Source organism: Grimontia celer (assembly GCF_900055185.1).
In the GTDB taxonomy this organism is placed as follows: Bacteria; Pseudomonadota; Gammaproteobacteria; order Enterobacterales; family Vibrionaceae; genus Enterovibrio; species Enterovibrio celer.
Genome location: NZ_FIZX01000001.1, coordinates 461,373 through 519,043 on the forward strand (window position 1 = coordinate 461,373; position 57,671 = coordinate 519,043).

The 57,671-nt window shown below is 48.3% G+C and carries 49 protein-coding genes and 1 riboswitch (2 of these 50 cut by a window edge); of the genes, 28 read left to right on the forward strand and 21 right to left on the reverse strand.

Annotation, left to right across the window (positions count from 1 at the left end):
* Positions 1 to 851: the 3' portion of a mandelate racemase/muconate lactonizing enzyme family protein gene (locus GCE9029_RS02135; protein WP_002541964.1), read on the forward strand. The gene continues 325 nt to the left of window position 1, outside the view; the window shows 851 of its 1,176 coding nt (coding positions 326–1,176); the start codon falls outside the window, past its left edge; its stop codon occupies positions 849 to 851.
* A gap of 72 nt (positions 852 to 923) precedes the next feature.
* On the opposite strand, the gene GCE9029_RS02140 is transcribed toward GCE9029_RS02135, so the two are convergent.
* Positions 924 to 1,772: an amidohydrolase family protein gene (locus GCE9029_RS02140; RefSeq protein WP_062660825.1), complete on the reverse strand. Its 849-nt coding sequence runs from the start codon at positions 1,770 to 1,772 to the stop codon at positions 924 to 926.
* Between the two features lie 2 nt (positions 1,773 to 1,774).
* Positions 1,775 to 2,503 carry an SDR family NAD(P)-dependent oxidoreductase gene (locus tag GCE9029_RS02145; RefSeq protein WP_062660826.1) on the reverse strand — a complete coding sequence of 243 codons (729 nt, stop codon included), beginning with the start codon at positions 2,501 to 2,503 and terminating at the stop codon, positions 1,775 to 1,777.
* 176 nt (positions 2,504 to 2,679) lie between these two features.
* Between GCE9029_RS02145 and uvrB the strand changes: the two genes are divergently transcribed.
* From uvrB to GCE9029_RS02160, 3 genes are all read left to right on the forward strand, one after another.
* A complete protein-coding gene (gene uvrB / locus GCE9029_RS02150; protein WP_062660827.1) occupies positions 2,680 to 4,704 on the forward strand; it encodes an excinuclease ABC subunit UvrB in 2,025 nt (674 codons plus the stop codon).
* Positions 4,705 to 5,009: 305 nt separating this feature from the next.
* Positions 5,010 to 6,461, forward strand: a complete 1,452-nt coding sequence (luxO, locus tag GCE9029_RS02155; protein ID WP_062660828.1) for a quorum-sensing sigma-54 dependent transcriptional regulator LuxO — start codon at positions 5,010 to 5,012, stop codon at positions 6,459 to 6,461.
* 3 nt (positions 6,462 to 6,464) lie between these two features.
* Positions 6,465 to 6,824, forward strand: a complete 360-nt coding sequence (locus tag GCE9029_RS02160; protein WP_062660829.1) for an Hpt domain-containing protein — start codon at positions 6,465 to 6,467, stop codon at positions 6,822 to 6,824.
* On the opposite strand, the gene yvcK is transcribed toward GCE9029_RS02160, so the two are convergent.
* Both yvcK and GCE9029_RS02170 read right to left on the reverse strand, forming a co-directional pair.
* Positions 6,786 to 7,673: a uridine diphosphate-N-acetylglucosamine-binding protein YvcK gene (gene yvcK / locus GCE9029_RS02165; protein ID WP_062660830.1), complete on the reverse strand. Its 888-nt coding sequence runs from the start codon at positions 7,671 to 7,673 to the stop codon at positions 6,786 to 6,788. The genes GCE9029_RS02160 and yvcK overlap by 39 nt on opposite strands.
* Positions 7,674 to 7,837: 164 nt before the next feature.
* A complete protein-coding gene (locus tag GCE9029_RS02170; RefSeq protein WP_231870019.1) occupies positions 7,838 to 8,407 on the reverse strand; it encodes an LON peptidase substrate-binding domain-containing protein in 570 nt (189 codons plus the stop codon).
* Positions 8,408 to 8,896: 489 nt separating this feature from the next.
* Positions 8,897 to 9,032, forward strand: a riboswitch (molybdenum cofactor riboswitch).
* Here GCE9029_RS02170 and moaA point away from each other — a divergent pair.
* From moaA to moaE, 5 genes are all read left to right on the forward strand, one after another.
* Positions 9,021 to 10,007 carry a GTP 3',8-cyclase MoaA gene (gene moaA, locus GCE9029_RS02175; protein WP_062663097.1) on the forward strand — a complete coding sequence of 329 codons (987 nt, stop codon included), beginning with the start codon at positions 9,021 to 9,023 and terminating at the stop codon, positions 10,005 to 10,007. Its footprint overlaps the riboswitch before it by 12 nt.
* A 37-nt stretch (positions 10,008 to 10,044) precedes the next feature.
* On the forward strand, positions 10,045 to 10,557 hold the full coding sequence (gene moaB, locus GCE9029_RS02180; RefSeq protein WP_062660832.1) for a molybdenum cofactor biosynthesis protein B: 513 nt from the start codon (positions 10,045 to 10,047) through the stop codon (positions 10,555 to 10,557).
* A 3-nt stretch (positions 10,558 to 10,560) separates the two neighbouring features.
* The gene (gene moaC / locus GCE9029_RS02185; protein WP_062660833.1) at positions 10,561 to 11,040 is read left to right on the forward strand and encodes a cyclic pyranopterin monophosphate synthase MoaC; all 480 of its coding nucleotides are present in this window, start codon (positions 10,561 to 10,563) and stop codon (positions 11,038 to 11,040) included.
* Entirely contained in the window at positions 11,037 to 11,282 is a 246-nt protein-coding gene (gene moaD / locus GCE9029_RS02190) for a molybdopterin synthase sulfur carrier subunit (RefSeq protein ID WP_002541946.1), read from the forward strand. Before moaC ends, moaD begins: the two co-directional genes overlap by 4 nt.
* Before the next feature lie 3 nt (positions 11,283 to 11,285).
* A complete protein-coding gene (gene moaE, locus GCE9029_RS02195; RefSeq protein ID WP_062660834.1) occupies positions 11,286 to 11,726 on the forward strand; it encodes a molybdopterin synthase catalytic subunit MoaE in 441 nt (146 codons plus the stop codon).
* A gap of 244 nt (positions 11,727 to 11,970) precedes the next feature.
* On the opposite strand, the gene GCE9029_RS02200 is transcribed toward moaE, so the two are convergent.
* Positions 11,971 to 14,487: a glycosyl hydrolase family 18 protein gene (locus tag GCE9029_RS02200; RefSeq protein ID WP_062660835.1), complete on the reverse strand. Its 2,517-nt coding sequence runs from the start codon at positions 14,485 to 14,487 to the stop codon at positions 11,971 to 11,973.
* Between the two features lie 794 nt (positions 14,488 to 15,281).
* On the opposite strand from GCE9029_RS02200, the gene GCE9029_RS26485 reads away from it, so the two are divergent.
* From GCE9029_RS26485 to oppF, 6 genes are all read left to right on the forward strand, one after another.
* Complete coding sequence (locus GCE9029_RS26485) at positions 15,282 to 15,440, forward strand: hypothetical protein (protein ID WP_197475312.1); 159 nt, start codon at positions 15,282 to 15,284, stop codon at positions 15,438 to 15,440.
* A 631-nt stretch (positions 15,441 to 16,071) separates the two neighbouring features.
* Positions 16,072 to 17,712, forward strand: coding sequence for an ABC transporter substrate-binding protein (locus GCE9029_RS02205; RefSeq protein WP_062660836.1), 1,641 nt, complete (start codon positions 16,072 to 16,074; stop codon positions 17,710 to 17,712).
* 72 nt (positions 17,713 to 17,784) lie between these two features.
* Positions 17,785 to 18,708, forward strand: coding sequence for an oligopeptide ABC transporter permease OppB (oppB, locus tag GCE9029_RS02210; RefSeq protein ID WP_002539138.1), 924 nt, complete (start codon positions 17,785 to 17,787; stop codon positions 18,706 to 18,708).
* A 13-nt stretch (positions 18,709 to 18,721) separates the two neighbouring features.
* A complete protein-coding gene (oppC, locus tag GCE9029_RS02215; RefSeq protein WP_152442376.1) occupies positions 18,722 to 19,633 on the forward strand; it encodes an oligopeptide ABC transporter permease OppC in 912 nt (303 codons plus the stop codon).
* A 9-nt stretch (positions 19,634 to 19,642) separates the two neighbouring features.
* Positions 19,643 to 20,608: an ABC transporter ATP-binding protein gene (locus tag GCE9029_RS02220; RefSeq protein WP_002539140.1), complete on the forward strand. Its 966-nt coding sequence runs from the start codon at positions 19,643 to 19,645 to the stop codon at positions 20,606 to 20,608.
* Positions 20,608 to 21,603 (forward strand): murein tripeptide/oligopeptide ABC transporter ATP binding protein OppF, encoded by a 996-nt coding sequence (oppF, locus tag GCE9029_RS02225; RefSeq protein ID WP_062660837.1) that lies wholly within the window; start codon positions 20,608 to 20,610, stop codon positions 21,601 to 21,603. The genes GCE9029_RS02220 and oppF overlap by 1 nt, the downstream gene beginning before the upstream one ends.
* A 63-nt stretch (positions 21,604 to 21,666) precedes the next feature.
* Here oppF and GCE9029_RS02230 read toward each other — a convergent pair whose 3' ends face one another.
* From GCE9029_RS02230 to GCE9029_RS02250, 5 genes are all read right to left on the reverse strand, one after another.
* The gene (locus GCE9029_RS02230; RefSeq protein WP_062660838.1) at positions 21,667 to 22,800 is read right to left on the reverse strand and encodes a ribosomal protein uL16 3-hydroxylase; all 1,134 of its coding nucleotides are present in this window, start codon (positions 22,798 to 22,800) and stop codon (positions 21,667 to 21,669) included.
* Between the two features lie 148 nt (positions 22,801 to 22,948).
* Entirely contained in the window at positions 22,949 to 24,319 is a 1,371-nt protein-coding gene (gene purB / locus GCE9029_RS02235; RefSeq protein WP_046305230.1) for an adenylosuccinate lyase, read from the reverse strand.
* A gap of 22 nt (positions 24,320 to 24,341) precedes the next feature.
* The gene (gene hflD, locus GCE9029_RS02240; protein WP_062660839.1) at positions 24,342 to 24,962 is read right to left on the reverse strand and encodes a high frequency lysogenization protein HflD; all 621 of its coding nucleotides are present in this window, start codon (positions 24,960 to 24,962) and stop codon (positions 24,342 to 24,344) included.
* 13 nt (positions 24,963 to 24,975) lie between these two features.
* On the reverse strand, positions 24,976 to 26,088 hold the full coding sequence (gene mnmA / locus GCE9029_RS02245) for a tRNA 2-thiouridine(34) synthase MnmA (RefSeq protein WP_046305232.1): 1,113 nt from the start codon (positions 26,086 to 26,088) through the stop codon (positions 24,976 to 24,978).
* Positions 26,089 to 26,172: 84 nt separating this feature from the next.
* Positions 26,173 to 26,832, reverse strand: coding sequence for a pseudouridine synthase (locus GCE9029_RS02250; protein WP_062660840.1), 660 nt, complete (start codon positions 26,830 to 26,832; stop codon positions 26,173 to 26,175).
* A 223-nt stretch (positions 26,833 to 27,055) separates the two neighbouring features.
* Between GCE9029_RS02250 and icd the strand changes: the two genes are divergently transcribed.
* Positions 27,056 to 28,303, forward strand: a complete 1,248-nt coding sequence (icd, locus tag GCE9029_RS02255; protein ID WP_002539149.1) for an NADP-dependent isocitrate dehydrogenase — start codon at positions 27,056 to 27,058, stop codon at positions 28,301 to 28,303.
* Between the two features lie 49 nt (positions 28,304 to 28,352).
* On the opposite strand, the gene GCE9029_RS02260 is transcribed toward icd, so the two are convergent.
* Both GCE9029_RS02260 and cspD read right to left on the reverse strand, forming a co-directional pair.
* The gene (locus tag GCE9029_RS02260; protein WP_062660841.1) at positions 28,353 to 29,846 is read right to left on the reverse strand and encodes a cytochrome-c peroxidase; all 1,494 of its coding nucleotides are present in this window, start codon (positions 29,844 to 29,846) and stop codon (positions 28,353 to 28,355) included.
* Between the two features lie 294 nt (positions 29,847 to 30,140).
* A complete protein-coding gene (gene cspD, locus GCE9029_RS02265; protein WP_062660842.1) occupies positions 30,141 to 30,362 on the reverse strand; it encodes a cold shock domain-containing protein CspD in 222 nt (73 codons plus the stop codon).
* Positions 30,363 to 31,175: 813 nt separating this feature from the next.
* On the opposite strand from cspD, the gene clpS reads away from it, so the two are divergent.
* Both clpS and clpA read left to right on the forward strand, forming a co-directional pair.
* On the forward strand, positions 31,176 to 31,496 hold the full coding sequence (gene clpS / locus GCE9029_RS02270) for an ATP-dependent Clp protease adapter ClpS (protein ID WP_062660843.1): 321 nt from the start codon (positions 31,176 to 31,178) through the stop codon (positions 31,494 to 31,496).
* A gap of 58 nt (positions 31,497 to 31,554) precedes the next feature.
* Entirely contained in the window at positions 31,555 to 33,816 is a 2,262-nt protein-coding gene (gene clpA, locus GCE9029_RS02275) for an ATP-dependent Clp protease ATP-binding subunit ClpA (RefSeq protein ID WP_062660844.1), read from the forward strand.
* Between the two features lie 88 nt (positions 33,817 to 33,904).
* Here the strand turns inward: clpA and infA are convergent, their stop codons facing one another.
* The 7 genes from infA to ald form a co-directional block, all read right to left on the reverse strand.
* The gene (gene infA, locus GCE9029_RS02280) at positions 33,905 to 34,123 is read right to left on the reverse strand and encodes a translation initiation factor IF-1 (RefSeq protein ID WP_002539157.1); all 219 of its coding nucleotides are present in this window, start codon (positions 34,121 to 34,123) and stop codon (positions 33,905 to 33,907) included.
* A 212-nt stretch (positions 34,124 to 34,335) separates the two neighbouring features.
* A complete protein-coding gene (locus GCE9029_RS02285; RefSeq protein ID WP_062660845.1) occupies positions 34,336 to 35,040 on the reverse strand; it encodes an arginyltransferase in 705 nt (234 codons plus the stop codon).
* Positions 35,033 to 35,749, reverse strand: coding sequence for a leucyl/phenylalanyl-tRNA--protein transferase (gene aat, locus GCE9029_RS02290; protein WP_062660846.1), 717 nt, complete (start codon positions 35,747 to 35,749; stop codon positions 35,033 to 35,035). The genes GCE9029_RS02285 and aat overlap by 8 nt, the downstream gene beginning before the upstream one ends.
* A 53-nt stretch (positions 35,750 to 35,802) precedes the next feature.
* Complete coding sequence (gene cydC / locus GCE9029_RS02295) at positions 35,803 to 37,524, reverse strand: heme ABC transporter ATP-binding protein/permease CydC (RefSeq protein ID WP_062660847.1); 1,722 nt, start codon at positions 37,522 to 37,524, stop codon at positions 35,803 to 35,805.
* Positions 37,517 to 39,286, reverse strand: a complete 1,770-nt coding sequence (gene cydD, locus GCE9029_RS02300) for a heme ABC transporter permease/ATP-binding protein CydD (RefSeq protein WP_062660848.1) — start codon at positions 39,284 to 39,286, stop codon at positions 37,517 to 37,519. The genes cydC and cydD overlap by 8 nt, the downstream gene beginning before the upstream one ends.
* Before the next feature lie 136 nt (positions 39,287 to 39,422).
* The gene (trxB, locus tag GCE9029_RS02305) at positions 39,423 to 40,385 is read right to left on the reverse strand and encodes a thioredoxin-disulfide reductase (RefSeq protein ID WP_062660849.1); all 963 of its coding nucleotides are present in this window, start codon (positions 40,383 to 40,385) and stop codon (positions 39,423 to 39,425) included.
* Positions 40,386 to 40,506: 121 nt separating this feature from the next.
* Positions 40,507 to 41,622: an alanine dehydrogenase gene (ald, locus tag GCE9029_RS02310; protein WP_062660850.1), complete on the reverse strand. Its 1,116-nt coding sequence runs from the start codon at positions 41,620 to 41,622 to the stop codon at positions 40,507 to 40,509.
* 165 nt (positions 41,623 to 41,787) lie between these two features.
* Here ald and lrp point away from each other — a divergent pair, with 165 nt between their 5' ends.
* From lrp to GCE9029_RS02340, 6 genes are all read left to right on the forward strand, one after another.
* Positions 41,788 to 42,282: a leucine-responsive transcriptional regulator Lrp gene (gene lrp / locus GCE9029_RS02315; protein WP_040528471.1), complete on the forward strand. Its 495-nt coding sequence runs from the start codon at positions 41,788 to 41,790 to the stop codon at positions 42,280 to 42,282.
* A gap of 237 nt (positions 42,283 to 42,519) precedes the next feature.
* Entirely contained in the window at positions 42,520 to 45,330 is a 2,811-nt protein-coding gene (locus GCE9029_RS02320) for a DNA translocase FtsK (protein WP_062660851.1), read from the forward strand.
* 11 nt (positions 45,331 to 45,341) lie between these two features.
* Positions 45,342 to 45,938: an outer membrane lipoprotein periplasmic chaperone LolA gene (gene lolA / locus GCE9029_RS02325; protein ID WP_062660852.1), complete on the forward strand. Its 597-nt coding sequence runs from the start codon at positions 45,342 to 45,344 to the stop codon at positions 45,936 to 45,938.
* 15 nt (positions 45,939 to 45,953) lie between these two features.
* A complete protein-coding gene (locus tag GCE9029_RS02330) occupies positions 45,954 to 47,288 on the forward strand; it encodes a replication-associated recombination protein A (RefSeq protein WP_062660853.1) in 1,335 nt (444 codons plus the stop codon).
* Between the two features lie 158 nt (positions 47,289 to 47,446).
* On the forward strand, positions 47,447 to 48,733 hold the full coding sequence (serS, locus tag GCE9029_RS02335) for a serine--tRNA ligase (protein ID WP_062660854.1): 1,287 nt from the start codon (positions 47,447 to 47,449) through the stop codon (positions 48,731 to 48,733).
* A 309-nt stretch (positions 48,734 to 49,042) separates the two neighbouring features.
* A complete protein-coding gene (locus tag GCE9029_RS02340) occupies positions 49,043 to 50,605 on the forward strand; it encodes a methyl-accepting chemotaxis protein (protein ID WP_062660855.1) in 1,563 nt (520 codons plus the stop codon).
* A gap of 425 nt (positions 50,606 to 51,030) precedes the next feature.
* Here GCE9029_RS02340 and GCE9029_RS02345 read toward each other — a convergent pair whose 3' ends face one another.
* Positions 51,031 to 51,843 carry a hypothetical protein gene (locus GCE9029_RS02345; protein ID WP_062660856.1) on the reverse strand — a complete coding sequence of 271 codons (813 nt, stop codon included), beginning with the start codon at positions 51,841 to 51,843 and terminating at the stop codon, positions 51,031 to 51,033.
* 227 nt (positions 51,844 to 52,070) lie between these two features.
* Positions 52,071 to 54,107 (reverse strand): methionine--tRNA ligase, encoded by a 2,037-nt coding sequence (gene metG, locus GCE9029_RS02350; protein WP_062660857.1) that lies wholly within the window; start codon positions 54,105 to 54,107, stop codon positions 52,071 to 52,073.
* A 218-nt stretch (positions 54,108 to 54,325) separates the two neighbouring features.
* Between metG and apbC the strand changes: the two genes are divergently transcribed.
* The 4 genes from apbC to GCE9029_RS02370 all read left to right on the forward strand — a co-directional run.
* Positions 54,326 to 55,420, forward strand: coding sequence for an iron-sulfur cluster carrier protein ApbC (gene apbC / locus GCE9029_RS02355; RefSeq protein WP_062660858.1), 1,095 nt, complete (start codon positions 54,326 to 54,328; stop codon positions 55,418 to 55,420).
* Positions 55,421 to 55,606: 186 nt separating this feature from the next.
* Complete coding sequence (gene udk / locus GCE9029_RS02360) at positions 55,607 to 56,248, forward strand: uridine kinase (protein ID WP_062660859.1); 642 nt, start codon at positions 55,607 to 55,609, stop codon at positions 56,246 to 56,248.
* Positions 56,249 to 56,331: 83 nt separating this feature from the next.
* Positions 56,332 to 56,913: a dCTP deaminase gene (gene dcd, locus GCE9029_RS02365; protein WP_062660860.1), complete on the forward strand. Its 582-nt coding sequence runs from the start codon at positions 56,332 to 56,334 to the stop codon at positions 56,911 to 56,913.
* Positions 56,914 to 57,020: 107 nt separating this feature from the next.
* A protein-coding gene (locus GCE9029_RS02370; RefSeq protein WP_062663098.1) for an AsmA family protein crosses the window boundary here: on the forward strand, positions 57,021 to 57,671 show its 5' end (the start). It continues 1,491 nt past the right edge of the window; only the first 651 of its 2,142 coding nucleotides appear in the window; its start codon is at positions 57,021 to 57,023; the stop codon falls past the right edge of the window.

Genomic DNA, 57,671 nt, shown 5'->3' on the forward strand with positions numbered 1-57,671 from the left:
TTGGCCTTCCTGTATACCAACTTCTGGGTGGCAAGGTAAATGACAAGCTGCGTACCTATGCTTCTCAGCTTCAGTTTGATTGGGACAAAGAGTTCAAAGCGCTGTCGCAACCGGAAGAGTATGCAGAAGCGGCGCTTAAAGCGATTGCAGAAGGTTATGATGCGGTCAAAGTTGACCCAATCATGTACGACAAAGATGGCAACACTTACTACGAGCGCACGAAAATCATTTCCCGCGCAGAAATGAAATTGTACCGCGCGCGTATGAAAGCCATTCGAGAAGCGGTAGGCGACGAAGTGGACATCATTTTTGAATGCCACAGCTTGCCGGGTGCAACAACGGCGATTCAGCTGGGTGAGATCGCTGAAGAGTTCGACTGCATGTATTACGAAGAGCCGGTGAACTACCTCAACCATTCCCTACATAAGAAAGTGGCAGATCGCGTCAATGTGCCAATTGCCGGTGGTGAGCGTTTGTACAACCGTTGGGGTGTGCGACCATATTTGGAAGATCAAAGTGTTGATGTTCTACAGCCGGATATCGGCCTGTGTGGCGGCTTTACGGAAACAAAGAAGGTCTGTGATTACGCAGATATCTTCGATGTTCGCATTCAGGCGCACGTTTGTGGTGGCCCTGTGGCGACTGCGGCTTCATTGCATCTGGAAACGGCCATTCCTAACTTCCTGATCCATGAACACCACACTTATGCGATTAAATCCTGGAACCGCGAACTGTGTATTCAGGATCCTCAGCCGGTGAATGGTTTCTTTGAGGTGTCGGAGGAGCCGGGTATCGGCATTGAGTTGAACGATGAAGTGGTCATGCGCTCACCACGTATTGAGATTAAGTAATCGCTCGATGGGATACTGACGAAACAACCCGCCTTTGAGCGGGTTGTTTTTTCTCTGTCGTTCAGATAACGGTCAACAGAAACGATAAAACGTGGAGGCGTTTTGGTATATGACCTTCTGGAGAGCTTCCCTTGGAAAGTCGAGTGAGAGATAGTCTTGCCAAAGCTCTTTGTAAGACGTTCTAAAAAGTGTCAGAGGGAAATTGCTCGCCAGCATGACTCGGTCATGTCCAAATGCGGCAATTAAAGTTTCGATGGTTTGTGCAATGGCATTAACCGGAAAGTGTCTGTCCGTCATTTCCCAACCTGAGGCCTTCACCCAAAGGTTATTCAAACCAGAAAGCTTCTCAATATTCTTCTTCCAGCCCGAAGAGTTTGCTGGCGGTGGAAAACCAGCGTGGTTAAGCACAACATTGAGAGAAGGCAAGTGACCAATGACATCGAGAAATGCTGCAACCGCTCTGTCGTCGTTGGCATCAAATTGTGCTTCGAAGATCACGCCTTCCTTTTCAAGATGTGCGAGATTCCGTTTTACCTGCTGATTGCTTAGCAAGGTTACCGCGTCGTCATCCAGAATATGTCGAACCCCCACCACAGAGCTCAGCGTTTTTAAGCGTGCCACCTGCTCACTGAAGGCTTCGGAAGAGAGAGTCAGGTTAGCGCAGGCAATACTTCTGAATGGCAATTGGCAGATGCTTTCGAGCCATTCGATTTCTCGCCAGGGGGCTTCGTTATCGAACCCTGCTTCAACGTGCACAAAGCCCGCGAGTTCTGCGGGTGCAGAAACCTGCAAGTCTGCTTCAGAAAAGTCCCTTTGTATAACGGCTTTATCCTGCCAGAAGGGGGGATTGCCAGTTTGTAGCCAACCGTATTTACCTTTCTGGCGATCGAATAAATGCAGGTGAGGATCGATAAACTTCATGGTTACTGTGCCGTGTAGCCGCCATCAACAGCATGAAGGCTGCCCGTGATAAAACTCGCTTTTTCGCTGGCTAGGAAAACGACCATGTTAGCCACTTCTTCAGGTTGAGCGATGCGTCCCAGTGGTTGCAAATTACCTTCTTCTTTATGGACGACTTCTTTATCTGCACCTGAACGCTCGCAGTAGGCATCAATCGCTTTATGATACAGCGGGGTCTCTGTGGTGCCTGCACATACGGCGTTGGCGCGGATGTTGAACTGGGCATAATCGAGCGCAGTGGTTTTTGCCATCGACGCAATCGCGTGCTTACTCAGGTTATAAGCAAAGGAATTGCCTTTAGCGATGGTGCATTGGTCTGAACCAAGCAGCACGATGCTGCCATATTTCGCCGCTTTCATGGTTGGTAGGCAAGCGCGAATCGCGTAGTAAGCGCCTTTGACATTGATGCTCATGACACGATCGAAATCTTCTTCACTGGTGTTTTCAATGTTTGAGCTGAAATGGACACCGGCGTTACACACCAGAGCATCAATCTGACCTTCGCTTGAAATGACCTGATTAACAGCGGAATTGACAGCGGCTGAGTCCGTCACATTGCAATCCACCCAGTTTCCGCGAGGGCCTTGCTGAATATCCAGCGAGTAAACGGTGTATCCCTCGGCAATAAATCCATCGACGACCGCGAGACCGATCCCTGCTGAGCCACCGGTTACTACCGCTACTTTTTTCATCATTTTCCTCAGATATTCATGTTGGTGGGCTGTGCCGACCTCTTTAGTATGGAAGAGATCTTCGGTGTGGAAACCAAGTGTGTCAACAACTCCGAGCCTTGTCAGTATCTTGTCAGTTGACTTAGGGGACTGAGCGCGCAAAATGAGTGGTTTGATGATTGAGTCACGGAAGCAAGATGGGCAAGACTTTTATACTGCAATCGCCATTTAAACCGGCAGGTGACCAGCCTACTGCCATCAACCAATTGTTGGATGGGCTGGATTCTGGCTTGGCACATCAAACGCTGTTGGGTGTGACGGGGTCGGGTAAGACCTACACCATGGCCAATGTGATTGCCGAAGCTGGACGCCCAACCATGATATTGGCGCCTAACAAAACCCTGGCAGCGCAGTTGTATGGTGAGATGAGAGAGTTCTTTCCGGAAAATGCGGTGGAGTATTTCGTTTCTTATTACGACTACTACCAACCAGAAGCGTATGTTCCCGCTTCCGATACCTTTATTGAAAAAGATGCGTCTATCAACGAACACGTTGAGCAGATGCGTCTTTCCGCAACCAAAGCGCTGATGGAACGCCGCGATGTGGTGATTGTCGCTTCCGTCTCTGCGATTTACGGTCTGGGTGATCCGGACTCTTATCTAAAGATGATGTTGCACTTGCGTCGTGGCGACATGATTGAGCAGCGCTCAATCCTACGCCGGCTTGCAGAGCTTCAATACACCCGGAATGATCAGGCTTTTAGTCGCGGTACTTTCCGTGTGCGTGGTGAAGTGATTGATATCTTCCCTGCAGAATCTGATCGCGATGCTATCCGTATTGAGCTATTTGACGACGAAGTGGAATGCATCAGCGTCTTTGACCCGCTGACAGGATCGATTTCTGAACGTAATCTGCCTCGAGCGACGATTTATCCGAAAACCCACTATGTGACTCCGCGTGAGAAAATTCTGGACGCCATTGAGCACATCAAAGTTGAACTGGCTGACCGGAAAAAAGTCTTGCTGGAAAACAATAAGCTGATTGAAGAGCAACGTATTTCCCAGCGAACCTTGTTTGACCTCGAGATGATGCAAGAGCTGGGTTATTGCTCGGGTATCGAGAACTACTCGCGCTATTTGAGCGGCCGAACCGAAGGGGAGCCGCCACCAACTCTGTTTGACTACCTACCTGCCGATGGTCTTTTGATCATCGATGAATCGCACGTTACCGTGCCGCAGATAGGCGCGATGTACAAAGGCGACCGCTCGCGTAAAGAAACGCTGGTGGAGTATGGCTTCCGATTACCTTCCGCGCTGGATAACCGTCCGCTCAAGTTTGACGAGTTTGAAGCTCTGGCACCGCAAACCGTCTATGTGTCTGCAACGCCGGGTAAATACGAGCTGGAAAAATCTGATGGAGAAATCGCTGATCAGGTTGTGCGACCAACTGGTCTTCTTGACCCAGAAATAGAAGTGCGTCCAGTAGCGACTCAAGTGGACGATCTGCTGTCAGAAATTCGCCTTCGTACGCAAAAAGATGAGCGCGTATTGGTAACGACGCTGACTAAGCGCATGGCAGAAGACCTCACTGAGTATTTGGAAGAGCATGACGTGCGAGTTCGTTACCTGCATTCAGACATCGATACAGTAGAGAGGGTAGAAATCATCCGGGATTTACGACTGGGTGAATTTGATGTTCTGGTGGGTATCAACTTACTGCGAGAAGGCCTCGATATGCCAGAAGTCTCTCTGGTGGCGATTCTGGATGCTGATAAAGAGGGCTTCCTGCGCTCAGACCGTTCGCTTATTCAGACTATCGGACGTGCTGCGCGTAACCTTGCTGGTAAGGCAATTCTATACGGTGACACTATTACTGGCTCCATGCAGCGAGCAATAGAAGAAACAGAGCGTCGTCGGGCGAAACAACAGGCTCACAATGAAGAACATGGTATTGTTCCCCAGAAGCTCAACAAAAAAATCGCGGATGTCATGGAGCTGGGCGGCAAACGTCGGCCGCAGAAGCCAAAAGTGTCGTCTTCACTTAAGGCAGTGGCAGAAGAAGACGCTGCTTATGTGGCAAAATCACCACAGCAAATTGAAGCTCAGATCCAGAAATTGGAAGCGCAAATGTATGAAGCTGCGCAAAACCTGGAGTTTGAAACGGCTGCTGGTCTACGTGATGAAATTGCTGATTTGCGGGCGTTATTTATACAGAACAGCTAAAAAAAAAGCCAACCGCAAAAAGGTCGGTTGGCTATCTTGTTTCAGTGAACGAAGTGCTCACAAACAACGTCAGTTGGCTAGGTGACCCAGAAGGGTCACTTTAATTAATGCAGTAAGTGTGCCAACATTTTTAACGCACGACATAGCAATTCCAATGAATTAGAACTACCTTATTTGCAATTTCTTTTGCAAATTGCAATGCAAAACGCACCGATTCTCCTTTGTTGACGAAAATCGGCGTTATAATTGGTACTGACTTTCTAAGAAAAAGATAGATTTATTGAGGGATCGATGGCGGGGGTTCAATGCTAGATTCTGGCGCCAAAAAACGCATCTTAATGGTGGAAGACACCGCTTCTGTGGCCGCACTGTACAAGTCTTATCTCAATCCACTGGATGTCGAGGTTGAGATAGCAAGTACGGGACAGGAGGCGATTCACCATTTTTCTTCAGGCAATTTCGCGTTGGTCCTTTTGGACCTTCGACTGCCTGACATTTCCGGTTTCGACGTGCTTTCTGAAATTCGCGAACTTCACCCGGATATTCCCGTTGTGATTATGACTGCGCATGGCTCAATTGATGCAGCCGTGGAAGCAATGCGCTATGGCGCAAGCGACTTCCTGATTAAGCCTTGCGAAGCTGATTTGTTACGGGTAACCGTCAATAACGCACTGAAACCAAAGAGTAAAATTGGTGGTCAGTCTCCTGAAGGAGCGTATTACGGCTTCATCGGGCACAGTGTGCCAATGCAGGCTGTTTACCGTGTCATTGACTCCGCCGCGCCCAGTAAGGCGACAGTGTTCATTACTGGCGAAAGTGGCACGGGTAAAGAAGTGTGTGCAGAAGCCGTTCATGCCGCAAGCTCACGCGCCAAAAAACCGTTTGTCGCGATTAACTGTGCTGCTATCCCGAAAGATCTCATTGAGAGTGAACTGTTTGGCCACATGAAAGGCGCCTTTACCGGCGCAGCGTCCGAACGAGAAGGCGCAGCAGAAATGGCTGATGGGGGGACACTATTTCTAGATGAAATCTGTGAAATGGATCTAGACCTCCAGTCTAAACTCCTGCGATTTATTCAGACCGGCACATTCCAGAAAGTGGGATCTTCCAAAGTAAAACAAGTTGATGTGCGATTTGTCTGCGCGACGAACCGTGATCCTTGGGAAGAGGTGATGAAAGGCAACTTCCGCGAAGATCTTTATTATCGCCTGCATGTCATTCCTTTGGCGCTTCCGCCTCTACGCGAGCGTGGTGAGGATGTCGTCGAGATTGCTCAGTCCCTACTGCTTATGTTTGCCATGGAGGAAGGAAAAGATTTTCGGACCTTTAATGCAGAAGTCACTGGCCGCTTGTTAAGCTACGAATGGCCAGGGAATGTGAGGCAATTGCAGAACGTGATCCGCAACATTGTTGTGCTACACAATGCGCGAGAAGTCACAGAACAAATGTTGCCTCCGCCATTAAATTCAGTTTCTGGTGTCAAAATTGCATCTACCCCTGTTAGAGCAACTACGCAAACAGCAATTGCTCCTTCACGCGACGACAATTTTTCCGTCGCGTCAGCGTTGTTGAATCAAGGGGCGGTGACGAAAGCCGACATTGAACCCCTGTGGTTGGTAGAAAAGCGAGCGATACAAATTGCAATTGATGCATGTGATGGAAACATCCCGCAGGCAGCAGGCCTGCTGGAAGTTAGCCCATCAACTATTTATCGCAAGCTGCAAAGTTGGCAAGAATCACAAGAAAAAAGGAACTAAGTTATGGCGTCGACAGTGAATCATGAGACGTTGCGGCGGCTGGCGGTTGAAGTAGGTGAAGATACCGTGTCTTCCCTGCTCGTGGTATTTAGTGACGAACTAAGCCGATATTCTGATCAACTTTCAGAAGCACCGAGCGCAATGCAAGTACGAGAGATTAGCCATGCAATTAAAAGCAGCGCGGCCAGCTTCGGCGCAGACGAACTGGCTGAGCTGGCGCGTGAATGTGAATCTCGTGTAAAACAAGGTCAGGAATCATGGGTTCAAGACCAACTGCCTCGTTTGACGACGATGTTGCAGGGCACCGCAGTGCAATACAAAGCGTTAGCAGGTCAGCAGGATCTGCTCGATCGCTTGGGATAATTTGTCCCTATCATGACGCCACTGGTGGTTGGCAGATGCTAAATCTGTCACCACCTGCTGGTAATCATCGCCGAGTTCTTCGTCAATATCCGGCCCCAATACCACGTCAATCCCACGTCCACCCATTGAGCGTTCGCACCAATTCAACATCGTTTTCAGCGACATTTGCCCGGCAGGACCATGCTCTTTGCCAAGATTTCGTATGAATATGACTTTTGCGTCCGTCTGCTTGAGTGCCCGGTTGATTTCAGGCAATAACAATGGCGGCATTACGCTGGTCAAAAAGCTTCCGGGGCCTAGTACTACCAAATTAGCTTCGTGAATGGCCATAACCGCTTCTTTAGTCGCAGGTACTACAGGCTCTAGCATTAGACGCGCAGGAGGCTCGGGTAATTCATCCACGTCGGTTTCGCCAGCAATGACTTCACCGGTAGTCGTCTGGGCAGCAAGGTCGGCAGGGTGTTCAGACATCGGCACGATATGGGTTGATACTTTGAGCATATCCCGGATGAGATTGATTGCTTCCAACGGGCGAATGGATAAGTTATCCAACGCCGTGAGCATCAAATTGCCAAGATTATGGCCATCGAGTTCACCGTTGCCTTTGAAACGATATTCGAAAATCATCGAGCCGATTGAAGGCTCAGTGATCAACTGATTAATACAGTTTCTTGTGTCGCCCCAGGCAATGCCTCCCTGACAAGCTCGAATACGGCCAGTTGAGCCGCCGTTGTCAGTGGTTGTCACGACACCTGTGACAAGATCGCCGTGCTCACGCAAAGCTGACAGGACACGTCCCAAACCATGTCCGCCTCCAATGGCTACGATTTTTTGTTTTGGTTCTTTCATCGCGCTTCGTTTTTTTAATCGGTTTCTATTGCCAATCATAAGGCATGTGTCATAAAAGAATGCGGTTTCTCGCAAATTCTCACTTTATTTTAGGTTTTCGATCACGCAGCGGACAAAAAAAGACCAGCTTACGCTGGTCTTTGTTGGATAGGTTTGAGGCGAAATCAGTGAGGCTCTTTCATCAGGCTAAGCAAATACTCGGCAGTGTCACTGCAGGTATGTGCTGCCATCAGAACTTGTTTCTCACTCGCCGGAATTGGCAGAAGCTCCAACCAGCGCTGACAAAGCCAGCTCAAGTCATCGAAGTTTGGCTTTTTGTGCAACGAGCTCAGTTCTGGATACCTCTCGAACATGATAAGAAGCCTTTCGGCTAAAGGCTGAGCATCGTTACTCACTGCACGTTCTGGCCAAGCAGGAAGTGTCTGGCATACTGCTTCAACAACACCGGCATCATTTTCTTTGATGCTGTCGATCACAAAGCTTTCGTGGCCACACACTGTGATAGTTAAAGCGCCACTTTCCGGCGCCAAGCTGAAGTCTTCAATTTTAACTCTTGTTCCAATCCCAGCACCGATAGGGCTGGTTTCATCCATACAAACGCCAAGGTCTAAACCGTTACGCATGGCATACTTCACGGTGTTTAACTGCTCTCCAGGGGTTACGCGCAATGGCAAACGTCCTGAAGGAAGGATGTGACGATTGTTGAATAGGATTGGCAAAGTAATTGTCATCATTAGCTCCCGGTTTTGCTGACGGCTTAGCACTTCTTCCCTGAGCCGCCTTTTTTTATATGTATTTAATATCGGAACTACTTAGATACCCGTGTCGTACAATCGACCGTGCAAATTCAATGCCCAGACACTACATGACTGATTTTGCAGACATTTCATTTTTGAGGTTGCAAAATGCAATTTGAATTTGCGATTTGAAACCTCTCAAAATGCAATGTGAGACCACGTTTTGCCAGTTTTGAGTATGGATCGGAAACGACGGATTGGTTGGAAATTTCCCTTTCCATGCCCAATTTGAACTTCCACACATCGGTTGTGAGAAAATTGTGCTGAAGGTTTCGTCTCAGATCTGTTTGTGTTTTGAGACAGTGAGTAAAAAGTTAAGGCATTGGCAAATCTGCACGAAAGTGAGGGACATTTCTTGTTAGCAAAAGATAAATTTTGCTAGATTATGCTTAAAGCTCCGGTCTCATTGTCACAAGTGACAATACCGGACGCAGGTAACTCCGAAGCCTATCTCGCTAAGTTCGCCAGAATATGCGTGTTAGGCCGTGACCCTGAGTCACCAGGGCGGTCTTAGAAATGTGGCCGTCTCCCGTATTTGGAAAGGTGTTTCGTGGCTGTTCAATTTGAAGATTCTTTCAATCGCAAGTTTTATTACTTGAGGTTGTCTATTACTGATGTCTGTAACTTCCGTTGCACGTATTGCTTGCCGGATGGTTACAAGCCTACGCAAAAAAACTCAAGCTTCCTGACGTTGGATGAGCTTCATCGCGTGGTGGCTGCGTTTGCTGACTGTGGCACGTCTAAAGTCCGTATCACTGGTGGCGAGCCGACACTTCGAAAAGATTTCACTGACATTGTCGCTATGATTGCTGCGCAAGAAGGTATTGAGAAGGTCGCGATGACCACTAATGGTTACCGCCTCGAGAAACATGCCCAGCAATGGCATGATGCTGGCCTCACCAATATTAACGTGAGTGTTGATAGCCTTGACCCACGAATGTTTCACCAGATCACTGGCGAGAACAAATTTCACCAGGTGATGCGTGGTATTGACGCTGCTTTCGACGCAGGGTTTGAACAGGTCAAAGTTAACGCTGTTTTGTTGAAAGATCTGAACAGTGGCGAGTTGCCCGCTTTCCTTAACTGGATTAAAGACAAACCTATCCAACTGCGCTTTATTGAGCTGATGCAAACGGGTGAGATGAACTCTCTGTTTGAAAATCACCATTTGTCAGGTGTGTCTATCCGAAATCATTTGATCGCCAACGGTTGGATCATGAAGGTACGAAGCCAAAGTGATGGACCAGCAGAGGTGTTCTGTCACCCTGATTATGCGGGGGAAATCGGGCTTATCATGCCATACAAAAAAGATTTCTGTGATTCCTGTAATCGTCTGCGCGTTTCTGCTGTGGGTAAGCTCCATATGTGCCTTTTCGGTGACTATGGCGTTGAGCTTCGCGATTTACTTCAGGATGACTCACAGGAAGAATCGCTAATCGCACGCATTCAAGGTGCGCTGGCAAATAAAAAGCAAAGTCATTTTCTAGACCAGGGGCACACCGGTATGACGCCGCACCTGGCTTCTATCGGCGGATAACGCCGTTCCAGACATCACTCATTGAGGTTCAAATTTTATGGGTCACGCTGTTACTGAATTTTCGCCTGCAAAAATTGCAGTCCTGACTGTTTCTGACACTCGCACTGAAGAAAACGATACTTCAGGCAAGTTCCTGGTTGATGCGTTGCAAGAAGCGGGTCACCAACTGGCGGATAAGAAAATCGTTATTGACGATGTATACCAACTCCGCGCGATTGTTTCGCAGTGGATTGCTGATGAAAACGTGCAGGCAGTTTTGATCACCGGTGGTACTGGGTTTACCTCCCGTGACAGCACGCCAGAAGCCCTGAAACCGCTTTTTGACAAAGAAGTAGAAGGTTTTGGTGAGCTATTCCGCGCGATTTCTTATCAAGAAATTGGCACCTCAACTATCCAGTCTCGTGCGATTGCAGGTTTCGCTAACCACACGGTTATCTTTGCAATGCCTGGTTCAACAGGTGCTTGCCGTACCGGTTGGAATGGCATCATCAAACAGCAGCTGGATGCTAGCCACCGCCCATGTAACTTTATGCCGCATTTGGGTAAATAATTCATGAGCGGCTTTACACATATTAACGCCTCAGGCGAGGCAAACATGGTGGATGTTTCCAGTAAAGCGGAGACGGTCCGTGAAGCACGCGCGGAAGCGTTTGTTACCATGGCCGCTGAAACGCTGGAGTTGATTGTTTCAGGCAAACACCACAAGGGAGATGTCTTTGCGACAGCGCGCATTGCGGGTATTCAAGCGGCAAAGCGTACTTGGGATCTGATTCCACTATGCCATCCATTGATGCTATCGAAGGTTGAAGTTTCACTTGAAGCATTGCCAGAAACATCACAGGTACGTATCGAGTCGGTTTGCAAACTGTCAGGCAAGACAGGTGTAGAGATGGAAGCGTTGACGGCTGCTTCAGTGGCCGCACTGACAATCTATGACATGTGTAAGGCTGTCCAGAAAGACATGGTTATCAGTCAGGTTCGTCTGCTGGAAAAAACAGGCGGCAAATCAGGACACTTTAAGGTGGAAGGATGATTCAGGTACTCTTTTTTGCGCAAGTTAAAGAGCTTGTCGGTACGGCATCACTGACATTGGAAGGTGAATTTCAGTCAGCGGAAGAAATCCGCACGCATCTTGCCGCAAAAGGCGACAAATGGGCTCTTGCTCTAGAACAGGGTAAGCTTCTGGTAGCAATCAACCAGACCATTTCTGAGTTGTCATCGCCAGTGAAAGCAGGTGATGAGGTTGCCTTTTTCCCTCCGGTGACCGGAGGCTGATAAATGATCTCGGTACAAGAACAGGATTTCTCCGTCGCAGAAGAATACCAGCGACTGAATGATCATGCTGGCGATGGTGCTATCGTGACCTTTATCGGCAAAGTTCGCGACATGAATCTTGGCGACAATGTCACGGGTCTGACTTTAGAGCATTACCCAGGCATGACGGAAAAGTCTCTGGCTGAGATTGTAGAGCAAGCGCAGTCAAGATGGCCGCTGACACATGTTCGCGTTATCCATCGTGTAGGTGCATTAGATATCGGCGACCAAATTGTTTTTGTGGGGGTCTCAAGTGCGCACCGTGGCGCTGCGTTTGAAGCTTGTGAGTTTGTGATGGACTACCTGAAAACCAAAGCGCCATTCTGGAAGAAAGAGCGTCTTACAGACCAAGAACGTTGGATTGAAGCGCGTGACAGTGATGAGGACGCAGCAAAGCGTTGGTAGTTATTATACCAATCGTAGTAAATATCTGCTCATCCTAGCTTGTTAAAATGCTCGATAACTGCGTTGAAAAATTTGATTGTCGAATAACTACTTATCGAAATTTTCCGCCTTGCTCTCGAGCATTTTCCCTGCCGCTATTTCTGATCATCTATCTACTGTGATTGGTATTACTTTCAGGTTTCACCGAAACAAAGAAAGGGATGCAAATGCATCCCTTTTTCGTTCTAGTTGGTGGAGGTTTAGATTACTGGCAGCTTGCTGCGCCCAGTTCTTTCCAAACTCCCCATTGGCCAGTTGTGCCAGGTTCTTCGTTTGAGGTCCACCACTTGGCTGAGTACTCAACGCCTTTGTGAGTCACAACGTCACCTGAATTATAAACAACACCTTCCGCCCAAGCGTTAGGACAAGTTACTACAGGCTCATCTTTCGCGACGACAACCGATACGGTTGCAGAGTCGGTCAGCTTGCCATCTGATACTGTCACTGAGAACGTCAGTGTTGTATCCACTGAGTAGCTACCTGCAGTGAAAGTCAGTGAAGCGCCGTTTTGTGTTGCAGTTACACCCGCTGGAACATCCCAGGTATAGGTGAGTGCATCATTGTTTGCGTCGCTTGAACCGCTGGCATCGACCAGAACAACATCACCTGCATTAGCAGTAGCTGGTGCCGCCAGCGCGGCTACAGGTGCTTCGTTGACTGGGTCAATAACTTTTGCTTTCGCAGTGACCACAACAGTATCGGTCGCAGTTGCGCCTTTATTGTCGGTCACAGTCAGTGAGAACACGAACTGGGTATCTGCAGTGACTGCTGGAATATCAGCAGATGCGGTTGCGGTGCTTGCGCCAGTCAGTGCAACTGAAGGGCCTGAAGTTTGTTTCCAGCTGTACGAAACAACTTGTCCGTCAGTATCTTTCGACGCTGAACCATCAAGTGCTACAGCACCCGCTGCGTTAACGGTAACATCAGCTCCAGCATTGGCCACAGGTGCTTTGTTAACAGGGTCAACTGGACCACCTGCAAGTGACTCTTGCATCGCGTTCAAGATATCACCGTTGTCTGCATCGATTTCCCAAGCAAACAGACCGGCAAAGTTGTTTTGGCGAACGTAGGCACCTTTAGCCATCACAGAGCGCTTGTTGTCGTAAGTGACAAGGTCACCGTTTGATGGATCCCAAGCCCATGGTGCTTCAGCTTGTTCATCATAGCCAAGCACAACACCTGCTTTGTTCTCGTAATCTGTCACGATATCTTTGTAGTCGATAACGCCTGCTTCCCAAGAACCCGCAATTTTGCCGTTACCTACACCCGTCATTGGGTTAGTTGGATCTGACATGCTTGCTTCTGTTACACCGGTCCAGCCACGGCCGTACATCGCTGCACCAATAACCAGTTTCTCAGGTGGAACGCCTTTTTCAAGCAGTAGGTTTACACCGTTTTTCGTTGTGTATGCAGGGCCTTTACGTGGTTTACCTTCTGCGTCAACACCTTTACCTGCACACTCGTCAGCAGACATATGGCTGCCACAGTCCAGTGCCGCTTGGTGACCCACAACGTTGTTCCAACCACCGTAGTAGTCGTAAGTCATGGCGAAGATGTAATCCATATAAGGAACAGCATCTACATAGTTAACATTGGCAATCTTGTCGTAGCCAACACCAACCGCTGAGGTCAGTTCGTACGTGCGGCCAGTTTCAGCAGAAAGCTCATCCAGCATTGCACGTAGTTCTTGCATCAGTACAGCGTAAGTGTCGCCATCCTTCGCAGGATCGCCTAGGTTCGGGTTAGCACCCAGACCGCCTGGATATTCCCAGTCGATATCTACACCGTCATAGAACTTCCAGGTTTGCAGGAACTTCTTCACAGAAGCGACAAACTTGTCACGTTTAGCCTTATCGCCAAACTCGTAGAATGGGTCAGACAGTGTCCAGCCACCGATTGAAGGAAGGATTTTTAGGTCAGGGTAACGCTGCTTAAGCGCCATGATCTGGCCGTAAGTACCTTTATAAGAGGAAGAGTGGCTTTGGCCTGATTGTGGGTGAGGCATTTGAACCGCCGCCCAAGGATCGTGAATAACGACTTCGTAATCTGGCAAGCCAGCACATGCGCGGTTCAGTGCTGCGAGAGGACCATCAGCAAGAGATGGGTTATTGCCACAAATTGGCACGAAACCATAAATAATGTGAGTCAGATTTTGCGCTGGAATTTTGTCTACTGGGAATTTACGACCGTAAACGCCCCATTCAACAAAGTATGCGCCCATGACAGTGTTCGCTGGTGTGGTGTAGTTACCATTGTTAGGGTCAACGTTCATTGGCAGCGGGTCAAGATGACTGCCATCTGTGTCTGCAACAACAATCTGTTTTGGTGCACTTTGAGTACAAGCTTGCGCAGCACCTGTACCGCTACACAGTTCTACGACCATGTCATATTTGCCGCCTTTAGCGACCTGCACGATGGCAGACTCTTTCTGGCTGGCAGATGGAGTGACTGACGCTTCATGAGCCACTTGGCCGTTAAGGAGTACTCGCCAAGTATCACCTGGTTCACCGGACCAACGATCCCATGAAACCGGTACTTCTGCGTAAGGTTTTACAGTCACCAAGTCTTTGTATGCGCTAGCAGCATCGTTGACTTCGATAATCGCAAAGTTTGTTTCACCCCAAGCAATAATGGGTGCGCCAGGTGCCGCCATGGCTGGCGCAGCGGTAGCGCTGGCGATAGAGGCTGCGAGTAGCCCCTTTAGAAAAGCCCGTTTGTTCATCTTAATATCCCTCGAAAATTTATTGCGAGAATTATCTATTCATCGCGTGAATATGAGCCAATCTGCGCTGACTCTGTCCTGATACTTGGTAAGAAACGGATTTAAAGCAAAATCAGAGGGTAAGGAATTAGAGGTGTAGAAGAGAAAAAAGTAACGAGCTCGTTACATTGCGGGTGGTTTTTGAACAGGTCATCACAAAAATTGCACACTTTATCGTCTTGGCGAATTAAGTTTGCAGGAAAAAAATAACCTCTCGGTAGAGAGGTTATTCATTTACATAATGAACTGTGTATCAACGGGTGCCTTTTGCTTTTTCTTCGTTTGCCTGCTTTTTGGCAGAAGGAATAAAGCCATGTCGGACGCGAGAGCACAGAGGTCTGGATTGGGAACCGGCAGGTCTCATTTTCGTGATCGTCTCTTTGTTTAATTGTTGATTAATTCTGGTTGTTGCACCTCAGTGCCGATAAAACAAACTTTCATTACATCGGTACAGAGACATAGTGCGCAATATTTAAGACTTTCACAATTTAATCTGTGTCACATCTCTAATTAGAACGAATAAATTCTAACCAGCAATTTTTTTATTACCGTACGTTATTAAAACATCATAATTTGTAGTGTTTTTAGGCGCCTACGTGCTCGCTATCTCATTGTTTCAAATGTGGGGCGGGGGAGTGGATAGGCTTTGCTACACTTTTATTGCTGGTAAGTAATACAAAGCGTGTTGGTAAATCAGCGAATGTGCACCGCAGTTGAGTGTGCCATGGTGGAATGAATCAATCAGGAGGATCACAATGGGACATAGACGTATTAGCAATAAAAAGATGAAGCAGATGTTGCAAGAGGTTCTGCCAGATGACATGAGTGAGAGCAGTACTGGAACCCTTGTTGAGGGCAAAGAGCAGAAAAGTGCGGACCAGGATCCTCTTCAAACGCAAGATCAGCAAAAGTAAAAACCGCTCACTTCCATTCATAGGCCAGTTGATTCCAACTGGCTTTTTTATTGCCTTCGCGAATGTGCGACATATTTGGTCGCAACAAACGACCAATATTTATCCACTGACCACTTAAGTTATGCGGCAAAAATAGTTTTACAAATTGTAAAATCAATGGCTTGGTGATTATTTTCAGTGCTTTACAAAGCTTGGTGTCATCTTTTGTTGGTTTGGAGAGTGTAAATTCTATTCATGAATAGTGAATGAATACGCTTTTGATTGTTTTTTAAACGGCTGATATTAACGATTTTTGTTGTAAAAGATACCGATAACACCAGACTTTAATGCTTAAAAAATATGCTTTTAAGGCGATATCTACAATATTTCACTTTGATTGCATCTGAAGGTGAAGCATATGTTCAATGCTGTGCAATGAAATAGTGATAGATGCTGATAATGCTCGTTATGTTAGATATATGTGACTTTTTTTGTCGTTTTTGTGGCAAATTGCTTTGATGCTTGGTAATGTTCCAAACAATTCTCCGTAAAGCACCTATATTTTGTGGCGGTAAGCAGCTTAATTCGCTTCCCGTTTTATGGTCGCGGAGAGTGTCATGGATGCAACTGAAGGATAAATTGGAGTATCTGCATGTATAAGAACAAAATCACTCAGGCGCTGTTGCTTGGCGCTGGTATGGCAGTAGCAGCCACCTCTTTCACTGCGACTGCAGCTGATGTACCTGCCGGTGTGAAACTGTCACCTAAGCAAGAGCTCGTTCGTGGTAACGGTACTGAAGTGGCGTCTCTTGACCCACATAAAGTAGAAGGTGTGCCTGAGTCTCATGTATTGCGTGACCTGATGGAAGGTCTGGTCATTCAGGATGCCGTTGGTAACACAATTCCAGGTGTTGCTGAGTCATGGAGCACTGAAGACAACAAGACGTTCACTTTCAAAATCCGTAAAGATGCGAAGTGGTCTAACGGCGACCCAATTACAGCGCATGATTTCGAATACAGCTTTAAGCGTGTCGTTGATCCAAACACCGCGTCTCCTTACGCTTGGTACATCGAAAAAACCCAGATGAAAGGCGCGAAAGACATTATCGCCGGGAAAAAATCGATTGAAGAGCTGGGTGTTAAAGCGATTGATGATCAAACCCTGGTTGTAGAAACTGACGTTCCTTTGCCTTACTTCGTTAAGATGATGGCTCACACCACCATGTACCCAGTTCACAAGGGCACGGTTGAGAAACACGGTGATTCTTGGACTAAGCCTGGTAACTTCGTTGGTAACGGTGCATTTGTTCTGTCTGATTGGGTGGTGAACGAGAAGATCGTTCTTGAGCGCAACGAAAACTACTGGGATAACAAAGACACAGTTCTTGATCAGGTAACTTTCCTGCCAATCGAAAACCAGAATGCGGAAATGAACCGCTTCCTGTCTGGCGAAATCGATATCACATATGAAGTGCCTAACGAGCAGTTCCGTCGCCTGGCTAAGCAATACCCAGACAATGTTGTCGTTTCTCCAAGCCTGTGTACTTACTACTACGGCTTCAATACCCAGAAACCACCTTTTGATGATGTACGTGTTCGTAAGGCACTGTCTTACACCATCGACCGTGACATCATCACTAAAGCGATTCTTGGCCAAGGCCAGAAACCTGCTTACGCTTTGACTCACAGCGGTATCACTGGTTTTGCTCCAGAAGCACCTGAGTACGCGAAGATGACGCAGAAAGAGCGTATCGCTGAGGCTCAGAAGCTGCTGGCAGATGCAGGCTTCGGTTCTGGTAACCCGCTGGATTTCACACTGCTTTATAACACCAGTGAAAACCACAAGAAGATTGCTGTAGCGATTCAGTCTATGTGGAAAAAATCTCTGGGTAACTTCGTTAACGTAACACTTGAGAACCAAGAGTGGAAAACGTACCTGGATAGCAGCAAGCAAGGCAACTTTGATGTTCGTCGTGCAGGCTGGTGTGCGGATTACAACGAAGCGTCTACCTTCCTGGTTATCGCGATGACCGAGAACGGCTCAAACGACCAGAAATATTCAAGTGAAGTGTTTGATAAAGCGATGAGCGATGCTATCCGCGTAGCGAAAGATCAAGCTGAGCGTAATGGATACTACGCGATTGCTGAAGCGCAGCTGGCTCAAGATATGCCAATAGCACCTATCTACCAATACGTGCAACCTCGCTTGGTTGGCACGCAGGTAGGTGGCTACCCAGACCAGAACCCGCAAGACAATATCTACTCGAAAGATATGTTCATCATCGCAGAATAATAATAGCGCCACTCCATGCGTCTGTGGCCAAGCTACAGACGCATGTTTTTTCGAACATAAGTAGGATGCTTTATGTTTAGATTGATTTTGACTCGTACACTGGAAGCGATACCAACACTCTTGGTATTGATTACGATTTCCTTCTTTTTAATGCGTTTCGCGCCCGGAAATCCCTTTTCTTCGGAAAAAACATTGCCGCAAGAGGTAATGCAAAATATCAATGCCAAATACGGACTGGATAAGCCGTTGTTTGAGCAATACACCACCTATCTTGGCAACGTGGTACTGCGTGGTGACTTTGGTCCTTCTTTTAAATACAAAGACTATACCGTCAACGAACTGATCGCCTCTGCTCTGCCTGTTTCTGCAAAAGTAGGTTTTTATGCATTTATCGTGACCGTCATCATCGGGGTCACTGTCGGCACCATCGCCGCCTTGCGGCAAAACAGTTGGGTGGACTACCTCATCATGTCCACGTCGATGTTTGGGGTTGTGTTGCCGTCTTTCGTTCTTGCCCCAGTATTGATTTATATCTTTTCCATCGGTCTGGGATGGCTCCCTGCAGGTGGTTGGAATGGCGGTGCAATCCAGTACATGATTCTGCCGATTGTTGCTATGTCGTTCCTGTATATCGCAACGTTTGCCCGTATTACTCGTGGCAGCATGATTGAAACCTTGAACAGTAACTTTATCCGAACCGCGAAAGCGAAAGGCCTGAGCATGAGATACATCGTTATCAAGCATGCTCTGCGTCCAGCGCTCCTGCCGGTGGTCTCTTACATGGGACCTGCGTTTGTGGGCATCATCACTGGCTCGGTGGTTATCGAAACCATCTTTGGTTTGCCAGGGATCGGAAAACTGTTCGTTAACGCAGCGTTCAACCGTGATTACTCGCTGGTTTTGGGTGTCACCATCCTGATTGGTGCGCTGTTTATTATCTTCAACGCTATCGTCGATATTCTTCTGGCGTGGCTGGATCCGAAGATTCGTTATTGAGGTTTGAATCATGATTTTAAAAAGAGAAGAAAATAACGAAGCTATCGAAAATTTCTCGGCGAAGCTGGAAGTAGAAGGCCGGAGTCTTTGGCAAGATGCGCGTATCCGATTCATGCGCAATAAAGCAGCAATGACCAGTCTGTTCATCCTTATGTGTATCACGGCGTGGGTCCTGATTGGCCCAATGTTTGCGACATATACTTTCGACGATACCGATTGGTATGCGATGCACGCAGCACCGTCTTTCGGCGAAGAAGGCCATGTTTTTGGTACTGATGCGCTGGGTCGTGACATCTATGTCCGTACGCTGGTTGGTGGCCAAATCTCACTGATGGTTGGCCTGATGGGGGCCTTGGTAGCTGTTGTGATCGGCACTATCTATGGTGCTACTTCAGGCTACATTGGTGGTCGTACTGACCGCGTGATGATGCGTATTCTGGAAATTCTGAATGCGATTCCGTTCATGTTCTTGGTTATCGTATTGGTGACCTTCTTTGGCCGTAACATCTTCCTGATTTTCGTGGCTATCGGTGCCATTGCCTGGCTGGATATGGCGCGCATCGTACGTGGCCAGACTCTCAGTTTACGTAACAAAGAATTTATTGAAGCGGCACACGTATGTGGTGTCAGCACCAAGAATATTATCCTCCGTCATATCGTACCGAACGTGCTGGGTATCGTAGCGGTTTACTCAACCCTGCTTATCCCAACCATGATTCTGATCGAGTCATTCCTGAGCTTCTTGGGCCTGGGTGTTCAAGAGCCAATGACGAGCTGGGGCGCGCTGCTACAGGAAGGTTCCCAAACCATGGAACTGGCAATCTGGCAGTTGGCTTTCCCAACGCTGTTTATGGTCACCACACTGCTTTGCTTTAACTATGTGGGTGATGGTCTGCGTGACGCGCTGGATCCGAAGGATCGATAAGGAGGAAGTATGAGCCTGTTAGATGTAAAAGATCTGCGCGTAGAGTTTAAAACCCAGGATGGGTCTGTCACCGCAGTTAACGACCTGAACTTCTCACTCGACCGTGGCGAAACGCTGGGTATCGTCGGTGAGTCGGGTTCAGGTAAAAGTCAGACCGTGTTCTCTATCATGGGTCTGCTGGCGAAAAACGGCGTTGTTTCCGGCAGCGCAAAATTTGAAGGCAACGAGATCCTAAACCTTCCAGAGAAGGAACTGAATAAAATCCGCGCGGAACAAATCGCGATGATTTTCCAGGATCCAATGACCTCATTGAACCCGTTTATGAAAGTCAGCGATCAGCTGATGGAAGTACTCATGCTGCACAAAGGCATGGGAAAAGCGGAAGCATTCGAAGAGTCTGTTCGCATGCTGGAAGCGGTGAAAATTCCTGAAGCGCGTAAGCGTATCACCATGTACCCGCATGAATTCTCAGGCGGTATGCGTCAGCGTGTGATGATTGCGATGGCGCTGCTTTGCCGACCAAAACTGCTGATTGCTGATGAACCAACTACAGCCCTTGATGTGACCGTACAGGCGCAGATCATGGAGCTGTTGAACGAGCTGAAATCAGAATTCAATACTGCAATCATCATGATCACCCACGATCTGGGCGTAGTCGCCGGCTCTTGTGACAAAGTGCTGGTCATGTACGCGGGCCGTACCATGGAATACGGTAAGGTCGATGAGATTTTTTACAAACCAAGCCACCCATACACAGAAGGACTATTAAAGGCGATTCCACGTCTGGATACGGAAGGTGAAATTCTACCGACCATCCCGGGCAACCCGCCAAACCTTCTGAAACTGCCACCGGGCTGTCCGTATCAGGACCGCTGCCATCGCGTTGGTGACCGCTGTAAGAGCGAATCGCCTATCCTGACGCCTTTTGCTGATGGACGTCTGCGCGCATGTTTTTCTGATCAGGAGGCTTGGTAATGGGTGTAATGGATAAGAAACTGCTACTGGATATTGAAGACCTGAAAGTGCACTTCAATATTGCGTCCAAGTCAGTATGGCCTTGGGCAAAGCCAACGGCTCTGAAAGCCGTTGATGGCGTAGACATCAAGCTATATGAGGGTGAAACCTTAGGTGTCGTGGGCGAATCAGGCTGTGGTAAGTCCACATTTGCCCGTGCTGTGATTGGCTTGGTGCAGGCAACCGAAGGTCAGGTTGTCTGGCTGGGTCAGGATCTGACTAAGTTGGAAGGGAACGCTTTGCGTGAGAAGCGCAAAGAAATCCAGATGATTTTCCAGGATCCTCTGGCATCCTTGAACCCACGTATGACGGTGGGTGACATCATCGCTGAGCCGCTGAAAACCTTCTATCCAGAACTGTCTAAGGATGAAGTGAAACAGCAGGTGCAGGCAATGATGACCCGTGTTGGCTTACTGCCGAACGTGATTAACCGCTACCCGCACGAGTTCTCGGGCGGTCAGTGTCAGCGTATCGGTATTGCACGCGCGCTTATCCTGAAACCCAAACTGGTGATCTGTGACGAGCCGGTTTCTGCACTGGACGTGTCGATTCAGGCGCAGGTAGTGAATTTGCTGAAAGAGCTGCAAAAAGAAATGGGCCTGAGCCTGATCTTTATTGCGCACGACCTTTCGGTAGTGAAGCACATCTCTGATCGCGTTCTGGTGATGTATCTGGGTAACGCTGTGGAACTCGCTGAAGGTAATGCGCTGTTCGACAACCCGCAGCACCCATATACTAAAGCCTTGATGTCTGCGGTTCCCGTGCCGGATCCTGTGAAAGAGCGGAACAAAGAAATTCAGTTGTTGGAAGGTGAGCTGCCTTCGCCGATGAACCCGCCTTCGGGTTGTGTATTCCGTACCCGTTGTCCTCAAGCGACAGATGCGTGCGCACAGACTAAGCCAAGGCTGGCAGGAACTGACCACCATTCCGTGTCCTGTCTGCAGGTTCATCTTTAACAGATACTCAATACGAAAAAGCCTTCCAAACGGAAGGCTTTTTTATTTCGAAATTTCAGTGCATTACGCTTGCGGGTACCACAAGCCCTGATTGCAGAAATCAAGCAATAGTGCCAAAAGGGCAGGGTTGTTAGCAATTGCACCCAAATCTTCGCCCGAGAAGTATTCCATATCACAGAAGACCTTCGCCGCAGCTTCACAACCTTCTGGCAGTTCAATAGTTTCTCCGTTGATGAAAACCAGTGAAGGGTTGTTTTCGTGGTACAGCGCTTTAAGACCAGACACTTTTTCCAGATATAAACCGTCTTCCATAAACTGTTGAAGCTCATCAGATTGCCATGGTGGATCCGCTGGCATGATGTCTAGCTCATGGCGAGACTGGCTTAGTTGCTCACCCATCCATCGCGCTTTAGCGTCTTCATCGTTGATCAGCTTCATCAGCATGTCGTTCAGCGCATTGTATTCTGCTGTTGGGATCATGCCGTGCTCATCACGGGTTTGAATATTTGGATCGTAGAAGTGCTTGTCACCCAATTCGTTGGTCAGCACGAAATCTGCAAAGCCGTTAAGAAGCTCTTGCTTCTTCGGTGAGCGATAACCTACTGAATAGCTGAGTGACACTTCAATAGTATTGCCTTCATGCGGGAAGCCCGGCGGAATATACAGGATGTCACCTGGCTCAAGGATCTCGTCGATAATGGGGTCGAAGCCTTCAATCTGACGGAGGCCAGTATTGTGATTGGCATCTTTGTATTCGCCTTTATCACCGACACGCCAGCGACGCTTACCCATGCCCTGACAGATAAACACGTCATATTGGTCAATGTGCGGACCCACGCCGCCTTCCGGCATAGACAGACAAACCATCACATCATCGAACAGCCAGTTCGGTAGACCACGGAAAGGTTCGGATAACGCGCGCGGTCCCGGGTGCCAATGGTTGGCAGCCTGAACAATCAGCTGGGAGTGCGTGTCTGGGAAGCTTTCAAAGCTCTCAAATGGCCCATGTTGAACTTCCCAGTTACCATCCAGGTTGGACACAAAACGGGAATCGATTTCTTCTTCCATCGCCAGACCCGCCACTTCATCCGGGCTGATAGGGTCTTCAAAATCGATGAAGCCGTTTTTAATCACAACAGGCTCTTTGTGCCAGAAGCGAGTAAGGAAATCGTTCAGATCAAAATTTAACTGATACATAGTGGGATTGCTGTTTCTTGGGATTGGGGGAGAGTATATACCCAAACAACCTGAATACGAGCATCTTCAGGTTTGTTTGGGTATAAACGAGGTGCATTAAAAAAGCCCGAACACTGGCGTATTCGGGCTTTCAGACTGAATTGCTAAATTACAGCGCGTCAGTCAGCTTGATTGCATCACCGATGTAGTTCGCTGGCGTCATCTCTTTCAGACGCGCTTTTTCATGCTCTGGCAGATCCAGACCGTCGATGAATGCACGCATGCCTTCACCGTCTACACGTTTACCACGAGTCAGTTCTTTCAGCTTCTCGTAAGGTTTCTCAATGCCGTAGCGACGCATCACGGTTTGTACCGGTTCAGCCAGTACTTCCCAGTTCTTGTCCAGCTCAGCTTCAAGTGCTTCACGGTTCACTTCCAGCTTGCTGATACCTTTCAGGGTAGAGGTGTAAGCGATGATCGCATAGCCTACGCCTACGCCCAGGTTACGCAGTACGGTTGAATCCGTCAGGTCACGCTGCCAGCGAGAGATTGGCAGTTTCTGTGCCAAATGGCCGAATACTGCATTCGCCAGACCCAGATTGCCTTCTGAGTTTTCGAAGTCGATTGGGTTCACTTTGTGCGGCATGGTTGAAGAGCCGATTTCACCTGCAATGGTCTTCTGCTTGAAATGACCCAGTGCGATGTAACCCCATACGTCGCGGTCGAAGTCGATCAGAATGGTGTTGAAGCGAGCAATCGCATCGAACAGCTCAGCGATGTAATCGTGCGGTTCGATTTGCGTGGTGTACGGGTTCCAGGTAACACCCAGAGATTCAGTGATGAACTCTTCGCTGAACTGGTGCCAGTCAACTTCTGGGTATGCAGACAGGTGCGCGTTGTAGTTACCTACTGCACCGTTGATTTTACCCAAGATCTCTACGTTTTCGATTTGCTTGTATTGACGTTCCATACGGTACGCCACGTTCGCCATTTCTTTACCCATAGTAGATGGGGATGCTGGCTGGCCGTGGGTACGTGATAAAAGAGGAACATCGCGGTATTCAACAGCCAGTGCTTTAATCGCGTCAATCACGTTGCGGATTTCTGGCAGGATCACTTGCTCACGTGCTTCTTTCAGCATCAGAGCGTGAGAAGTGTTGTTGATGTCTTCTGAGGTACATGCAAAGTGAATGAACTCGTTAACCGCATTCAACTCTGCATTGTCTGCAACTTTTTCTTTCAGGAAATACTCAACCGCTTTTACGTCGTGGTTGGTGGTACGCTCAATCTCTTTGATGCGCTGTGCATCTTCTTCGCTGAATTCTGCAGCGATTTTGTCGAGTAGTGCGTTTGCGTCTGCGCTGAATGCCGGTACTTCCTTGATGGCATCTGTTGCAGCCAGCTTCTGCAGCCAACGGACTTCTACGATAGTACGGTACTTCAGCAGACCAAATTCACTGAAGATAGAACGTAACGCAATCGTTTTCGTCCCGTAGCGGCCATCAACCGGTGAAACAGCTGTCAATGCTGACAGTTCCATGGGCTTTCTCCTGAATTAAATATTACGAATTTCTGGCTAGGATGATTTTGGCTTGCTCGATCATTTGCTTGCGGCCAAAGATAAGATGGCGACGTTTGCCACCTACCTGACGCCAAAGCACAGCGCCACGGATACCTGAAAGCAACAGGGCGCGTACTTTGTGTTGTACGCCAGTTTGTTGCAGTTGGGCAGGGTTACCGGTTACCTGAATACGTGGGCCTAGAGGGCTGATGGTGTCGAGGTAAATACTGGCAAGGTTGCTGATCATTTGATCATCGAGCAGTTCAAAGTGTTGGACCTGACGCTGGACAGTTTCGATACGATCCGAAAGTTGCGCAAGGCTGTCACGGCGACCGGACAGCTTGCGTTCCAACGCGAGGATATTGATCAGATAACGGGTAAGCTCACTGCCACCCGGACTGTTATCTAATTCATTAATCAGTGTGTTCAAACCAATGGTGAGGTTTTCTTCATTGCCGAAAACCTCCAAAGTTGAAGACGGATTCGTGAGGATAATACTGTTCAAGCTGGCACTTAGAGCGTCGTAATCACAACTTCCCTTGCGTGCAATTTCCTGAACCAGTTTGACGGATTGACAGATACCTGCGAACGCGATGGTACGATCAAACAAAGTATTAGCCACAGATGAGTGCTCCTTAAATACGCTGTTCGATGATGCCGCCACCCAGGCAAACATCACCGCTATAGAATACCGCTGATTGACCAGGAGTCACCGCTGATTGCGGTTCATCAAAAATCACTTTGATCTGGTCACCATCAATGGGTTCGATGGTACATGATATGTCTTGTTGGCGGTATCGCGTTTTTACGGTGCACTTCAATGGTTCGGTAATCGTTTCACGATCTACCCAGTGTAATTGACCTGCCACCAAGCCTTTTGAGAATAGGCGAGGGTGGTCGTGACCCTGAGCAACAATAAGTACGTTGCGTTCAACGTCTTTATCAACCACATACCAAGGTGCTTCATTGCCGTTGCCACCTTTTTGGCCACCGATGTGAAGACCTTTGCGCTGACCCAAAGTGTGGTACATCAGACCTTGGTGTTCACCAATTTCGTCGCCATCAACGGTTTCAATGATGCCTGGCTGCGCTGGCAGGTACTTCGACAGAAAGTCAGTGAACTTGCGCTCACCGATAAAGCAGATGCCCGTCGAATCTTTCTTTTTCGCCGTAATCAAATCCTGCTCTTCAGCAATGCGTCGAACTTCTGGCTTTTCCAAATCGCCAACTGGGAACAGGCTGCGTGCAACCTGATCGTGGCTAAGTGTGTATAGGAAATAGCTTTGGTCTTTGTTGCTATCCAGACCACGAAGCATTTGTGCTTTTTCACCTTCCTGAGTCGGGAAAGTGCGGCGCACGTAGTGGCCCATCGCAATGTAGTCAGCTTCCAGCACTTCATCGGCAAACTCTAGGAAAGCTTTGAATTTAATTTCTTTGTTGCACAGGATATCTGGGTTCGGTGTACGACCTGCTTTATATTCGGTCAGGAAGTGCTCGAACACGTTGTCCCAGTACTCTGCGGCGAAGTTGATGGTGTGCAGGGTAATCCCCAGCTTGTCACACACGGCCTGCGCATCGGCCAGATCTTCCGCTGCCGAACAGTACTCGTCGTTATCGTCTTCTTCCCAGTTTTTCATGAAAAGGCCTTCTACCTGATAGCCTTGTTGCTTCAGTAGGTAGGCGGACACTGAGGAGTCGACGCCGCCGGACATACCGACAATAACTTTTTTGCTGCTGTTATCTGACATGACGAAATTTCTAGCTCCAATAAAATCGGGGGCAGAGTTTAACAGAAACCTTTACGCGGTTACAGATGAGATGTGAGTCACAATTTAATTGCGTGTAGGCGGTGGCACTTCACGCCATTCACCGGGTTGCAAGTCATCGACGGTCCAGTCGCCCATTTTGTATCTCACCAGACGCAACGTGGGGTGACCTACTGCAGCGGTCATGCGACGAACCTGTCTGTTACGGCCTTCTGTCAGCGTGATTGCTAACCAGGTTGTTGGCACGGAAGGGCGATGGCGAATAGGTGGATTGCGATCCCAAATAGTAGGTTCAACCATTACCTCCACGCCTGCTGGCAGTGTCCAGCCGTCATTGAGTTCCACACCATCACGAAGTGCGTTCAAGGATTCTTCAGAGGGTTCGCCTTCAACCTGCACCCAGTAGATTTTTGCGGACTTGGATTGAGGTTGGGTAAGACGTGCCTGCAAAATACCATCGTTGGTCAAAACCAGAAGTCCTTCACTATCTTTATCAAGACGTCCGGCAGGATATACCTCTTTCACAGGAATGAAGTCTGCCAGAGTGGAATCGCCTGGCTCACCGGTGAACTGTGTCAGGGTGTTGAAAGGTTTATTGAATAGAATGACTTTCGTCGGACCTTTCGGACGCGAAGGTTTGTCAGTACGTCGGCGTGAAGTGCGTCGGAAATTCGGCTTTGAAGACGGCGTCTTCGCGCCTCTTTTAGGGGTAGTTTTAAACGTCATTGAGTCGTGTCAATCGGGTCGGGTAACAAATGAGACCTTGGTATTATACATGGAATTATGTGATTGGCGTGTTGCGGGAATTACAGTATTCTTTTGCCCGCATGTTATACCAGACAGAACAATTAACTGACGTGCTACAAGGCGAAGTTAACGTGTCGCAGTGCGACAGAAAATTGTTCTGTTTGGTCAGCGCAAAATAACAAATGGACGCTAGGAGAATTAAATGGAAAGTAAAGTAGTCGTACCAGCTGGTGAGAAAATTGCGGTAGAAAACGGCAAGCTGGTCGTTCCTAACAACCCAGTTATCCCTTACATCGAAGGTGATGGCATTGGTGTTGACGTTAGTCCTGCAATGCTCAAAGTTGTGGATGCGGCAGTAGAAAAAGCTTATGGCGGTGACCGTAAGATCTCCTGGATGGAAATCTACACTGGTGAGAAGTCGACTCAAGTCTACGGTGAAGACCAATGGCTGCCGACGGAAACACTGGATTTTATTCGTGAATACAAAGTTGCTATTAAAGGCCCTCTGACTACCCCTGTTGGCGGTGGTATCCGTTCTTTGAACGTTGCACTGCGTCAGGAACTGGATCTGTACATCTGTGCTCGTCCAGTACGTTACTTCGATGGCGTGCCAAGCCCTCTGAAACAGCCTGAACTGACTGACATGGTTATCTACCGTGAAAACTCGGAAGATATCTATGCGGGTGTTGAGTTTAAAGCTGGCACTGCAGAAGCAGACAAAGTCATCAAATTCCTTAAAGAAGAAATGGGTGCAACGAAAATCCGTTTCGACGAGGAGTGTGGTATTGGTATCAAGCCAGTATCTGAAGAAGGTACTAAGCGTCTGGTTCGTGCTGCTATCCAGTACACTATCGACAACGAGCGTGACTCGATGACTCTGGTGCACAAAGGTAACATCATGAAGTTTACCGAAGGTGCATTCAAAGACTGGGGTTACGAAGTAGCGAAAGAAGAATTCGGTGCTGAGCTGCTGGACGGTGGTCCATGGATGACTCTGAAAAACCCTAACACGGGCAAAGAGATCATCATCAAAGACGTTATCGCAGACGCATTCCTGCAGCAAATCCTGCTTCGCCCAGCGGAGTACGATGTGATTGCAACCATGAACCTGAACGGTGACTACGTATCAGATGCGCTTGCTGCACAAGTTGGTGGTATTGGTATTGCCCCTGGTGCAAACATCGGCGACGGTATTGCACTGTTCGAAGCAACTCACGGTACCGCACCTAAGTACGCGGGTCAGGACAAAGTGAACCCAGGCTCACTGATCCTGTCTGCTGAAATGATGCTGCGTCACATGGGTTGGACTGAAGCAGCTGACCTGATCATCAGCTCAATGGAAAAAGCGATCAGCAACAAGACTGTGACCTATGACTTTGAGCGTCTGATGGACGGTGCAACTCTGCGTAAGTGTTCTGAGTTCGCACAAGACATGATTGACCAAATGTAATTTGGCTTTCAATGCTGAAAAAACCCGGCCAAAGCCGGGTTTTTTGTTTTTACAGCGGATTTAGGTCTTTGTCGACGGCATAGACACGTAATCCATCAGGGTCGATGTCGTCGTCAACCAGCCAGGGTTCAAGGCAAGCCCGGTCTTGAGTGCAAGGGTCGGTGAGTGAACGCAGAAAAGCGGAAAGATCCTCGATATCTGTTTGCCGGTAGGAGTATGGAGATTGAAGCTTGCTTTGTCCGGTTGCTTGCTGGAAGAACATTGTCCATAGCGCTTCAAAGGTATTCGATCGTTGATCAGCTAACTGGATATTCGGCTGTGGGCCATCGTAGGTATAAAACGCACCGGAGTAAAACGGATCCATGTGATGCTTGATAATATCTTCCAGCGTGCTGAAGGCTCCACTGTGACCATAAGGCGATGTCATTTCAACATTGAGTAGAGAAGGGGTTCTGAAAGCATAGGCATCGCGTAATGCAGAGGTTTCACGGTACCTGCCAAAATCATTGGTACCCGTTTCACCATCCCCTTTACCTCTGCCAATTTGAGGTACTGCAATATTGTGAAACCCCTCATCTGTCATTAAATCTCCCTGGTGGCAGGACTGACAGTTGAAACCACCTTCAGAATTGTTTGAGAGAAACTTCAGTGCGCCTCGCTTTTCCACCAGGTTAAGTGCTGCTTTGTCTCCTTTGATGTAACGATACCAGCGATTATCGACAAACGACTGAGACCGCATGTAGTCTCCTAAAGCTTCTCTAATTGTATCGCTATTAATCACTTCCTTCAGCGATGCGTCGGGTGAGTTGTAGGTTTGACGGAATAGCGCAGGCCAATGGTTGACGGCCAACGGCTCCAACTCCCCTCTAAGCCTTTGCGCGATTAAATCTCTGATTTCTTGATTGGTGTTACCCTGTGCAAATGAAAAGCCTCGCATCTCCTCTTGAGGAGTAACGGGGAATCCGGCTTGAGCGTGCGAAAGATTTGCGCCTGCACCGGGGTCAGCGATGCCTTGACCTGAATCAGGTGTACTAATTGGTCCAACAGCGCCGTGTTGAAATGGAACAGGAAGGAGTGCTTCTACGCGTCCATCATGGAATAAATGCCGGTCCCAAAATCCCAGATTGAAGGAGGTAGGAACATTACGCGGCATGGTAGGGCCACCATCATAGTTATCAGCCGTCGCACGGTGCTCTCTTCCAGGACCAAGTAAGTTTGGGTTTACGGTGTCGACACCAATAGCTATGGATAATGCATCCGCGCCGCCTAAATTCGGGTGATGGCAGCTGACGCATGCCGTGTCGAAATTTCCACTCTGGATTTTGCTGAAAAAAAGAAGCTTTCCGAGTTGCGCTTTTGGAGAATCAATAGAAGGTATTGTTCTATGCCTTTTGGGGTCTCCAGTTAGTGAAAGCAGACTGATTTGGTCTGACAGAGCATTATCAATCCAGCGTTCACTTTGGTTATCGATAAAGGAAGCGGAAGAGAGAGATGAATAGATAAGAGTGACTAACAGAGTTAGTCGATGGTTTTTTGTTTTCATGGTGCCTCCCAAGTCACCTTGTTTGTATTTACGCCACTGACATAGCGCAATTTCAATGTAGTGGGCGATTGGGTTTCGATGCGTGCCAACCTTGGGATTAGCCAAATATTATCAATAAGTTAACAATGATTGTTTCGTTGGTGCTTCAAAAGGTTTGCGACGAAGACAGCGGAAAGTTGTGGTTAGCGGAGGAAAGATAATGGGTGGGGCAAGCACAAACAAAAAAGAGCGAACTTGACGTCCGCTCTTTCGATTCTCGACCTTCCGGCAGCGAAAAAGTTTATAGCAACACTGTTATTTTAAAGCTTCATTCTCGACGGGAACGATTTGGCTGGCATGGTAGCCTTTCGGACCTTCCTGCACTTCATAATTCGCGGTTTGACCCGCTTTCAGCGTGCGATAACCGTCCATTTGGATGGTGGAATAATGAGCGAAAATATCGCCTTCACCTTCATCAGGGCAAATGAACCCAAACCCTTTAGCGTTGTTAAACCATTTAACTGTACCAGTTGCCATGCGAAACATCCCTCTTGCATTCAAATTGCATAACTATGAGTAAAATCAACCTTTGCAATCACGTTACTCAAAAGTAATTGATGCAGTATGTTTTTACTTCAATTCCCACTCTAGTAGAAAGATTTAGACAGTCAAGCCTGCGAGCCCCCATATAACAACATTTTAATAAAAATGGCTATCGTTCTGGCAGAAGGATGATGGGGGTATCATTTTTGTAAACTAAGTTTCATTTATGAAACGAAAGTTTATTCAGTAAGAGGTTGATATATGAGGTTAATTTACAACTCCATCAATGAATACGTGTTTCATGGGTATTAGAGGTGGTCGTACTTCAAAGAATATTCCCTGCAAAACTAGTGATTTGTCACTAAATCAGTGGTTGGTGAATTGTTATGTTAATACACTAATGAATAGATATTTCAATTAGTGATATGAAATCCCCAAACATTCATTTGAGAAATTAAGTTTTCATTTTCCGAGACAATTTAATAAAAATGAGACCAAATAATTTTGAATTTTTATGTACGGAAAATCTGACATCGGGGTTTTGCTAAATGCCAGATATTGAAGTGAAATTGAATGGATATGATCTCGGTCTGGTTTTTAAGGGCGTGATCAGTGCTAATTCTGTGGTGAATAGCAGGCGATTGTGAACGTCCCGTAGCAATGAAACGGTTGCTGGAATACAATCTGTGCATTACGTTTTAAATAGTGGTAGAGATTCTTGTGTTTGATGTCTCAATCTATGATTCTGGCGTATAAATAGTTGTTTTATAAGAAACACTTGAGCTACCTTAAAGATTGTAATCCCTTATGAGCAAAATGTACGAATGGATAGTTCCGGATTCTGATGTAAAGGAAGCGGAAGAAACCAAGGTAAAACCGCCATCATTATACAAAGTGGTATTGAATAATGATGACTACACCCCCATGGAGTTTGTAGTGGAGGTGTTGCAGCGGTTCTTTTCTATGGACATAGAGAAAGCAACACAGCTGATGCTTACGGTGCATTATGAAGGTAAAGCCGTTTGTGGCGTATTCACCGCGGAAGTTGCCGAGATGAAAGTCGCGCAGGTCATGATGCATGCGAAAGAACATCAACACCCACTGTTGTGCACAATGGAGAAGGCCTAAGTCGTAAACCCGGTTTTTCTCCGGCACACCATAATGTGGTATTTGAGGGAGGTGCCTTATGCTAAACAAAGAACTCGAAGCAAGCCTTAACGGGGCATTTGCAAGAGCACGTGAAAAACGTCATGAGTTCATGACAGTTGAACATCTGCTACTGGCGCTTCTGGAAAACGTAGCGGCTCGAGAAGCTTTACTCGCCTGCCGTGCGGATCTTGATGCTCTGCGTAAAGAGCTGGAAGCATTCATTGAACAAACCACTCCACTTATCCCTGTCGACGACGATAACCGCGAAACCCAGCCAACCCTGAGTTTCCAGCGTGTGCTTCAACGTGCTGTATTTCACGTGCAGTCGTCAGGTCGTAGCGAAGTAAGTGGCGCAAACGTACTGGTCGCGATTTTCAGCGAGCAGGAATCGCATGCTGCCTACCTTCTTAAGAAAAACGACATTAGCCGTCTGGATGTTGTTAACTACATTTCACACGGCACAACCAAGTCTTCCAGCAGCGATGAAGAATTGCCTGGTGCGGATTTATCTTCTGATGAAGCGGCCGTTGAAGGTGGGGAAGAGCGTCTCGAGAATTTTGCAACCAACCTGAATCAATTGGCACGTGTCGGCGGTATCGACCCGCTGATTGGCCGAGACAAAGAATTGGAACGCACCATCCAGGTGCTATGTCGCCGCCGTAAGAACAACCCACTGCTGGTGGGCGAGGCTGGCGTTGGTAAAACAGCGATAGCTGAAGGTCTCGCGTGGCGTATCGTAGAAGGCCAAGTTCCCGAGATTATTCAGGATTGTGTCATTTATTCCCTGGATATTGGTTCATTGCTTGCGGGTACCAAATACCGAGGTGATTTCGAGAAGCGCTTCAAGAGTATTCTTAAGCAGCTAGAGAAAGAAGACCACGCGGTGCTCTTCATTGACGAGATCCACACTATTATTGGAGCGGGCGCAGCGTCTGGTGGTCAGGTCGATGCTGCTAACTTGATTAAACCTCTGCTGTCGAGCGGTAAGCTCCGTTGTATCGGTTCAACCACTTACCAGGAATACAGCAGCATCTTCGAAAAAGAGCGTGCATTGGCGCGTCGCTTCCAGAAAATCGATGTGGTCGAGCCATCACTGGATGACACCACCAAGATCCTGATGGGCTTGAAGCCTAAGTACGAAGCTCACCATGAAGTTCGTTACACCAATAAAGCGATTCGCGCAGCAGTTGAGCTTTCTGCTAAATACATCAACGAACGTCATCTGCCAGATAAGGCGATTGATGTGATTGATGAAGCAGGGGCACGCTGTCGTCTGGCTCCTGCCAGCAAGCGTAAGAAGACGGTAGGTGTTGGTGACATCGAGGCCATGATTGCTAAAATGGCGCGTATCCCAGAGAAATCAGTATCGTCAACCGACCGTGATGTCCTTCAGTCGCTTGAGCAGAAACTTAAAATGCTGGTGTTCGGCCAGGACGATGCAATCAGTGCTTTGTGTGAAGCAATCAAGCTAAGCCGCGCTGGTTTGGGTGAAGAGAACAAACCGGTGGGTTCTTTCCTATTTGCCGGTCCAACCGGTGTGGGCAAAACTGAGGTTACTGTCCAGCTTGCACGAGCTATGGGTATTGAGCTTCAGCGCTTTGATATGTCCGAATACATGGAACGTCACACCGTCAGCCGACTGATTGGTGCGCCTCCAGGCTATGTTGGTTACGATCAAGGTGGCTTGTTGACCGATGCAGTGATCAAGCATCCACATTGTGTGGTGTTACTGGATGAGATTGAGAAAGCTCACCCAGACGTCTTTAACCTATTACTGCAGGTGATGGATAACGGCACGCTGACGGACAACAACGGCCGCAAAGCAGACTTCCGTAACGTGATTCTGGTAATGACGACCAATGCAGGTGTGACGGAAACGGTTCGCAAATCGATTGGTCTTATCCAGCAGGATCATAGTCACGATGCGATGTCGGAAATTAAGAAAGTGTTCTCACCGGAATTCCGCAACCGTCTCGACAACATCATTTGGTTTAACCACCTCGATAAGAACATCATTTTGCAGGTGGTGGACAAGTTCGTCGTGGAACTGCAGGCCCAATTGGATGCACGCGGCGTATCGCTGGAAGTGACCGACAAAGCCAAACTCTGGCTGTCAGAGAAAGGTTACGACAAAGCGATGGGCGCACGCCCAATGGCGCGGGTCATGCAGGAGCATGTGAAGAAAAACCTGGCGAACGAGTTACTGTTTGGTTGCTTAGTGAATGGAGGAACGGTCAAAGTTGGCGTGAAGAACGACAAACTGACGTTCAGCTTCAGCGACGAAATGGAACCCGCTTAAATATCAAACCGGACGCATTAGAGTCCGGTTTTGTAAAACGACAAAAACCCGGCATTGCCGGGTTTTTTGTGTTCGCGAGACGTGAGGATTAGCGCGCGCGGAAGATGATGCGACCTTTAGACAGGTCGTAAGGCGTCATCTCAACGGTAACTTTGTCACCGGTCAGGATACGGATGTAGTTTTTACGCATCTTACCAGAGATGTGTGCAGTAACTACGTGGCCGTTCTCTAGTTCTACGCGGAACATAGTGTTTGGCAGGGTATCCAGAACGGTACCTTGCATTTCAATTACGTCTTCTTTTGCCATTTAATCCTCTTGGGCTACCGATCAGCCAATTTTTGACCGGCAGATAATGCCTTGATTGATTGAGTCTGTAAAGTTTAGGGGCGGAATTTTACCCCTTTGCATCCGCACTGACCAGCAAAAATCAGCTATCGGTTAAGGTTTGCGCGTTTTTCTGCCGGTCGCATTGAAGAAAACCGAGAGGTGAACCATTGGGAGTGTTTAAACCTAATTGCTTAAAACTGATCGCCATCTATCCAACTGCCAGCCACATAGCGCTGATGAGGTTTGAACTTCTGCTTATAGTTCATAGCGCTACAGGCGTCGATTTGGAATCCAAGGTATAGCCATGGAATGCCGTGTTTCCGAGCCTGTTCTATTTGAGCAAGCACACAAAGCGAACCCAGAGACCAGCAGTGATCAGGCTCGAAGAAACTGTAAATGGCGCTGTATCCATTTTCTAAAACGTCTGTAATCGCGATGGCGATGAGTTTTTCATCTTCGTAGAGATGAAGGTACTTGGAAGTCTGCCAGTCACTTTGCACGAAAGAACGAAAGTCCTGCTTATTCGCTGGATACATTGAGCCATGACGGTGGCGGGCTGAAATGTAGCGCTCATAAAGAGAAAACCAATCTGTGTCCATCTGGTCTTTGAACTCGATGGAAAGGCGCTTCAATTGGCTTAGGTGACGCTTTTGGCTCCTCGATGGAACAAACCCTCGTGTATCAACCCGAAGAGAGTGACAAGCTGTACAGGCGTTGCAATAAGGTCGATATATGTTGTTGCCACTCCGGCGAAAACCACTTTGCACAAGAAACCCATATCCGCGATCAGTGTGAAGTTCAGGATCGAGAACGACTGCGACAGACTCTTCTTGATTGGCCAAATAGCTGCATGTAGACGGTGCCATTACACCAATTCTTATTGAATGGTTAGACATGGTTAAAGCCAATCCATTGTGAGCGGAAGAGAGACGCATCTGTGATCTGGTGTTTTAGCTCGCAGAGCAACTGGGTAAAGTCCTGTCTTTGAATCGGCTCGGCACCCAGCGAGGCAAGGTGGTCTGTCATCATCTGACAATCAATCAGCTTGCCACCATGACGTTTAAAGTGTTCACAGAAGTACCAGAGCGCTGTTTTTGAAGCGTTGGTTTTGAGTGAAAACATAGATTCCCCGCAAAACAGTGAACCGACATTCACCCCATACAAGCCACCTATTAGCTCTTCGTCCTGCCATACCTCAACACTGTGGGCGGAACCTAATTGATGCAATCGCGTATAGGCTTCGCGCATTTCAGATGTAATCCATACCTGTTTTTCGCCACGGATTAGCGCGCAATGCTGAATGACTTGATCGAAAGCTCGGTTGATAGATACCCGGTAGCCTTGTTTACGGACATACTTCCTCAGGCTTCGGCTTGGCACGAAAGAGATTGGATCGATGACCGCCCGCTCAGAGGGTGACCACCAGAGCAATGGCTCGTCAATGCCAAACCAAGGGAATATACCCCTTGAATACGCTGCGCGTAGGCGTTCTGGCGATAAGTCTCCACCGATAGCCAGCAAACCGTCGGGTTCTTCCAGTGCCGATGATACGGGAGGAAAAAACTCGGGGTTGTCATCATCCAGTGGCGGCAAATAGATGGTCATATCACTTCATCATGGTCAAAAAAAGGAGCTAAGCTCCTTTTAGTTTAAACGGGTTACTGAATTCGTTGAAGCAGTTGGCTGTATCGACCACCTGTTTCTTTCAGGGCTTGATGAGAGCCCTGTTCGATAATTCGCCCTTCATCCATTAAACACACCTGGTCCATTTCGGTCAGCCCCACCAGACGATGGGTAATGAACAGTACGGTTTTGCCTTTGGCATGCTCAAGAAGCAAAGCAAGGATCTGTTGCTCTGTTTTTACATCAAGACCTTCCGTAGGCTCATCCAGCAGCAGGATAGGGGCGTCACGAAGAAGTGCTCTTGCAATGCCAAGACGGCGTCTTTCTCCACCGGAAAGCTGACGACCTCCGTCTCCCAACCAGGTATCCAGGCCAGGACCTTCCAGCAAAGCAGAAAGACCAACCTGCTCAATGACGGAAATCAACTCGTCATCAGACGCATTTGATTTCGCCATAGAGAGGTTGTGGCGCAGTGCACCATTGAATACGTCTACTCGCTGACTGACGACAGCTATTGAAGTCCTCAGTGCGGATTCACGCCAGGTATCTAAAGCGACGCCATCAATGCTGATGCTACCTGAGGAAGGGTCCCATGAACGGGTGATCAACTGTAACAAGGTTGATTTGCCGCAACCGGTACGGCCCAACAGGGCCACTTTTTCTCCTGCTTTCACTGAAAGTGAAATGCCATTCACTGCAGGCTTCTCAGCGCCGTAGTATGAGAAAGTCACTTCATTGAAAGCGATGTCACCTTTAGCGGTGTTGTTGTAACCCATAGGGTCAAACGGCGTCTCCGGGTCTGCTTCAATGATTTCGTTTAGGCGTTTTGCAGAAGTCATTGTTTGGCTCAGGTACTGAAACGCACCAGCCACAGGCATCATCAATTCGAAGCTGGCCATGGTAGCGAATGCAACCATCGCAACATACGGATTTGGCAGTTCGCCACCAATACCATCAGCTGCAAGCCAGAGCATCAACACCAGTGTCAGGCCATTTGCTGCGAGCAATACACCGTTTGCCAGACCAGTGATACGTGCCATTTGTCTTTGTGATGACAAAAGACGCTGCTCTGCTTCCACCGCGGCATCGCGATAACGATCCGCGGCGCCGAAGATTTGTAGCTCAGCATGACCCTGCAGCCAGTCCAATAAAGAAATGCGAAGTTGAGACTTGGATTGAGTGATTTCAACGCCATGTGACCTACCAAGGTGGTAGAACACCACAGGCAGGACCAACATTAGAGACAGCAAGATGGCGCCAAGCGTTAAGCCGATAGCTGGATCAAACCAATACAGGAAGCCACTGATACCGAAAATCCCTAGCATACCGACAATCAGCGGGCTGACCAGACGAAGATAAACATGATCCATCGCATCCACATCCGCCACAAGACGGTTAAGGATATCGGCGTCACGTAGGTTGCCGACTTTACCCGGGATCAGCGGGGTCAGTTTCTCGAAGAAGAAGATTCGAAGGTCTGCGAGCAGCTTGAAGGTAGCATTATGGCTGACAACGCGCTCACCCCAACGGCCAGCTGTTCGGGCAATGGAAAATCCACGCACGCCTGCTGCAGGTAGCATGTAATTGAAGTTTGCTGTCGCCAGCAGGCCTGCTACTGCAGATGCGGCAATGAACCAACCTGATAGGGTAAGCAAGCCAATTGCAGCAGCCAGCGTTCCGAAAGACAGCAACATGCCAAGTGACAGTCCAAACCAGTGCTTTTTGTAGAGTTTCAGGAAAGGAATCAAATCACGCATCGAGATCGCTCCTATCGACAGCTTGGATCATCTCAGCGAAGACTCCTTCATGTTTCAGTTGTTCGAAATTGCCTTGTTGTATCAATTTGCCTTGTTGCATCACCAGAATATTGTCACATCCGCCCAATTGGTCGATGCGGTGGCTCACCAGCAGTGTGGTGGTATCTTTGGTGGCATGGTCGAGGCTTTCCATTACCAATTTTTCGCTGGAAGCATCCAGGCTCGCGGTGGGTTCATCAAGCACCCAGAAACGTCCTTCCTGAAGCAGTGCTCTGGCAACTGCAATACGTTGTGCCTGGCCCACAGATAAGCCAGATGCACGATCTCCAACGGAGTGTTCCAGACCCTTTTCGAGACGCTGGATAAACTCGTCAGCGTAAGCCGCTTTGGTCACACGCTGTATTTGCTCATCAGTTGCCATAGGGGCTGCAAGGCAAACATTGTCTTTCACTGAGCCGTGGAATAACTGCGGATTTTGGCCTACCCAGCTCACCTGCTTGCGCCAGTAAGCCAAATCGGCGTTCTTCAGCTCAAGACCGTTGATAGACAGGCTGCCACGATAAGGCAAAAATCCGAGGATTGCGTTAATCAGACTGGTTTTACCTGCGCCACTTTGGCCGACAAGCGCGACCTTTTGGCCTTCTCGAATTTCAAAGCTGATTGGACCGGCAAGAACGGCACCATCAGGGCTCAGCACTTCAAGGTCCGTCGCCTTAATAGTGATTGCTTCATCAGATACTTTTGCACTGCCAGACGCTTGGTGTTCTGGCGTAGAGTCGAGGAAGTTAACGATGGATTCTGCAGCACCAATCGCTTGAGCTTTGGCATGGTAGAAGGTACCCAAGTCGCGTAGTGGCTGGTAAAACTCAGGGGCCAGTACCAGCACAAAAATACCGACGAACAGGGTAATACCCATACCGTAATGGCCGAAATTGAGTTCGCCGATATAGCTGAAACCGAAATAGACTGCTGTCACCGCTATCGATAGTGCAGTGAAAAATTCCAGCACGGCGGACGAAAGGAATGCAAGTCGAAGCACTTCCATAGTGCGTTTACGGAAGTCTTCGGAGGCAATGCGAAGGTGATTGCTCTCTGCTTCAGCCTGATCGAACAGGCGAATGGTGGAAAGGCCGCGTAGCCTGTCATAGAAATACCCGGAAAGACGCTGTAGCGCTTTAAAGTTGCGGCGGTTAGCATCAGCAGCACCCATTCCCACCAGGGCCATAAAAAATGGTACTAATGGCGCTGTCACCAGGAAAATCAAACCTGCCGCCCAGTTCAAAGGGAATACGGCAATCAAAATAATGAAAGGGATAAGGACCGCAATGGCCATTTGTGGCAGATAGCGAGCGAAGAAGTCCTGCATTTCTTCTACCTGCTCAAGGATGAGGCTGGCCCATGTGCCCGCGGGTCTGCCTTGGATAGTGGCAGGACCCAACGCATGGAGTTTATCGAGAATCAGTTTTCGAATATGAAGACGGACAGCTTCCCCAGCGCGATAACCTGCTTGCTCTTTACCCCAACTACATAGGGCTCGTATACAGACGACGATACCGAGAACAACGAAAGAGAGCCAAAGCTCCGATTTGTCGGTTTTCTCGATAATTAATTGATGAAGAATATTGGCGAGCAGGGCGGCCTGAGCAACAAGAAAAAGGCCAGACAAAAATGCCAGCCCAATTGCTGCCATAAGCCAAGTTTTGCCAAGCTTGCTTTGCCCCTTGAGCCATTGGGCGAGCGAGCGCTGTTTCTTTTTATCCATAGTACTTCATTGGTATTTTTATGTTACCGATACGAATGAACCGGGTGGGAGCGATCCCTGTGGCTGATATCGGTCTTTGGAAGGCTGAAATGGCAAAATGATAGGCCCACATACAAACGGGCCTAACAGAAGTGGATTACTGGGTTTTAGCTTGTGCGTCTAGGAAACGCTCAGCGTCCAGTGCTGCCATACAGCCGGTACCAGCAGAAGTGATTGCCTGACGGTAGATATGGTCCATAACATCACCTGCAGCGAAAACACCTTCAACGCTGGTCTGCGTTGCGTTGCCTTCTAAGCCTGACTGCACCTTGATATAACCATTGTGCATGTCCAGCTGACCTTCAAAAATACCAGTGTTTGGTTTATGGCCAATAGCAACGAATAGACCCATCACATCCAGCTCTTCAGTATTGTCAGACTGCGTGTCTTTAATACGAACGCCAGTCACACCCATGTCGTCGCCCAGTACTTCATCCAGAACACGGTCAGTGTGCAGAACGATATTACCATTCTCGACTTTATCCATCAGGCGGTTAACCAGAATTTTCTCCGCACGGAAGCTGTCACGACGGTGGATCAGGTGAACTTCTGAAGCGATGTTAGACAGGTAAAGCGCTTCTTCAACAGCCGTGTTACCACCGCCAATTACTGCCACTTTTTGGTTACGGTAGAAGAAACCGTCACAGGTCGCACAAGCTGATACGCCGCGGCCTTTGAAGTTTTCTTCTGACTCCATACCCAAATACTGAGCAGATGCACCCGTTGCGATAATCAGTGCATCACAGGTGTATTCGCCATTGTCGCCTTTTAGGCGGAAAGGGCGTTGGGTCAGGTCAGTCTCATTGATGTGGTCGAAGAGGATTTCAGTATCAAACTTCTCAGCGTGCTCTTTCATACGCTCCATCAGTGCTGGGCCAGTTAGACCTTCAGCGTCACCCGGCCAGTTCTCAACCTCTGTCGTGGTCGTTAGCTGACCGCCCTGTTGCAGACCAGTTACCATCACTGGGTTCAGGTTAGCACGCGCCGCGTAAACTGCAGCGGTGTAACCAGCAGGGCCAGAACCTAAGATTAGAAGGCTTGCATGCTTTACGTTGCTCATTATTTCTCCGGGTGGATTTAGTGTTATGCAATGGAACCGATTGTAGGGAAATTGTAGAGCTAAAGAAAGGGCACCATGCGGTGCCCTTTATCGAAAAATGTTATCTGTTATTACCCTTCAATTAAGCCAGCGTGGCCTTTGGGTCAACATATTCCAGATCAAATGCTTCCGCGACTTCACGGATGGTGACTTTACCGTCAATCACGTTAAGGCCGTTCAGCAGGTTCTGATCAGAAAGCAGCGCGTCGCGATAACCCAAGTTTGCCAGTTTCACTATGTAAGGAAGGGTGGCATTGTTCAGTGCAAATGTGGAAGTACGGGCTACTGCGCCGGGCATGTTTGCTACACAGTAGTGAACCACATCGTCGACAATATAGGTTGGGTCGGCATGTGTTGTTGCTTTCGAGGTTTCGAAACAGCCACCCTGGTCGATAGCAACATCGACGACTGCTGCGCCTGGTTTCATGCGTTTAATGTGGCCTGCGTTTACCAATTTTGGTGCTGCTGCACCAGGGATAAGCACTGCTCCGATGACCAAATCTGCGGCGAGAACGTGTTTTTCAAGAATTTCTTCTGTTGAATATAAAACTTTTGCGCGTCCCTGAAACTCTTCGTCCAAAGCACGAAGTGTATCGATGTTGCGGTCTAAAATTGTGACATCTGCCCGCATTCCAACAGCCATTCTTGCTGCATTTGAGCCGACCACGCCGCCGCCTAACACCACTATTTTAGCGGGTTCAACGCCAGGAACACCGCCTAGCAGCATACCTGCGCCACCGCGCGATTTTTCCAACGCCTGTGCACCCGCTTGAATAGACATTCGTCCTGCAACCTCTGACATCGGCGCCAGAAGTGGCAATCTACCCTTAGAATCTGTTACGGTTTCATAGGCTATACAGACAGCTTTGCTCTTGATAAGGTCTTGTGTCTGTGGAAAATCTGGTGCAAGGTGCAAATAGGTAAACAATATTTGCCCTTCGCGAAGCATGGCACGTTCAACTGCCTGTGGCTCTTTGACTTTGACAATCATTTCAGCAGCTGCGAAGACATCTTCTGCAGTTGGAAGAATAGAAGCACCAGCCTTGATGTAGTCATCATCGCTGAAGCCGATACCCGCGCCCGCCTGGGACTGGACGTGAACAGTGTGGCCATGGGATATCAGCTCGCGAACGCTGGCAGGGACCATGCCTACACGGTACTCGTGGTTTTTGATTTCTTTAGGTACACCAATGATCATCCTAAATCCTCGCTTCTTTATAGAGTTATTGGCTGTTGTTTTGTAATATTGTTGTATTTAGAGCTAGTATAGTTCGCCAAAAGCCGGATTTGATGCTAAATATATAAAATATGTTAGAAAAAATGGCATTTAACATTGCAAGGAAGTAAAAAGGTGGAATAAAAAATGGTTGAAGCCAAAAAGAAACCCTCCAAGGAATTGGACCGTATTGACAGAAATATTCTTAATGAACTTCAGAAAGATGGGCGTGTTTCAAACGTCGAGCTTTCTAAGCGAGTAGGACTGTCGCCAACCCCTTGTCTTGAGCGTGTTCGTCGTCTTGAGAGACAAGGTTATATCTCTGGGTATACCGCGTTACTAAACCCTCAATTTCTTGATGCGTCGCTGCTGGTATTTGTAGAAATTACCCTGAACCGTGGTGCTCCTGATGTGTTCGAACAGTTTAACAAGGCCGTTCAACAGCTTGAAGATATTCAGGAATGTCATCTTGTTTCCGGTGATTTCGACTACCTGTTGAAAACGCGCGTATCAGATATGTCTGCTTATCGTAAGCTGCTGGGTGAAACCCTGCTGCGTCTTCCAGGTGTTAATGACACCCGCACCTATGTAGTGATGGAAGAAGTGAAACAGACCAACCATCTGGTGATCAAAACGCGTTAACATGCTCACAGCCCTCAGACAAAGAGGGCTGAGATAAGTGTTATATTCTACAAACCGAGTAGCTTGCTGCTCGGTTTGTTTTTTTGTTTGGTGTACACTTTTGCAAAAGCATGGGTATTAACCCAGTATTTTCTCGTCAACTATGCGATTTTGCTTGGCGAGTACTAAGGCAAACAACATAAAAAAACAAAGCCACTAAAACGATTTCAGGGCTTAAAGTTAGAAAGATAGGTGATAATGGAGTTCTTCTTGCGCCAGGAGCAGAAACAGACAGACACCTCACGTCGATTGAACGGAAAACAACGTTTGAAAGAGAGCGCACTGATTATTGCGCTGCTGTCTGCTGTCTTCTTCCTAGTATCTCTGCTCAGTTACGATTCATCAGATCCATCATGGTCTCAGACTGCATGGGATGGTCCAGTACAAAATGCTGCAGGCAATGCCGGTGCATGGGTGGCTGATACCCTGTTTTTTGCATTGGGTACGCTTGCTTATCCACTTCCTTTTCTCCTGCTGCTTGGTGGTTGGGTTTTCTTCCGTCGCCGAAGTGAATCAGAACCACTGAACTACACCATTCTGGCAACCCGAATCCTCGGTGTTGTGCTGCTGCTGTTAACCAGTTGTGGTTTAGCGGATCTCAACTTCGATGACTTCTGGTTCTTTTCATCCGGTGGCGTTGTTGGCGACGTGCTGACAGAACTTTCAATGCCTCTTTTTAACCTACTGGGGACAACGCTGGTCTTTATGTTCCTGTGGGCGGCGGGTTTTACCCTATTCACTGGTATTTCATGGCTGACAATTGTCGATACGTTAGGTGAAAAGACACTGTCAGCTATCACTTGGTTGGTGAACCGGGCCCGTGGTGATAAGCCTCAAATGATTGGCTCAACTGTTGATACATCAGAGCCTGCCGAAGATGTGGACGAATCAGATCCCCTATTTGCTAAGCCCGTAGCGAAAAAACGGGAACTGGCAGATGTCTCTCTGCTAAACAAAGCGCAGCGTGTAGATGAAGGCGACGAAGATAACGTGGTTACTGTTCCGCCAGTGATTCATGCTGCGATGGCAACAAATGCAGCCTCGTCAGAACGCAAAGAGCCAGTGATGACATTGGAGCCAGAAATCGAAGAGCCTGTCATCGCGCCTGAGCCAAAGCCAGTTTTTGTCAGCAACAGTCAAGAAGCCGAGATAAATGATGACGCCGAAGTACCTGCTGAACCAGAGCAGGTCAACCAAACACTGATTTCGGAAACGGCTTCTGAAGAAGCTTCTTCAGAAGAGAGCATGGCCGAGAGCGATGGTGCTCCTTGGGATGACGATGTCAACTTCGGTTCGACAGAGTCCGTCGTGATTGAAGAGACACGAGAAGACATTGTTATTGGTAACACTGACGGCTTGTCGGAACTTGACCGCGCTCAGGCAGAATCAGTGATTCCGGACGAAGAGGAGGACCCTTTCCTCGAAACCATTCGTGAAGCGCAGAAAAATGCGGCGGGTGCTGTGCATCCGTTTCTTATTAAAGATGAACCGAACCTGCCGAAGCCGAAAGAGCCGCTGCCAACCATTGACCTTCTTGACCCTCCGCGCAACACCGCAACCCGTGCATCGGATGAAGAACTGCAGTATCAGGCTCGCTTGATTGAAACGCGCCTCGAAGAATACAAAATCAAAGTCACTGTGAAGGGGATTTTCCCTGGTCCGGTTATCACGCGCTTTGAACTTGAGTTGGCACCGGGTGTGAAAGTTAGCCGAATCATGAGTCTGTCAAAAGACATTGCCCGTTCGCTATCAACCAGTGCAGTTCGTGTCGTTGACGTGATCCCAGGCAAGCCATATATCGGCCTTGAGTTACCGAATACCAGCCGTGAAACTGTGTTCATGTCTGAAGTGGTAGCGAGTGAGCGCTTCCAGTCTTCGAAATCACCGCTGTCAGTTGTTCTGGGTAAAGACATTGCCGGTGAAGCGATTGTAACGGACCTCGCCAAAGCGCCACACATGCTGGTGGCAGGTACAACAGGCTCCGGTAAATCAGTCGGTGTCAACGTGATGATCGTCAGCATGCTCTATAAAGCGGGCCCGGATGATGTCCGTTTCATCATGATTGACCCGAAAATGTTGGAACTTTCGGTTTATGAAGGTATCCCACATTTGTTGACCGAAGTGGTCACTGACATGAAAGACGCCGCCAACGCGCTTCGTTGGAGCGTGGCGGAAATGGAGCGTCGTTACAAGCTGATGTCTGCATTGGGTGTTCGAAACATTGCGGGCTACAACGACAAGATTCGTGAAGCTGCTGAGGCCGACCATCCGATCCCTGACCCGCTTTGGAAGCCAGGCGACAGCATGGATGAAACCGCACCAGTGCTGGAAAAACTGCCTTACATTGTTGTGATTGTCGACGAATTCGCAGATTTGATGATGGTAGTGGGCAAGAAGGTAGAAGAGTTGATTGCGCGTCTTGCCCAAAAGGCTCGTGCAGCAGGTATTCACCTTGTGCTGGCTACACAGCGTCCATCTGTGGACGTGATTACAGGTTTGATTAAAGCAAACATCCCAACCCGCATGGCGTTTACGGTATCAACCAAAACAGACTCGCGAACCATTCTGGACCAGGGGGGCGCGGAGTCCCTATTGGGTATGGGTGACATGCTGTTTATGCCTAATGGGTCGAACCATCCGGCGCGTGTCCATGGTGCCTTCGTGAATGATGACGAAGTTCACCGCGTGGTCAGCAATTGGAAGGCACGTGGTAAGCCACAGTACATTACTGAAATTACCAGCGGTGACCAGGGCAGCGATGGTTTGTTGCCGGGTGAGGCTCCAGAGGGCGGGGACGGCGAAGAGCTGGATCAGCTTTTTGACCAAGTCGTTGAGTTTGTGACCGAATCTCGCCGCGCATCAGTCTCAGGAGTACAACGCCGCTTTAAAATCGGTTATAACCGAGCCGCGCGTATTGTTGAACAGTTGGAAGTGCAGGGCATTGTCAGCCCGCCAGGCCATAACTCGAATCGTGAGGTGTTGGCACCGCCACCACCGCCAAGAGATTGATTGGAATTAGAATGAAAAAAATGTTGTTCTCTTTGCTGTTGGTTGCTCCTGCAGTGTTTGCAAACCCGCAGCAAGAACTGAATTCTCGCTTGTCAAAGCTCAACAGCTTCACGGCGAATTTTGAACAGACCGTCACCAGCCCGGAAGGGGATGTGATCAGTGAAGGCGAAGGCAGCCTAGCCATGAAGCGCCCAAATCTGTTCAATTGGGAAACTGTCACGCCGGACGAAAACTACCTGATTTCAGACGGTGAAACGCTGTGGTACTACAGCCCCTTCATTGAACAAGTCACAGCTATGCGGCTGGACGATGCGACTTCACAGACGCCATTTGTTCTGCTGACCCGCAACAATCCAAGTGATTGGGAAGACTACAACGTTAAACAAGAAGGTGATACTTTCACCTTGTCTCCAAAAGAAGCCTCAAACTTGGGGGAGTTTGTTGTTAGTGTGAAAGCTGACGGCAAAATTACCGAATTTGCTGTGGTGGAGCAGGACGGCCAACAAAGCCGTTTTGAGCTGGATGATGTGAAGAACGTGACACCCAAAAACTCACTGTTCAGCTTTACTGTTCCAGAAGGTGTTGAGCTGGATGACCAGCGACAGTAATCAGAGAAGGCTAATTTGAGTAACCTCAGTCTGGATTTTGCGGACGACTTTCGCCCCTTGGCCGCGCGCATGCGGCCAACTAATCTCGCCGAATACATAGGCCAAAAGCACCTCCTCGATGAAGGCAAACCACTCCGCCGTGCACTTGAAAGTGGACAGCTGCATTCGATGATCCTTTGGGGGCCACCGGGTACGGGTAAAACCACGTTGGCGGAAGTGGCAGCCGGTTATGCCAATGCGGAAATTGAGCGGGTATCTGCGGTTACATCCGGTGTTAAAGATATTCGCCTCGCGATCGATAAAGCTAGGGAAAATCAGCTGGTAGGTCGCCGCACTATCCTGTTTGTGGATGAGGTGCACCGCTTCAACAAAAGCCAGCAGGACGCTTTTCTGCCGCATATCGAAGACGGTACCATCACCTTTATCGGTGCGACGACGGAAAACCCGTCTTTCGAATTAAACAACGCTCTGCTCTCCCGTGCCCGTGTTTACAAGCTTAAGTCTCTTGATACGGATGACGTGTTGGAAGTGATCGACCAAGCGCTGTCTGACAAAGAGCGTGGATTGGGAGCTGAAAATCTGGAATTCGCCGAAGGTGTAAAAACGCAATTGGCGGATTTTACCTCTGGCGATGCGCGAATGACGCTGAATTATCTCGAACTTCTGTCAGACATGGCAGAACCAGATGCCAGCGGTAGAAAGCTGATCACCTTGCCGTTGTTTGCCGAAGTAGCGGGAGAGAAGATTGCCCGTTTTGATAACAAGGGTGACCTTTGGTACGACCTGATTTCTGCTTTCCACAAATCTGTCCGCGGCTCTGATCCGGATGCCGCCTTATATTGGTATGCCAGAATTATCACGGCTGGTGGCGATCCGCTCTATGTTGCCCGTCGATTGTTGGCAATTGCTTCAGAAGACATTGGCAACGCTGACCCACGCGCAATGGAAATTGCGATTAATGCCTGGGACTGTTTTACCCGTGTGGGGCCGGCCGAAGGCGAACGTGCGATTGCACAGGCTACCGTTTACATGGCATGTGCGGCGAAAAGTAATTCGGTCTATGTGGCATGGAAAGCGGCTTTGCGTGATGCCAAGATGCACCCAGATTACGAAGTACCTAATCATCTTCGTAACGCACCGACCACATTAATGAAAGAAATGGGGTACGGGGATGGGTATCGATATGCCCATGATGAGCCAAACGCCTATGCGGCTGGTGAGAGCTATTTCCCTGAAGAAATGAAAGGCACGCGATACTACCAACCAGTAAATCGTGGTATGGAAATCAAAATCGCAGAAAAGCTGGCGTTTCTTGAGCAGTTGAATGCAAATAGCCCTCGAAAACGCTAGGAAATAAAGGTCAATTTGGGTATTGTTTTACCCAATAAATGTGGTGGTTAAAGTCACCAATCTCAGGAAGAAAAATCCTTTCAATTTGACGTTGCCATAATAGTGCGTGGCAGCGTCAACTTCTTTTAAGGCACTGTTTAACGATTCACAGGATTAACATGCTGGATTCAAAACTACTTCGTACCGAGCTGGACGCAACAGCTGAAAAACTGGCACGTCGTGGCTTCAAGCTTGACGTTGACACTCTCCGCAATCTGGAAGAAAAGCGCAAATCGCTGCAAGTACGCACCGAGGAGCTGCAAGCTGAGCGTAATGCACGATCCAAGTCCATTGGTCAGGCGAAGGCGAAAGGTGAAGATATCCAGCCACTGCTGGCAGCGGTAGAAAACCTGGGCGATGAGCTGAATAAAGCGAAAGCTGAACTGGCAGAGCTTCAGGAACAACTGAATGACATCACTATGGGTGTGCCAAACATCGCTGATGATGCAGTGCCAGTAGGTAAGGACGAATCAGAAAATGTAGAAATTTCTGTTTGGGGCGAGCCTAAAACTTATGATTTCGAAGTTAAAGACCACGTTGATCTAGGTGAGCTGACTGGCGGTCTGGATTTCGCAAGCGCAGTGAAACTGTCTGGTTCACGTTTTATCGTGATGAAAGGCCAGATGGCGCGCCTGCATCGTGCCATTTCACAATTCATGCTGGACTTGCACACCACCGAGCACGGTTACACCGAAATGTACGTGCCTTACTTGGTGAATGCAGACAGCCTGTTTGGTACCGGCCAGCTGCCTAAATTCGGCGAAGATCTGTTCCACACGCAGCCAGCGACCGAAGAGGGCGTGGGCATGTCTCTTATTCCAACCGCTGAAGTGCCGCTGACCAATATGGTACGTGACACTATCGTGGAAGAAGCCGAACTGCCTATCCGAATGACAGCTCACACGCCATGTTTCCGCTCAGAAGCAGGTTCATATGGTCGTGATACCCGTGGTCTTATCCGTATGCACCAGTTCGATAAAGTGGAACTCGTTCAAATCGTGAAGCCAGAAGATTCAATGGCAGCACTGGAAGAGCTGACTGGCCATGCTGAGAAAGTTCTGCAACTGCTGAACCTTCCTTACCGTAAGGTGATCCTGTGTACTGGTGATATGGGCTTTGGCTCAACAAAGACTTACGATCTGGAAGTTTGGGTACCAGCGCAAGGCACTTACCGCGAGATTTCGTCTTGTTCAAACATGGGCGATTTCCAAGCACGTCGTATGCAGGCGCGCTTCCGTCGTAAGGCTGAGAAGAAACCGGAATTGCTGCACACACTTAACGGTTCAGGACTGGCGGTTGGTCGCACCATGGTAGCAATCCTTGAAAACTACCAGTTGGAAGATGGTCGAATTGAAGTGCCTGAGGTACTTCGTCCTTACATGGGTGGCCTGACTCACATCGGTTAATACAATCGAAATCTCAAAAAACCGGTCTTCGTGGCCGGTTTTTTATTGAAAACAGAAAATTACCCTTTCTGCGCTGCCTAATTTACAATGCATATGGTTTAATAAAGTACACTTAATTAGTGATATATTAATACACCTTAATTGATGAAACCATTTTCATAATATCGGTAAACAATCATGTAAATCATAAAGTTAATAAAGTATCAATTAAATTGTGGTTATTTGTTTGCAACCTTATCATTTCCTTCCTGTTTATTCGTCTACTATTACTTATTAGAAATCGTCGCAACTAAGAAAGGGTAGTGTCGTATGCGAGTCAATAATCCTGTAACGGATAAAGAAATAAAGTTCCCCGCCGATTACAATTTGCTCTCAACAACCGATCCACGCGGTATCGTTAAGTACGCGAGTAAGGATTTTTGCGAAGTGGCGGGCTACACGTTAGACGAAATTGTGGGTCAACCACACAACCTTGTTCGTCACCCCAGCATGCCGCCTGCAGCATTCCAGAACATGTGGGACTTTATCAAAGCTGGTAACAATTGGATGGGCTTGGTAAAGAACCGCACTAAAGACGGCGATTATTATTGGGTAAATGCTTTTGCTTCCCCTATCAAACAAAATGGCCAGATCGTCGAATTCCAATCTGTACGAACGACGCCTGACCGAAAAGCGGTCCAACGAGCAGAAAAAGTCTACCCACAGCTTCTCGCTGGTAAAACACCCTCAGCGCTGAAAATGCCGCGTACCCGTATGTGGCAACGTGCAGCAATGTGGTTTGTCCCTGGTGCTATCCTGGCTGGTGCTGCTGGCTTCTTTGCTGGTTTCGCAGCAGCGGTTGCGGTGCAATTTGTTTTCTCTATTGTGGCGATGTTCATGCTGACGCGACGTCTGGAGAATGTCACTAAACTGGCGAAAGAAGCATACGACAACCCATTGATGGAATATCTCTACAACGGCGCGATAGATGATGTTTCAGAAATCGAGCTGGCACTCAAAATGCGCGCGGCCGAGATTAACGCTGTTGTGGGACGTATTCTCGACGGTAGCGACCAAGTTCTCAATGCTGCCAGCAACGCTAAAGTAAATGGTGAGCGCACCGCGAGCAATCTTGAAAACCAGAATGCGGAAACTGAGCAGATAGCAGCGGCAATTAACGAAATGTCTGCAACAGCTAACGATATGTCCGGCAACACACAGAGCGCTTCAGATGCAGCGACGGAAGCACAGGATGCCACCCTCACCGGTATGGAAACGGTTGGTCAGACTGTTGATGCGATTCAGAACCTTGCCAAGCAGCTTAGCGACGCGTCAAGTGTGATATCCGAGCTGGAAGAACACGGCAAGCGTATTGGTTCTGTGTCTGATGTTATCCAGGGTATTGCTGAGCAAACCAACCTTCTGGCACTCAACGCCGCCATTGAGGCCGCACGTGCCGGTGAGCAAGGCCGTGGTTTCGCCGTGGTGGCGGATGAAGTACGTGCGCTCGCACAACGTACACAAGAGTCTACGTCTGAAATCCAGGATGTTATCTCCCTTATTCAAAACGGAACGCAGCAAGCGGTTGATGCAATGGCGCGAGGCACTACCCTATCAGGTGAGTGTGTGACCAGTGCAGAAAAAGCGGGTGATGCGCTTCGTCGTTCACAGGAATTGGTGTCTGATATCAATGACCGTAACCATCAGGTTGCGACAGCGGTTGAAGAGCAGGCAGCGGTTTCTAATGAAATGAACGGTAATATCCAGTCTGTGTCTGAACTGTCTCACCAGTCTCTGAACATTGCACAAGAAACGGTCCAGGAAGCAGACAGCTTAGTGAATGCACTAACAGCGCAGAAACAATTGGTCGCACAGTTCCGACGTGTCAGCTAACGCGGAAAACAAGTAAAGACCACCTGCAGAGCAGGTAGTTCCCAAACGGCTCCCGAGAAGGGAGCCGTTTGTATTTTGTTTCTTATTTAACTTTATATGGCGCATTTCCTCTTCCTTGACAATCTTATAGTGGTTTCTTGCTATCTTCGAATTGTCTCTTCGTTAACATCTATAGATTCGACAAACTATCCCTTCGGTTAGAAGTGGCTACCTCAGAATTCTTTTATTCTCGAGCACGGAAGCTTGGTAAACATCTGCTCTTGCTATTTATTCCTTCAATTTGCTGGTGACTTATGAGGACGGTAATTAGCGTGAGTCCTTTAAGGGCTTAGCCCAAGGTTAAGGATTACCTCTTTTATAAAAGAGGTAATCCTGACAACAAAAAAGGTCAGCCCTAAGGCTGACCTTTTTTTGTACTTGATTAACTAACTGGCTTTCATTGGAAGGGCTTTGAAATCTTCTTTAGCCTTAACTGGCTCGTTATCAGCAGTGCGAACAATAAGTTCACGGTCAAAAAGGTGAAGAAGAATAACGCTTAAGTCCTGACTGATTTTAATCAGTGAGGATGCTGGGATCTCTTCTTCTGTTGAACGGATAACAGAATCGAAACGGTTGTCCACACGATCAAAGGCTAGCGTTGCATCACCGCTCGACATCAAAGAAAGCTGGTGCATACGTTTTTGCAAAATACGGCTTTGGAGATTCACTGACTGCCATGCCGCTGTTTTCCCTTCTGCAAGGCGCATTACAGCTTGTTCATAACGAAGTTGTGCTTCTTTGGTGTCAATCCAGGTTTGCCAGAATGCTTGATACTCTTCATAAGTCGCGTCCATTGTGCCTTCTGCCAGATAAGAGCGTGTTACTTCGTCGATGATGTAAATCAAATGGTCTGACGCTCTGTGGTGTATCGCATACCAGCCTGCTTTAGACTGATTTGGAAGTGATGACAACACCTGTTCCATTCGAGACTTCAATACCCGGAACAAAGGACGTTGAGGATTGTTACACTCAATCAGTAATTGGTCGCAAAACTCCGCGATCTCTTTGCGAGCTTTGCTTGCTTGAGGAGATTGTGGGCAGCGAATGTAGCGGGTGTTGTGGTCATGCAACATCCAAAGCAATGAACGAAGATCGCTGATTTGCGAACGGTAGTGGTCGCGACGGGATTTCTGCGAGCTCGACAGACCTTTCGTCATGCGAACTAACCAGTTTGGAGTGATGATAGATAACAGTGCCATAACTTGTTCCTCTTTCCTGAGTGCCTGAACAAGTAGTGCAGTGTGTGTGCCAAATTAAAATATCTTAATAAACAATGAGATGCGAATTATTGCCGAATTTTCTGAACAGCAATGGCGCATAAACTAACCAACTTGGTGCAAAAGTGTGATGAAGGTCGATAAAATATTCCCTTTGATGCACAAACAAAAAAGGAGCCCGAAGGCTCCTTTTCTATTCGATGCTGCGATTACATCACACGCATACCAGCTTGTGCACCCTCATGTGGCTCAAGCAGCCACAGATCTTTGCCACCTGGGCCAGCAGCCAGGATCATGCCTTCTGACATGCCGAACTTCATCTTACGCGGTTTCAGGTTAGCGACCACTACCGTGTATTTGCCAACCAGATCTTCTGGGTTGTACGCAGACTTGATACCAGAGAATACCTGACGGGTCTCACCACCAATATCTAGCTGGAATTTCAGCAGTTTGTCAGCTTTTGGCACAGATTCACAAGAAATGATCTTCGCGATACGTAGATCGACTTTTGCAAAGTCACCGAATTCGATTTCATCCGCAATAGGCTCTTCGTCCAAAGGACCTTTGGCTTTTTCAGCCACCGCTTTCTCTGCTGCTGCATCTTCTTTAGATGCTTCAACCATCTCTTCAACTTTCTTCGGATCGATACGACTGAACAGTGCTTTAAATGCTTCAACTTTGTGAGCAGTCAGCGGTGTCGCGATACCATCCCAACTCAGGGTTTCGTTCAGGAAGGCTTCCGAACGCTCTGCCAGTTCTGGCATCACTGGCTTTAGGTAAGTCATCAGTACACGGAACAGGTTGATACCCATGGTACAGATTGCTTGAAGCTCAGCGTCTTTGCCTTCTTCTTTGGCGACGACCCAAGGTGCTTTCTCGTCAACGTATTGGTTTGCTTTGTCAGCCAGCGCCATAATTTCACGGATGGCACGGCTGAACTCGCGGTTTTCAAACAGTTCGCCAATACGGCTAGCTGCAGAAGTAAACTCTTCATAAAGCGCTGGTTCTGCGCATTCTGCAGACAGCATGCCGTCGAAGCGTTTCGCAATGAAACCTGCGTTACGAGATGCAAGGTTAACCACTTTGTTTACGATGTCAGAGTTAACACGCTGAACGAAATCTTCCAGATTCAGGTCAAGGTCATCGATGCGGTTATTCAGTTTGGCTGCGTAGTAGTAGCGCAGGCATTCTGGGTCAAGATGCTTCAGGTAAGTGCTCGCCTTAATGAAGGTACCTTTCGACTTCGACATCTTCGCGCCGTTAACGGTTACATAGCCGTGAACGAATACGTTGTTTGGTTTACGGAAGCCCGCGCCTTCCAGCATGGCTGGCCAGAACAGGCTGTGGAAATAAACGATGTCCTTACCGATGAAATGGTAAAGCTCGGCTTCGCTGTCTTTGTTCCAGTATTCGTCGAAATCGACATTGCCATTCTTATTACAGAAGTTCTTGAATGAACCCATGTATCCGATTGGCGCGTCCAGCCATACGTAGAAGTATTTGCCTGGTTCACCCGGGATTTCAAAACCGAAGTAAGGAGCGTCACGAGAAATGTCCCACTGCTGCAGGCCAGATTCGAACCACTCGTTCATCTTGTTCGCCATTTCTTCCTGCAGCGCACCAGACTTGGTCCATGCTTTCAGCATGTCTTCAAACTGTGGCAGGTCAAAGAAGAAGTGAACAGAATCTTTCAGTACTGGGGTTGCGCCACTCACTGCTGATTTAGGATTAATCAATTCAGTTGGGCTGTAGGTTTCACCACAGTTATCGCAGTTATCACCATACTGATCTTCAGACTTACATTTCGGGCAAGTGCCTTTAACGAAACGGTCTGGCAGGAACATTTCTTTCTCAGGGTCAAACAGCTGAGAAATCGTACGGCTATTGATGTAGCCCTTGTTCTTCAGTTGGGTGTAGATATAAGACGCCAGTTCTCGGTTTTCTTCGCTGTGCGTGCTGTGGTAGTTGTCAAAGCTGATGTCAAAGCCCGCGAAGTCTGCTTCGTGTTCTTTCTGCATTTCAGCGATCATGGCTTCAGGCTCAATACCCAATTGCTGAGCTTTCAGCATGATTGGCGTACCGTGTGCGTCGTCTGCACAGATAAAGTTTACAGTGTTGCCACGCAGGCGCTGATAACGCACCCATACGTCTGCCTGAATATGCTCGAGCATATGACCCAAATGGATAGAGCCATTCGCGTAAGGCAGGGCACAGGTAACCAGAATTTTACGTTGGTTTGCAGCCATAATTTAGATAGTTCGCTTTTGACAATTGAATCGAATGAATGGCGCAAATCTTACCTGATCAGGCCCAGAAAACATAGGGTCTGTTAACGTTTGAAGCGCTTGAGATAAGGCGAAAGTTGTCATCAGCGACAGTATCGAATAACCCTTCTGCCTAAAGGGTGTGAAATCGTAAAAAATTCATTAGGCTAGTAGAATCATTACTGAAGAGTGCATGTCCTATGTTTTTCGGCCGCAATAAGAATTCACAACCTGACTTAGATACCGTGAAAACGTTCCTTAATCAATTTACCCACACTTCGCTCGTCGAAGGCTGGGCAGATAGACAAGGCATGGTGACTCAAGCAAAAAACGGTGAGTTAAAAGTCTCGCTTCCCTTTGCCGCATCTTCTTTGATTGAAGTATTAAAAGACTGGATTGAAACGCAGAAAACAGCGGGTGAGCATGTGCCTGCGCTAGTCATCGAGCAGAAAGTTACGCCACTCAAAGCGGGCGAAAAACCGCTTATTAAAGGGGTAAAGAATATTGTTGTTGTGAGTTCTGCAAAAGGCGGCGTAGGTAAATCGACAACATCAGTGAACCTTGCGCTAGCCCTTCGTGCTCAAGGAGCCAAAGTCGGTATTCTTGATGCAGACATCTATGGTCCCTCGCTGCCAATCATGCTGGGTACTAAGGGCAAACAGCCGACGACATTGGATGGCAAAACCATGGAGCCAGTTGAAGCGCATGGCCTTTTCAGCAATTCCATTGGTTATTTAGTGCCGGATGAGAATGCCATGGTTTGGCGAGGCCCAATGGCATCAAAAGCCTTCGCACAACTGGTGAATGAAACGCATTGGCCGGATGTGGATTATCTGGTGGTAGATATGCCACCGGGCACTGGTGATATTCAGTTGAGTCTGGCGCAGCAGTTTCCTGTCACGGCTGCAGTTGTGGTGACCACGCCTCAAGATCTCGCTTTAGCTGATGCGATCAAAGGTGTGGCGATGTTTGAGAAGGTCGCGGTTCCAGTGCTCGGGGTGGTAGAGAACATGAGCTACCATATCTGCAGTCAGTGTGGTCACCATGAGCCAATTTTCGGTCAGGGTGGAGCTGCCAAGATGGCGACGGAACACGGTTTGTCACTGCTCGCTCAAGTGCCGCTTCATATCAGTATTCGTGAGGACATTGACGCCGGCGCTCCGACTGTTGCTAGTCAACCTGAAAGCGAACATTCAGCGGTGTATCTGGCACTGGCGGAAAAAGTCGCGAGTCAGTTGTTCTGGCGCGGAGAGCCTGTGGCAGAACAAATATCAATCACCACGCTTGGTGAGTAGCAAGTGAGTCGCTGACAAGTTTCATATTGAGAGCGAGAATTGCCGCGCAAATCGTATGCATAATGATGAAACAGTATACATCTTGCTTTTAATTGAGACTTTTATCACATATTTAGATGGCATGAGGGAGGCCAACTCCCTATAATCACGCGGTTTATTTATCGCCAATTCTCCGGGTATTCATTTATGAGTGACAACAACCAATGTGTCATTATCGGTATTGCAGGCGCATCTGCATCCGGTAAAAGTCTGATCGCTAGTACTATTTATCAAGAACTAAAAGAGAAAGTTGGCGATCATCAGATCGGTGTTATCACGGAAGACCGCTACTATCGCGACCAAAGCCACCTCAGCATGGAAGAGCGTGTAAAGACCAACTATGACCATCCTCAGGCGCTTGACCACGATTTGCTGTGCAAGCACCTTCAAGACCTGACAGAAGGCAAAGCGGTTGAAGTCCCACAGTACAGCTACGCTGAACATACCCGCATGGACGAAACCACCACTCTGACACCGAAGAAGGTGATCATTCTGGAAGGTATTCTTCTGCTGACTGACCCACGCCTTCGTGACCTGATGCATGCGAGCATCTTTATGGATACCCCACTGGACATTTGTCTGCTTCGTCGTGTGAAGCGTGATGTTGCAGAACGCGGCCGTACTATGGAGTCTGTACTTCAACAGTACCAGCAAACTGTGCGCCCGATGTTCATGCAATTTATCGAGCCATCGAAGCAATACGCGGACATCATCGTACCGCGTGGCGGTAAGAACCGAATAGCGATTGATGTGCTGAAGGCACATATCGCCAAATTGCTGAAAGCATAAAAGAAAAGCCGGTTAAAACCGGCTTTTTTTATACCTGAAGTTAGTTAAGAATAAACAAACTTCATTTTTCGAGGGAACGCGCGATGAGATTGAGTGACAAACACATCAGGGAATACCTGGATGATGGCAAGATCATCATTGAACCGAGGCCAGCGGATGAAGCCATCTCAGGTGTCACGGCAGATGTGACCTTAGGGAACAAGTTTCGTGTCTTTAGTGAACATGGCGCACCGTTTATTGATTTATCCGGCCCACGCGAGGAAGTGTCTGCGCAGCTAGATAAAGTGATGAGCGATGAAATAGAGATTGCTGACGGTGACGCATTCTTTCTCCATCCTGGACAGTTGGCGCTGGCTGTCACTCAGGAAGTGGTGACCTTACCCGATGATATTGTGGGCTGGTTAGATGGACGCTCTTCACTGGCAAGGCTTGGTTTGATGGTCCATGTCACGGCTCATCGTATTGACCCGGGTTGGCAAGGCAAGATTGTGCTGGAGTTCTATAACAGTGGCAGATTGCCGCTCGCGCTTCGTCCAGGCATGCCAATCGGTGCTTTAAGCTTCGAAACCATGAGCAGCCCAGCGGAACGTCCATATCACAAGCGGCAAAATGCCAAATATAAAAATCAACAGGGAGCGGTTGCCTCAAAGATTGATGAGGATTAGTTGAACACTGGCGCATGGAAAATGGCTGAAATTGTTGGATTTAATGCAGAAATTTTCTTCGTGTTTCGATACTCTCGACCGCATCTCAACAGGAAATGTACATCATCATGAAAAAGCTTCTCTACATACTACTTGGACTGGTGCTGCTGGTGGTGGTGGCCATTGGTGCCATCGTTGCATTCATCAACCCCAACGACTTCAAGCCCCTGATCACTGATGAAGTGAAAAAAGCAACGGGGCGTGAGCTGGTTATTGATGGAGACATCAGCTGGCGATTTTGGCCAAGTCTGGGTCTGTCGGTTGAACAACTGGCGTTTCAGAACCCGGAAGGCTTTGCAGAGCCGGACATGCTCAAACTGAGTAAGGCTGAGCTGTCTGTGGCTGTCATGCCGCTACTTTCTGACACGCTGGATATCGGCCTTGTTAGTTTGCACGGTGCGCATGTGTTTATCCAAACCCTGCCAAACGGTGTCAGTAACCTTGATGGTCTGACCGGTGAAACTGGGGCTGAAAGTACTACTGCCGGCGAAGCCGAGCCTGCACTTGAATCTAGCGCACCAGCCAGCGAACCAGCAACGGCATGGACTATTTCAATTGGTGGTCTTGAGCTTCTGGATGCCAGCGCCACAGTGCGTGACGATAAAGCTCACACTAACAGTGAAATCAGCAAACTGAACCTGACCATTGGTAAACTGGAAACCGGTGTTTGGGTGCCGATTGAATTTGATGTGGAAGGTAAACAAAATGCGCTGATGTTT

What these genes read in the sequence shown, in the direction of transcription:
- GCE9029_RS02140 (WP_062660825.1), bottom strand. Translation starts at nt 1,772, where the DNA reads ATGAAGTTTATCGATCCTCACCTGCATTTATTCGATCGCCAGAAAGGT.
- GCE9029_RS02145 (WP_062660826.1), bottom strand. Translation starts at nt 2,503, where the DNA reads ATGAAAAAAGTAGCGGTAGTAACCGGTGGCTCAGCAGGGATCGGTCTC.
- uvrB (WP_062660827.1), top strand. Translation starts at nt 2,680, where the DNA reads ATGGGCAAGACTTTTATACTGCAATCGCCATTTAAACCGGCAGGTGAC.
- luxO (WP_062660828.1), top strand. Translation starts at nt 5,010, where the DNA reads ATGCTAGATTCTGGCGCCAAAAAACGCATCTTAATGGTGGAAGACACC.
- GCE9029_RS02160 (WP_062660829.1), top strand. Translation starts at nt 6,465, where the DNA reads ATGGCGTCGACAGTGAATCATGAGACGTTGCGGCGGCTGGCGGTTGAA.
- yvcK (WP_062660830.1), bottom strand. Translation starts at nt 7,673, where the DNA reads ATGAAAGAACCAAAACAAAAAATCGTAGCCATTGGAGGCGGACATGGT.
- GCE9029_RS02170 (WP_231870019.1), bottom strand. Translation starts at nt 8,407, where the DNA reads ATGATGACAATTACTTTGCCAATCCTATTCAACAATCGTCACATCCTT.
- moaB (WP_062660832.1), top strand. Translation starts at nt 10,045, where the DNA reads ATGGGTCACGCTGTTACTGAATTTTCGCCTGCAAAAATTGCAGTCCTG.
- moaC (WP_062660833.1), top strand. Translation starts at nt 10,561, where the DNA reads ATGAGCGGCTTTACACATATTAACGCCTCAGGCGAGGCAAACATGGTG.
- moaD (WP_002541946.1), top strand. Translation starts at nt 11,037, where the DNA reads ATGATTCAGGTACTCTTTTTTGCGCAAGTTAAAGAGCTTGTCGGTACG.
- moaE (WP_062660834.1), top strand. Translation starts at nt 11,286, where the DNA reads ATGATCTCGGTACAAGAACAGGATTTCTCCGTCGCAGAAGAATACCAG.
- GCE9029_RS02200 (WP_062660835.1), bottom strand. Translation starts at nt 14,487, where the DNA reads ATGAACAAACGGGCTTTTCTAAAGGGGCTACTCGCAGCCTCTATCGCC.
- GCE9029_RS26485 (WP_197475312.1), top strand. Translation starts at nt 15,282, where the DNA reads ATGGGACATAGACGTATTAGCAATAAAAAGATGAAGCAGATGTTGCAA.
- GCE9029_RS02205 (WP_062660836.1), top strand. Translation starts at nt 16,072, where the DNA reads ATGTATAAGAACAAAATCACTCAGGCGCTGTTGCTTGGCGCTGGTATG.
- oppB (WP_002539138.1), top strand. Translation starts at nt 17,785, where the DNA reads ATGTTTAGATTGATTTTGACTCGTACACTGGAAGCGATACCAACACTC.
- GCE9029_RS02220 (WP_002539140.1), top strand. Translation starts at nt 19,643, where the DNA reads ATGAGCCTGTTAGATGTAAAAGATCTGCGCGTAGAGTTTAAAACCCAG.
- oppF (WP_062660837.1), top strand. Translation starts at nt 20,608, where the DNA reads ATGGGTGTAATGGATAAGAAACTGCTACTGGATATTGAAGACCTGAAA.
- GCE9029_RS02230 (WP_062660838.1), bottom strand. Translation starts at nt 22,800, where the DNA reads ATGTATCAGTTAAATTTTGATCTGAACGATTTCCTTACTCGCTTCTGG.
- purB (WP_046305230.1), bottom strand. Translation starts at nt 24,319, where the DNA reads ATGGAACTGTCAGCATTGACAGCTGTTTCACCGGTTGATGGCCGCTAC.
- mnmA (WP_046305232.1), bottom strand. Translation starts at nt 26,088, where the DNA reads ATGTCAGATAACAGCAGCAAAAAAGTTATTGTCGGTATGTCCGGCGGC.
- GCE9029_RS02250 (WP_062660840.1), bottom strand. Translation starts at nt 26,832, where the DNA reads ATGACGTTTAAAACTACCCCTAAAAGAGGCGCGAAGACGCCGTCTTCA.
- icd (WP_002539149.1), top strand. Translation starts at nt 27,056, where the DNA reads ATGGAAAGTAAAGTAGTCGTACCAGCTGGTGAGAAAATTGCGGTAGAA.
- GCE9029_RS02260 (WP_062660841.1), bottom strand. Translation starts at nt 29,846, where the DNA reads ATGAAAACAAAAAACCATCGACTAACTCTGTTAGTCACTCTTATCTAT.
- cspD (WP_062660842.1), bottom strand. Translation starts at nt 30,362, where the DNA reads ATGGCAACTGGTACAGTTAAATGGTTTAACAACGCTAAAGGGTTTGGG.
- clpS (WP_062660843.1), top strand. Translation starts at nt 31,176, where the DNA reads ATGAGCAAAATGTACGAATGGATAGTTCCGGATTCTGATGTAAAGGAA.
- clpA (WP_062660844.1), top strand. Translation starts at nt 31,555, where the DNA reads ATGCTAAACAAAGAACTCGAAGCAAGCCTTAACGGGGCATTTGCAAGA.
- infA (WP_002539157.1), bottom strand. Translation starts at nt 34,123, where the DNA reads ATGGCAAAAGAAGACGTAATTGAAATGCAAGGTACCGTTCTGGATACC.
- GCE9029_RS02285 (WP_062660845.1), bottom strand. Translation starts at nt 35,040, where the DNA reads ATGTCTAACCATTCAATAAGAATTGGTGTAATGGCACCGTCTACATGC.
- aat (WP_062660846.1), bottom strand. Translation starts at nt 35,749, where the DNA reads ATGACCATCTATTTGCCGCCACTGGATGATGACAACCCCGAGTTTTTT.
- cydC (WP_062660847.1), bottom strand. Translation starts at nt 37,524, where the DNA reads ATGCGTGATTTGATTCCTTTCCTGAAACTCTACAAAAAGCACTGGTTT.
- cydD (WP_062660848.1), bottom strand. Translation starts at nt 39,286, where the DNA reads ATGGATAAAAAGAAACAGCGCTCGCTCGCCCAATGGCTCAAGGGGCAA.
- trxB (WP_062660849.1), bottom strand. Translation starts at nt 40,385, where the DNA reads ATGAGCAACGTAAAGCATGCAAGCCTTCTAATCTTAGGTTCTGGCCCT.
- ald (WP_062660850.1), bottom strand. Translation starts at nt 41,622, where the DNA reads ATGATCATTGGTGTACCTAAAGAAATCAAAAACCACGAGTACCGTGTA.
- lrp (WP_040528471.1), top strand. Translation starts at nt 41,788, where the DNA reads ATGGTTGAAGCCAAAAAGAAACCCTCCAAGGAATTGGACCGTATTGAC.
- GCE9029_RS02320 (WP_062660851.1), top strand. Translation starts at nt 42,520, where the DNA reads ATGGAGTTCTTCTTGCGCCAGGAGCAGAAACAGACAGACACCTCACGT.
- lolA (WP_062660852.1), top strand. Translation starts at nt 45,342, where the DNA reads ATGAAAAAAATGTTGTTCTCTTTGCTGTTGGTTGCTCCTGCAGTGTTT.
- serS (WP_062660854.1), top strand. Translation starts at nt 47,447, where the DNA reads ATGCTGGATTCAAAACTACTTCGTACCGAGCTGGACGCAACAGCTGAA.
- GCE9029_RS02340 (WP_062660855.1), top strand. Translation starts at nt 49,043, where the DNA reads ATGCGAGTCAATAATCCTGTAACGGATAAAGAAATAAAGTTCCCCGCC.
- GCE9029_RS02345 (WP_062660856.1), bottom strand. Translation starts at nt 51,843, where the DNA reads ATGGCACTGTTATCTATCATCACTCCAAACTGGTTAGTTCGCATGACG.
- metG (WP_062660857.1), bottom strand. Translation starts at nt 54,107, where the DNA reads ATGGCTGCAAACCAACGTAAAATTCTGGTTACCTGTGCCCTGCCTTAC.
- apbC (WP_062660858.1), top strand. Translation starts at nt 54,326, where the DNA reads ATGTTTTTCGGCCGCAATAAGAATTCACAACCTGACTTAGATACCGTG.
- udk (WP_062660859.1), top strand. Translation starts at nt 55,607, where the DNA reads ATGAGTGACAACAACCAATGTGTCATTATCGGTATTGCAGGCGCATCT.
- dcd (WP_062660860.1), top strand. Translation starts at nt 56,332, where the DNA reads ATGAGATTGAGTGACAAACACATCAGGGAATACCTGGATGATGGCAAG.